The 57,671-nt window shown below is 72.9% G+C and carries 44 protein-coding genes, 1 tRNA gene and 1 pseudogene (1 of these 46 running past the window's edge); 23 read left to right on the top strand and 23 right to left on the bottom strand.

From position 1 onward, the window contains the following. A protein-coding gene (locus tag IE244_RS13525; protein ID WP_229854132.1) for an MFS transporter crosses the window boundary here: on the bottom strand, nt 1-1,047 show its 5' portion. Its footprint begins 609 nt before the window's first position; the window shows 1,047 of its 1,656 coding nt (coding positions 1-1,047); the start codon lies at nt 1,045-1,047; the stop codon falls past the left edge of the window. Nucleotides 1,048-1,181: 134 nt separating this feature from the next. Beyond that, on the bottom strand, nt 1,182-1,604 hold the full coding sequence (locus tag IE244_RS13520; RefSeq protein ID WP_191873757.1) for a MarR family winged helix-turn-helix transcriptional regulator: 423 nt from the start codon (nt 1,602-1,604) through the stop codon (nt 1,182-1,184). Between the two features lie 140 nt (nt 1,605-1,744). On the opposite strand from IE244_RS13520, the gene IE244_RS13515 reads away from it, so the two are divergent. Both IE244_RS13515 and IE244_RS13510 read left to right on the top strand, forming a co-directional pair. Further along, nucleotides 1,745-1,918 (top strand): CsbD family protein, encoded by a 174-nt coding sequence (locus tag IE244_RS13515; RefSeq protein WP_191873756.1) that lies wholly within the window; start codon nt 1,745-1,747, stop codon nt 1,916-1,918. A 282-nt stretch (nt 1,919-2,200) separates the two neighbouring features. After that, nucleotides 2,201-2,662, top strand: a complete 462-nt coding sequence (locus IE244_RS13510) for an ATP-binding protein (protein WP_191873755.1) — start codon at nt 2,201-2,203, stop codon at nt 2,660-2,662. Here the strand turns inward: IE244_RS13510 and IE244_RS13505 are convergent. Both IE244_RS13505 and IE244_RS13500 read right to left on the bottom strand, forming a co-directional pair. Beyond that, nucleotides 2,649-5,168, bottom strand: coding sequence for a SpoIIE family protein phosphatase (locus tag IE244_RS13505; protein ID WP_373305740.1), 2,520 nt, complete (start codon nt 5,166-5,168; stop codon nt 2,649-2,651). The two genes, IE244_RS13510 and IE244_RS13505, sit on opposite strands and share 14 nt — an antisense overlap. Beyond that, nucleotides 5,128-9,390 (bottom strand): HAMP domain-containing protein, encoded by a 4,263-nt coding sequence (locus tag IE244_RS13500; protein ID WP_191873753.1) that lies wholly within the window; start codon nt 9,388-9,390, stop codon nt 5,128-5,130. Before IE244_RS13500 ends, IE244_RS13505 begins: the two co-directional genes overlap by 41 nt. Before the next feature lie 636 nt (nt 9,391-10,026). On the opposite strand from IE244_RS13500, the gene IE244_RS13495 reads away from it, so the two are divergent. Further along, a complete protein-coding gene (locus IE244_RS13495) occupies nt 10,027-11,043 on the top strand; it encodes a 4Fe-4S dicluster domain-containing protein (protein ID WP_191873752.1) in 1,017 nt (338 codons plus the stop codon). Then, entirely contained in the window at nt 11,040-12,053 is a 1,014-nt protein-coding gene (gene nrfD, locus IE244_RS13490; RefSeq protein ID WP_191873751.1) for an NrfD/PsrC family molybdoenzyme membrane anchor subunit, read from the top strand. The genes IE244_RS13495 and nrfD overlap by 4 nt, the downstream gene beginning before the upstream one ends. 1 nt (nt 12,054) lies before the next feature. Here nrfD and IE244_RS13485 read toward each other — a convergent pair whose 3' ends face one another. Beyond that, nucleotides 12,055-12,738, bottom strand: a complete 684-nt coding sequence (locus tag IE244_RS13485) for a haloacid dehalogenase type II (protein ID WP_191873750.1) — start codon at nt 12,736-12,738, stop codon at nt 12,055-12,057. Between the two features lie 278 nt (nt 12,739-13,016). Between IE244_RS13485 and fdh the strand changes: the two genes are divergently transcribed. Further along, entirely contained in the window at nt 13,017-16,271 is a 3,255-nt protein-coding gene (gene fdh, locus IE244_RS13480; protein WP_191873749.1) for a formate dehydrogenase, read from the top strand. Nucleotides 16,272-16,277: 6 nt separating this feature from the next. On the opposite strand, the gene selD is transcribed toward fdh, so the two are convergent. Continuing rightward, the gene (gene selD, locus IE244_RS13475; protein WP_191873748.1) at nt 16,278-17,297 is read right to left on the bottom strand and encodes a selenide, water dikinase SelD; all 1,020 of its coding nucleotides are present in this window, start codon (nt 17,295-17,297) and stop codon (nt 16,278-16,280) included. A gap of 37 nt (nt 17,298-17,334) precedes the next feature. Between selD and IE244_RS13470 the strand changes: the two genes are divergently transcribed. Next, nucleotides 17,335-17,431 (top strand) — tRNA-Sec (locus IE244_RS13470). A 4-nt stretch (nt 17,432-17,435) separates the two neighbouring features. Here the strand turns inward: IE244_RS13470 and IE244_RS13465 are convergent. Further along, nucleotides 17,436-19,268, bottom strand: a pseudogene (locus tag IE244_RS13465) (SelB domain-containing protein); the annotation flags it as partial. Next, a complete protein-coding gene (selA, locus tag IE244_RS13460) occupies nt 19,268-20,683 on the bottom strand; it encodes an L-seryl-tRNA(Sec) selenium transferase (RefSeq protein WP_191873747.1) in 1,416 nt (471 codons plus the stop codon). The gene selA and the pseudogene IE244_RS13465, both read right to left, overlap by 1 nt. Nucleotides 20,684-20,815: 132 nt before the next feature. Here selA and IE244_RS13455 point away from each other — a divergent pair, with 132 nt between their 5' ends. Then, nucleotides 20,816-21,193 carry a hypothetical protein gene (locus tag IE244_RS13455; protein ID WP_191873746.1) on the top strand — a complete coding sequence of 126 codons (378 nt, stop codon included), beginning with the start codon at nt 20,816-20,818 and terminating at the stop codon, nt 21,191-21,193. Nucleotides 21,194-21,204: 11 nt separating this feature from the next. Here IE244_RS13455 and IE244_RS13450 read toward each other — a convergent pair whose 3' ends face one another. The 4 genes from IE244_RS13450 to IE244_RS13435 all read right to left on the bottom strand — a co-directional run bounded on the left by IE244_RS13450 (nt 21,205) and on the right by IE244_RS13435 (nt 25,312). Next, nucleotides 21,205-22,227 (bottom strand): MASE1 domain-containing protein, encoded by a 1,023-nt coding sequence (locus tag IE244_RS13450; RefSeq protein ID WP_191873745.1) that lies wholly within the window; start codon nt 22,225-22,227, stop codon nt 21,205-21,207. 286 nt (nt 22,228-22,513) lie between these two features. Then, on the bottom strand, nt 22,514-23,338 hold the full coding sequence (locus IE244_RS13445) for a PP2C family protein-serine/threonine phosphatase (protein WP_191873744.1): 825 nt from the start codon (nt 23,336-23,338) through the stop codon (nt 22,514-22,516). A gap of 115 nt (nt 23,339-23,453) precedes the next feature. Further along, nucleotides 23,454-23,774: a hypothetical protein gene (locus tag IE244_RS13440; RefSeq protein ID WP_191873743.1), complete on the bottom strand. Its 321-nt coding sequence runs from the start codon at nt 23,772-23,774 to the stop codon at nt 23,454-23,456. A gap of 326 nt (nt 23,775-24,100) precedes the next feature. Next, on the bottom strand, nt 24,101-25,312 hold the full coding sequence (locus tag IE244_RS13435) for a putative hexosyltransferase (RefSeq protein WP_229854081.1): 1,212 nt from the start codon (nt 25,310-25,312) through the stop codon (nt 24,101-24,103). A gap of 184 nt (nt 25,313-25,496) precedes the next feature. Here IE244_RS13435 and IE244_RS13430 point away from each other — a divergent pair, with 184 nt between their 5' ends. Next, entirely contained in the window at nt 25,497-26,942 is a 1,446-nt protein-coding gene (locus IE244_RS13430) for a glyceraldehyde-3-phosphate dehydrogenase (RefSeq protein WP_031161145.1), read from the top strand. 70 nt (nt 26,943-27,012) lie between these two features. Here the strand turns inward: IE244_RS13430 and IE244_RS13425 are convergent, their stop codons facing one another. From IE244_RS13425 to IE244_RS13415, 3 genes are all read right to left on the bottom strand, one after another. Further along, complete coding sequence (locus IE244_RS13425; protein WP_229854080.1) at nt 27,013-28,971, bottom strand: collagenase; 1,959 nt, start codon at nt 28,969-28,971, stop codon at nt 27,013-27,015. 180 nt (nt 28,972-29,151) lie between these two features. Beyond that, nucleotides 29,152-30,102: a LysR family transcriptional regulator gene (locus IE244_RS13420; protein ID WP_191873741.1), complete on the bottom strand. Its 951-nt coding sequence runs from the start codon at nt 30,100-30,102 to the stop codon at nt 29,152-29,154. A 184-nt stretch (nt 30,103-30,286) separates the two neighbouring features. Continuing rightward, a complete protein-coding gene (locus IE244_RS13415; protein ID WP_191873740.1) occupies nt 30,287-31,174 on the bottom strand; it encodes an NAD(P)-dependent oxidoreductase in 888 nt (295 codons plus the stop codon). A gap of 67 nt (nt 31,175-31,241) precedes the next feature. On the opposite strand from IE244_RS13415, the gene IE244_RS13410 reads away from it, so the two are divergent. The 3 genes from IE244_RS13410 (at nt 31,242) to IE244_RS13400 (ending at nt 34,070) form a co-directional block, all read left to right on the top strand. Beyond that, entirely contained in the window at nt 31,242-31,592 is a 351-nt protein-coding gene (locus IE244_RS13410) for a winged helix-turn-helix transcriptional regulator (protein WP_191873739.1), read from the top strand. A gap of 659 nt (nt 31,593-32,251) precedes the next feature. After that, a complete protein-coding gene (locus IE244_RS13405; protein WP_191873738.1) occupies nt 32,252-32,821 on the top strand; it encodes a TetR/AcrR family transcriptional regulator in 570 nt (189 codons plus the stop codon). Nucleotides 32,822-32,903: 82 nt separating this feature from the next. Then, the gene (locus tag IE244_RS13400) at nt 32,904-34,070 is read left to right on the top strand and encodes a GDSL-type esterase/lipase family protein (protein ID WP_191873737.1); all 1,167 of its coding nucleotides are present in this window, start codon (nt 32,904-32,906) and stop codon (nt 34,068-34,070) included. Between the two features lie 15 nt (nt 34,071-34,085). Here the strand turns inward: IE244_RS13400 and IE244_RS13395 are convergent, their stop codons facing one another. Further along, nucleotides 34,086-34,757, bottom strand: coding sequence for a class F sortase (locus IE244_RS13395; protein ID WP_191873736.1), 672 nt, complete (start codon nt 34,755-34,757; stop codon nt 34,086-34,088). 262 nt (nt 34,758-35,019) lie between these two features. Continuing rightward, nucleotides 35,020-35,682, bottom strand: a complete 663-nt coding sequence (locus tag IE244_RS13390) for a hypothetical protein (protein ID WP_191873735.1) — start codon at nt 35,680-35,682, stop codon at nt 35,020-35,022. A 498-nt stretch (nt 35,683-36,180) separates the two neighbouring features. On the opposite strand from IE244_RS13390, the gene IE244_RS13385 reads away from it, so the two are divergent. Both IE244_RS13385 and IE244_RS13380 read left to right on the top strand, forming a co-directional pair. Beyond that, on the top strand, nt 36,181-37,176 hold the full coding sequence (locus IE244_RS13385; protein ID WP_191873734.1) for a Vgb family protein: 996 nt from the start codon (nt 36,181-36,183) through the stop codon (nt 37,174-37,176). Nucleotides 37,177-37,294: 118 nt separating this feature from the next. Then, on the top strand, nt 37,295-38,161 hold the full coding sequence (locus IE244_RS13380; protein ID WP_191873733.1) for an SCO6745 family protein: 867 nt from the start codon (nt 37,295-37,297) through the stop codon (nt 38,159-38,161). A gap of 221 nt (nt 38,162-38,382) precedes the next feature. On the opposite strand, the gene IE244_RS13375 is transcribed toward IE244_RS13380, so the two are convergent. The 3 genes from IE244_RS13375 to IE244_RS13365 form a co-directional block, all read right to left on the bottom strand. Then, nucleotides 38,383-39,594, bottom strand: a complete 1,212-nt coding sequence (locus IE244_RS13375) for a cytochrome P450 (RefSeq protein WP_191873732.1) — start codon at nt 39,592-39,594, stop codon at nt 38,383-38,385. Continuing rightward, a complete protein-coding gene (locus tag IE244_RS13370; protein ID WP_229854079.1) occupies nt 39,591-40,301 on the bottom strand; it encodes a cyclodityrosine synthase in 711 nt (236 codons plus the stop codon). The genes IE244_RS13375 and IE244_RS13370 overlap by 4 nt, the downstream gene beginning before the upstream one ends. A 1,179-nt stretch (nt 40,302-41,480) precedes the next feature. Further along, nucleotides 41,481-41,705, bottom strand: a complete 225-nt coding sequence (locus IE244_RS13365; RefSeq protein WP_191873731.1) for a hypothetical protein — start codon at nt 41,703-41,705, stop codon at nt 41,481-41,483. A gap of 825 nt (nt 41,706-42,530) precedes the next feature. Between IE244_RS13365 and tgmA the strand changes: the two genes are divergently transcribed. The 3 genes from tgmA to IE244_RS13350 are packed head-to-tail and all read left to right on the top strand — an operon-like array spanning nt 42,531 to nt 44,646. After that, nucleotides 42,531-42,722 carry a putative ATP-grasp-modified RiPP gene (gene tgmA / locus IE244_RS13360; protein WP_020938095.1) on the top strand — a complete coding sequence of 64 codons (192 nt, stop codon included), beginning with the start codon at nt 42,531-42,533 and terminating at the stop codon, nt 42,720-42,722. Between the two features lie 17 nt (nt 42,723-42,739). Beyond that, nucleotides 42,740-43,723 (top strand): ATP-grasp ribosomal peptide maturase, encoded by a 984-nt coding sequence (tgmB, locus tag IE244_RS13355; RefSeq protein ID WP_191873730.1) that lies wholly within the window; start codon nt 42,740-42,742, stop codon nt 43,721-43,723. A 35-nt stretch (nt 43,724-43,758) separates the two neighbouring features. Then, nucleotides 43,759-44,646, top strand: coding sequence for a Gfo/Idh/MocA family protein (locus tag IE244_RS13350; protein ID WP_191873729.1), 888 nt, complete (start codon nt 43,759-43,761; stop codon nt 44,644-44,646). 123 nt (nt 44,647-44,769) lie between these two features. On the opposite strand, the gene IE244_RS13345 is transcribed toward IE244_RS13350, so the two are convergent. Then, entirely contained in the window at nt 44,770-45,678 is a 909-nt protein-coding gene (locus tag IE244_RS13345) for a GNAT family N-acetyltransferase (RefSeq protein WP_191873728.1), read from the bottom strand. 337 nt (nt 45,679-46,015) lie between these two features. Between IE244_RS13345 and IE244_RS13340 the strand changes: the two genes are divergently transcribed. The 4 genes from IE244_RS13340 to IE244_RS13325 all read left to right on the top strand — a co-directional run bounded on the left by IE244_RS13340 (nt 46,016) and on the right by IE244_RS13325 (nt 51,306). Beyond that, nucleotides 46,016-47,122, top strand: a complete 1,107-nt coding sequence (locus IE244_RS13340; protein WP_191873727.1) for a PP2C family protein-serine/threonine phosphatase — start codon at nt 46,016-46,018, stop codon at nt 47,120-47,122. A 254-nt stretch (nt 47,123-47,376) separates the two neighbouring features. Next, complete coding sequence (locus tag IE244_RS13335) at nt 47,377-47,844, top strand: hypothetical protein (protein WP_191873726.1); 468 nt, start codon at nt 47,377-47,379, stop codon at nt 47,842-47,844. A gap of 859 nt (nt 47,845-48,703) precedes the next feature. Next, entirely contained in the window at nt 48,704-49,954 is a 1,251-nt protein-coding gene (locus tag IE244_RS13330) for a serine hydrolase domain-containing protein (protein WP_191873725.1), read from the top strand. 119 nt (nt 49,955-50,073) lie between these two features. Further along, on the top strand, nt 50,074-51,306 hold the full coding sequence (locus IE244_RS13325) for a cytochrome P450 family protein (protein ID WP_191873724.1): 1,233 nt from the start codon (nt 50,074-50,076) through the stop codon (nt 51,304-51,306). 120 nt (nt 51,307-51,426) lie between these two features. Here the strand turns inward: IE244_RS13325 and IE244_RS13320 are convergent, their stop codons facing one another. Beyond that, nucleotides 51,427-52,968 carry a helix-turn-helix domain-containing protein gene (locus IE244_RS13320; protein WP_191873723.1) on the bottom strand — a complete coding sequence of 514 codons (1,542 nt, stop codon included), beginning with the start codon at nt 52,966-52,968 and terminating at the stop codon, nt 51,427-51,429. Nucleotides 52,969-53,324: 356 nt separating this feature from the next. Between IE244_RS13320 and IE244_RS13315 the strand changes: the two genes are divergently transcribed. The 3 genes from IE244_RS13315 (at nt 53,325) to IE244_RS13305 (ending at nt 56,188) form a co-directional block, all read left to right on the top strand. Then, the gene (locus IE244_RS13315) at nt 53,325-53,945 is read left to right on the top strand and encodes an L-threonylcarbamoyladenylate synthase (RefSeq protein ID WP_191873722.1); all 621 of its coding nucleotides are present in this window, start codon (nt 53,325-53,327) and stop codon (nt 53,943-53,945) included. Nucleotides 53,946-54,060: 115 nt separating this feature from the next. Next, nucleotides 54,061-54,816 carry a dienelactone hydrolase family protein gene (locus IE244_RS13310; protein WP_191873721.1) on the top strand — a complete coding sequence of 252 codons (756 nt, stop codon included), beginning with the start codon at nt 54,061-54,063 and terminating at the stop codon, nt 54,814-54,816. Between the two features lie 172 nt (nt 54,817-54,988). Continuing rightward, nucleotides 54,989-56,188 carry a glycoside hydrolase family 64 protein gene (locus IE244_RS13305; protein ID WP_191873720.1) on the top strand — a complete coding sequence of 400 codons (1,200 nt, stop codon included), beginning with the start codon at nt 54,989-54,991 and terminating at the stop codon, nt 56,186-56,188. Nucleotides 56,189-56,238: 50 nt separating this feature from the next. On the opposite strand, the gene IE244_RS13300 is transcribed toward IE244_RS13305, so the two are convergent. Next, nucleotides 56,239-57,671: M4 family metallopeptidase (locus tag IE244_RS13300; RefSeq protein ID WP_191873719.1), on the bottom strand; the 1,433-nt coding region annotated here is incomplete at its 5' end.

Here is a 57,671-nt window from a genome sequence, read left to right as displayed (position 1 = left end):
CAGGGCCAGCAGGCCGAGGAAGGACGCGGCGACGACCACCAGTCCGGCGGTGGAGAAGACACGGGCGCCGAACCGGTCGGAGAGATAGCCGGAGACCGGCCCGGCGACGAGGAAGCCGAGGGTGAGCGGGAGCATGAAGATGCCCGCCCACAGCGGGGTGTCCTCGTAGTCGTAGCCGTGCAGGGGCAGCCAGATGCCCTGGAGCCAGATGATCAGCATGAACTGCAGACCGCCGCGGGCTATCGCGGTCAGCAGGGCGGCCAGGTTGCCGGCGGCGAACGCCCGCACCCTGAACAGCGACAGCCGGAACATGGGCTCGGCGACCCGCGTCTCGACCAGGCAGAACGCCAGCAGCAGGGACACGCCGCCGATCAGGCCCGCGAGCACCCAGGGATCGGTCCAGCCGGTGGGCTGGCCGCCGTAGGGCTGGATGCCGTAGGTGATGCCGGCGAGCAGGATGCCGGCGCCGGAGGCGAAGGTGAGGTTGCCGAGCCAGTCGATGCGGCCGCGTCCGCCGGCCGAGGTCTCGCGCAGGCTCAGATACGACCAGACGGTGCCGGTGACGCTGACCGGGACGCTCACCCAGAACACCGCCCGCCAGTCCACCGCGGCGAGCAGGCCACCGGCGAGCAGGCCGAGGAACTGCCCGGCGAGCGCGGTGATCTGGTTGACCCCGAGGGCCATGCCGCGCTGCCGGGCCGGGAAGGCGTCGGTGAGGATGGCGGCCGAGTTGGCGGTGAGCATCGAGCCGCCGAAGGCCTGCACGATGCGCCAGAGGATCAGCCACAGCGCGCCCGCGCCCGCCCGGAACGGGTCGAGGGACAGGGCGACGGAGGCGCAGGCGAAGACCAGGAAACCCAGGTTGTAGATCCGTACCCGCCCGAACATGTCGCCGAGCCGGCCGAGGACGACCACCAGGACGGCCGAGACCAGCAGATAGCCGAGGATCATCCACAGCAGGTAGCCGATGTTGCCGGCCGCGAGCGGGTCCAGGCCGATCCCGCGGAAGATCGCCGGCAGCGAGATGATCACGATGGAGGCGTCCATCGTGGCGATCAGCACGCCGAGCGTGGTGTTGGAGAGGGCGACCCACTTGTAGCCCGGGCCCGGAGGCGTGTCCCGCAGCCGGGCGGAGCGGGCGAGCAACCGGACCCGTAGGCCGGTGCCGGGCACGTCGCCGGTCACAGTCGTTCCGCCAGCCGGTCGAGCAGGGGCAGTACGTCGTACAGCGCCTGCCGTTCCTGCGGGGTGAACTCGTCCAGGGCGTGGGCGAGCCGGCCGACGGACTCGGAGCGTCGCTGTTCCAGCACCGTCCGTCCCTCGTCGCTGATCGACACGATGGCCCGGCGGCCGTCGGCCGCGTCCGGGGTACGGCTCACCAGTCCGCGCTGTTCGAGTCCCGCGAGCGTGCTGGCCATCGCCTGCGGCCGGACCCGTTCCAGCTCGGCCAGCGAACCGGGCGAGTCGGGACCGGTGCGGGCCAGCCTGGCCAGCACCGAGACGCCGGACAGAGTCAGGTCCCCGACGGCGTGCGCCTGCCGCAGTCGGCGGACGATCCGGCCCATGGCCAGCCGCAGCGCGGCGGCGAGTGCAACCGTGTCCATGAGTACTAACGATAGGCTTATCAGTTTGCACTGTTCAACCAGGCGTAAGTAATCACGCGCCCGCTCGGTGGTTTGGACAGCGGCCCAGTGGCAAGCCGAATGTCGTCCAGACACCGCGAACACGTTGGGATGTGACACCGATGGCTGGCAACCAGAAGGCGAAGGGCAAGGTCGAGCAGGCCAAGGGCAAGGCCAAGGAGGCCGTGGGCCGCGCGGTCGGCAACGAGCGGCTGGAGGCCGAGGGGCGCATGGAGGGTGCCCGCGGAGACGCGCGGCAGGCCAAGGAGAAGGCCAAGGACACCTTCAAGCACTGAGGCATGCCGGTCCACGCGGCTGTTCGACTCCGAGCGGGTCCGGGAAATCCAGCGGAAGCTGGCCTTCCCGGACCCGTTCCGCGGTGTACGGGGACCGTTTCCGCTGCCCGCTGCCCGTGCGCCTCACGCAGCTGCGGCCCCTCACCAGGGGAGCCTGCGCAACCGGAGGATTCCCGGCGAACGTCCCCTTGATCGATGGCTCAGCGGGTAACCGGCCAGGGGACGGCACGATCTCACTGTGCGCAGGAAGGGACCCTGACCCCAGAGGATGGGCAACGACGTATGGACATCTCGCTCAGGACCCACGCGATGACGCAGGCGCGGCCCGCGCCCCTGCGCTACAGCCGCACCTGGGACACCGGCGTGACCAGCATCGGCGACGCCAGAGACGCCGTCGCCTCCCTGCTGTCCCGGGCCCGGCCCGCACTCGCGCGACGCTCGGTGCAGGATGCCCAGCTCGTCGTCAGCGAACTGGTCACCAACGCGGCCAAACACGCCCCGGGCCCGTGCGCCCTGTGCCTGGAAGTGCTGCCCGACGGGTTGCGGATCACGGTGACGGACACCTCCGCCGAGACACCCCGGCGCCGCCCACCCGACCCTGGCCGGGTCGGCGGTCATGGGCTGCACCTCGTCGCCATGATCTCCCGCGACCTGGAGGTGACCCGGCTGCCCCGCGGCAAGCGGGTCACCGTCACCGTACCGCTCACCGACGGGGGATCCGGCCCCGCGGTCAGGAAACCCTGATGCCCACGATGCAGGTGTCGTCGTCGGTGTCCGACTTGCTGTAGGTGAGCAACCGGTCCAGCTGCTGGTCCAGGGTCGTCGGCGCCGAGCGCGCCGTGTCCAGCAGATGGGACAGCGACTCCTCCACCGAGCGGTCCCGGCGCTCGATCAGCCCGTCGGTGTACATCAGCAGGGTGTCCCCGGCGGCCAGTTGCTCCTCGGTCTCCTCGTAGACCGCCTCCGGCAGGGCACCCAGCAGCAGCCCCTTGAGCGCGGGCAGCGCGGTGGCGTCCTCCTCACGGACCAGCACCGGGGGGAGATGACCCGCGCGCGCCCAGCGCAGGGTCCTGCGCTCGCCGTCGTACAGGCCGCAGACGGCGGTGGCGGTGACGGCGCCCGTCAGATGGTGGGCGACAATGTTCAGCCAGGCCAGCAGCTGGGCCGGGCCGGCCCCTGTGACGGCGAGTCCGCGCAGTGCGTTGCGCAGCACGACCATGCTGGTGGCCGCCTCGATGCCGTGCCCGGCGACGTCCCCCACGCACAGCAGCACCAGCCCGGAGGGCAGCACGACGGCGTCGTACCAGTCGCCGCCGACCAGCTGCTCGGTCTCGGCCGGTCGGTAGCGCACCGCCACCTGCAGGCCGGGTACTCGCAGCGGCGCCTGGGCGGGCGGCATGATGGCGTGCTGGAGCTGGAGGGTGAGCCTGTTGCGTTCGTGAGCCTGCTGCTCGGTCTGGGCGAGCTGGTCGCGGGTCGCGGCCAGGGCGACCTCGGTCCAGTGCTGGGCCGAGATGTCCTGGTAGGCGCCGCGGACGACGAGCAGCTCACCGTCGGTGTCGAGGACCGGTTCGGCGACCACGCGGATGTGCCGGGTCACCCCGTCCGGACGCAGCAGCCGGAACGCGGCCGACGCCGGCCTGCGGTGGTGCAGCAGCGCGCGCAGGAAACGGCCGATGGCGACGGCGTCGTCGGAGTGGGCGTGAGCGGGCAGGTCCTCCAGGGGGACCGGCGGGCTGGTGGTCGGGCGCCCGTACAGGTTGAACAGCTGGCCGTTCCAGGTGATCTCGCCGGTCAGCAGGTTCTCCTCGAAGCCACCGATCCGCCCGAGCCGCTGGGCGTGCTGCAGCAGGCTGGCCAGCCGCGCGGCCTCGTCCTCGATGCGCCAGATGAGCAGCACGCTGCAGCCGTGCCGGCTGATGCTGATGTCCGCGACCGCGGAGAGCGGCACCTGGTCGACCAACGCGGTGAGCCGCATGCGACTGGCGCGGAACGGCTCGCCTGTGGCATAGACCCGTTCCACGCGCTGGAACAGCTCGCTGGAGCCGGCGGCCATGGGGTAGGCCTCCAGCAGCAGGGCGCCCCCGACGACGGCCCGCGGCCGGCCCGCGGGGTCGAGGAAGCGGCTGTTGACGTGCTGGATCCGGAAGTCGACGAGCTGCCCGGTGTTGTCCAGGTGCGGCACCAGGACCAGCGCCGGGTCGTGCAAGCCCTCCGCCAGGTCCATCAGCTCCACCACGTCGGGCAGCACCCGGAGCTCCTGCGTGGCCGCGGAGGGCAGCACGAAGGTCTCCAGGGTGTGCGCGCAGAGCTCGGCGAGCGCCTCCACCTGCCGCACCACAGGGCGCGGCAGCGGCTCCTCGGGCCCCGGCCAGGCGATCTCCAGGACGCCGTGGATCCGGCCGCCCGCACCCGCGGGTACGGCGATCCGGGCGCCGTCGGCGTAGTCCCGTCGGCCGATCGTGGGCAGCCCGGAGGCGGTGAGCGAAGGCAGCCACTGCCCGTCCGGCTCGGTGAGGCCGCGCCGGGCCACCGTGGCCACGTCGGGTGGGACGTAATGCCAGCGGGCCGCCTCGGCCGCTGCGAATCCGGCGCTGCCCGCGAGGGTCAGCGACCCGTCGGAGCCGGCCGCCCAGATCGCGACGGCGACCGCGCCGAGCGGGCGCAGGGCGTGTTCGAGCAGCGAGTCGGCCATCGCCTGGGTGTCATCCGCGGCGAGCACGCCGCTCTCGGCGGCACGCAACCGTACAGCGGCCGACTCCTCGACCGGCCCGGCGGGATCCGCGGCGACGGACAGGAACGCCTCGCTGACTTCAGTGACCCGGTCCCGGGCCGCCTGGTTGATGACGTCCACCGCGAACTCCAGCGGGGTCATCTGAGCCTGCTCGGCGAGTTCGGCGAGCTGGCGGGCAGCCTGGGCGGGGCCGCAGCCCAGGCGTTCCACCAGGATGCCCTTGGCCAGCTCGATCAGCGCCCTGCCCTCAGCCTCCGCCTGCGCGGACCGCACCTCGCGGCGCAGCCGCTCCACGGTGGCGGCGAGCCTGCCCACCGGCGACGTCGCCGGGCCGTCGGCCGGCGCGGTGTCCACGGACAGGACCTGAGCGGGCACGCCGGTCGGTGCGTCCGCTCCGGCAGACGGTTCATGACTGTTCACCGGTTCGGTACTCCTCGGCCTGCGGACGGGCGGGTGAGCGGTGCCGTCGCCGCCGTCATGCGGGGAGCCAGCGCCGGACGCAGGCGATGAGATCATGGGTGTCCACCGGTTTTGTGACGTAGTCGCTGGCGCCGGAGGCGAGGCTCTTGTCCCGGTCACCCTGCATCGCCTTGGCGGTGACGGCGATGACCGGCAGGTCGGCGTACTGCGGCATCTTGCGGATCTCGGTCGTTGCCGTGTACCCGTCCATCTCGGGCATCATCACGTCCATCAGTACGAGTTCGACGTCCGGGTTGTTGACGAGCGTCTCGATGCCCTTGCGGCCGTTGTCGGCGTGCAGGACGCGGAAGCCGTGCAGTTCGAGGATGCCGCTGAGCGCGAAGAGGTTCCGCGCGTCGTCGTCGACGACGAGGACGGTACGCCCGCGGGTGTGCTCGTCACCGAAGTCCGCCGCCGTGTGCTGTGGTTCCTCGGTGCGGACCAGGGTGAGCACCTCGCCGGGCTCCTCGGCCGACAGGTGCAGGGCGATCCGCTCCCGCAGCTCGTCCAGGCTGGACAGGTGCTCCAGCGAGCCGCCCGGCTCCCCAGCCGGTTGCTCGGCACGCAGGGAGCTGTGCACCAGCACGGGGACGCCCGAGAGAGCCGAGTCTGCGCGCAGCGCCTCCAGGAACCGGGCCGACTCCCCGTCCGGCAGGCCCAGGTCCACGACGACACAATGGCAGGACTCGGCAGCGAGGGCACCGGCCGCCTCCTGGGCGCCGATCGCGGTGATGATGTCGACGGCCACACCGGCGCCGTCGGCGTGGCCGTGCCGGAGGTCGCCGACCACGCTCTCCGCAACGAGTGTCAGCAGGCCGCGCGGCCGCTCCTCGACGACCAGCAGCCGGCGCGCGCGCCGCCTCTTCGCACGGTCGAGCGGCGCTGCTGCCGTGGGCTCTTCCCCGGTCGCTGCGTCCGTTCGCTCCGGTTCGGCCGCCTTCGGCGCCGTGCGTCCAGCGCGCAGCAGCGCGTCGAAGTCGGGCCGGGCGACGGGCAGGAAGAGCGTGAAGGTGCTGCCCTTGCCGGGTGTGCTGTCGACGGCGACGGCGCCGCCGAGCAGGTGGGCGATCTCCCGGGTGATGGACAGGCCGAGGCCGGTGCCTCCGTACTTGCGGCTCGTCGTGCCGTCCGCCTGCTGGAACGCCCCGAAGACGGACTCCAGTTGCTGTTCCGGAATTCCGATACCGGTGTCCTTCACGCGGAACGCGACGACCGCGCCGCCGCGCATCACGTCCTCGGGCACCTCGTCGTCGGCAGCGGGCTCCACGCGCAGCTCGACACCGCCCTGTTCGGTGAACTTCACCGCGTTGGACAGCAGGTTGCGCAGGATCTGCCGCAGCCGGGAGTCGTCGGTCAGCAGGTCGGCGGGTGCGCCGGCGGCCGTGCTGACAGTGAACTCCAGGCTCTTCTGCGAGGTCATGGGCCGGAAGGTGGCTTCTACGTACTCGATCAGCTGGCGCAGCGGCACCCGCTCGGGGGTGACGTCCATCTTGCCGGCCTCGACCTTGGACAGGTCCAGGATGTCGTTGATCAGCTGAAGCAGGTCCGAGCCGGCCGAGTGGATGATGCCCGCGTACTCGACCTGCTTCGGGGTGAGGTTGCGCGACGGGTTCTGGGCGAGCAGCTGGGCGAGGATGAGCAGGCTGTTGAGCGGGGTGCGCAGCTCGTGGCTCATGTTGGCGAGGAACTCGGACTTGTACTTGGACGCGAGCGACAATTGCTGTGCACGCGCTTCGAGTTCCTGCCGAGCCTGCTCGATCTGCAGGTTCTTCGCCTCGATGTCCCGGTTCTGCTCGGCCAGCAGCGAGGCCTTCTCCTCCAGTTCGGCGTTGGACTGCTGGAGTTCCTCCTGCCTGACCTGCAACTCCGCGGAGCGCGACTGCAGTTCACTGGTCAGGCGCTGCGACTCTTCGAGGAGTTCGTCGGTGCGGGCGTTGGCGACGATCGTGTTGACGTTGACGCCGATGGTGTCCACCAGCTGCTGCAGGAAGTCCCGGTGGACCGCGGTGAACCGGGTGACGGACGCCAGCTCGATGACGCCGAGGAGTTGCTCCTCGAACACGATGGGCAGCAGCAACAGCACGGTGGGTTCGATCCGTCCGAGTCCGGACGAGATGGTGACGTAGCCGGGCGGCAGCTCCTCCACGGCGATGGTGCGGCGGCTGCGCGCGGCCTGGCCGACCAGGGAGCGGCCGAAGGGGATGACGTCGGGCCGGGTGTCCTCCTCGGGCCGGCCGTAGGAGCCGACGAGCCGCAGCTCGGGTCCCGACGGGCCGTCCTCGGCGAGGTAGAAGGCGCCGTACTGGGCCAGGACCAGGGGTGCCAGCTCGTCCATGATGAGTTCGGCGACGACGGGCAGGTCGCGGTGTCCCTGCATGAGGCCGGAGATCCGGGCGAGGTTCGTCTTCAGCCAGTCCTGTTCCTGGTTGGCCCGGGTGGTCTCGCGCAGCGACTCCACCATGGAGTTGATGTTGTCCTTGAGGTCGGCCACCTCACCCGAGGCGTCGACGGTGATGGACCGGGTCAGGTCGCCCTCGGCGACGGCGCTGGCGACGTCGGCGATGGCGCGCACCTGCCGGGTGAGGTTCCCGGCGAGTTCGTTGACGTTCTCCGTGAGGCGCTTCCAGGTGCCGGAGACGCCCTCCACCTCGGCCTGACCGCCGAGCCGGCCCTCGGTGCCGACCTCGCGCGCCACCCGGGTCACCTCATCGGCGAACGCGGAGAGCTGGTCGACCATCGTGTTGATGGTGGTCTTCAGTTCGAGGATCTCGCCGCGCGCGTCGACGTCGATCTTCTTCGACAGGTCGCCCTTGGCCACGGCCGTCGTCACCAGCGCGATGTTGCGGACCTGGCCGGTGAGGTTGTTGGCCATGGAGTTGACGTTGTCGGTCAGGTCCTTCCAGGTACCGGCCACGTTGGGCACATGGGCCTGCCCGCCGAGCCGGCCCTCGGTGCCCACCTCGCGGGCCACCCGGGTCACCTCGTCCGCGAACGCCGAGAGGGTGTCGACCATGGTGTTGATGACGTCGGCGAGGGCGGCGACCTCACCCTTGGCCTCGACGGTGATCTTCTGTGAGAGGTCGCCCTTGGCCACGGCGGTGGCGACCTGGGCGATCGAACGGACCTGGCCGGTGAGGTTGGAGGCCATCACGTTGACGTTGTCGGTCAGGTCCTTCCAGGTGCCGGCGACCCCGCGCACCTGCGCCTGCCCGCCGAGCCGGCCCTCGGTGCCGACCTCGCGCGCCACCCGGGTCACCTCGTCGGCGAACGCCGAGAGCTGGTCGACCATCGTGTTGATGGTGTTCTTCAGCTCCAGGATCTCGCCGCGCGCGTCCACCGTGATCTTCTGCGAGAGATCGCCCTGCGCCACCGCGGTGGCCACTTGGGCCACGTTGCGCACCTGGGCTGTCAGGTTCCCGGCCATGAAGTTCACCGAGTCCGTCAGGTCCCGCCAGGTGCCCTTGACACCCTTGACGTCCGCCTGGCCGCCGAGCCGGCCCTCGGTGCCCACCTCGCGGGCCACCCGGGTCACCTCGTCCGCAAAGGCCGAAAGCTGGTCCACCATCGTGTTGATGGTGTTCTTCAGCTCCAGGATCTCGCCACGCGCGTCCACGGTGATCTTCTGTGACAGGTCGCCCTGGGCGACGGCCGTCGTCACCTGGGCGACATTGCGCACCTGCGCGGTGAGATTCCCGGCCATGAAGTTGACCGAGTCCGTCAGGTCCCGCCAGACGCCGGCGACGCCGGGAACCTGTGCCTGTCCGCCGAGCCTGCCCTCGGTGCCGGCCTCGCGGGCCACCCGGGTCACCTCGTCCGCAAACGCCGAAAGCTGATCGACCATCGTGTTGACGGTCTCCTTCAGCTGGAGGATCTCGCCCCGTGCGTCGACGTCGATCTTCTGGGACAGGTCGCCCTTGGCCACCGCCGTGGCGACCTGGGCGATGTCACGGACCTGGGTGGTGAGATTGCCCGCCATCGCGTTGACGGAGTCGGTCAGGTCGGCCCAGGTGCCGGAGACCCCGGGCACCCGCGCCTGCCCGCCGAGGGTGCCTTCGGTGCCCACCTCGCGGGCCACGCGGGTGACTTCGGAGGTGAACACGGACAACTGGTCGACCATGCCGTTGAAGACGGTGGCGATGTCCCCCATGAGCCCGGTGGAATCGTCCGGCAACCGGGTGCCGAAGTCTCCGTCGCGCACCGCGGTCAGCCCCGCGAGCAGTCTTCTCAGTTCCTCATCACCCGGGACCACGTCCGTCGTCCCGGCAGCCCTGCCGGCCATGCGCACCCTCGTTCCACTCCCCAGGAGCCCTCGCGCGAGGGCTCGGAACCACTGCCGGGCACACGGCCTGACCCGGCGGCTGGCATGTACATTTCCGCAGTTCACGGACGTGCACGATGAGAAAATACGCCGCAGGTTAACCCAGCTGGACCGGCTCGGACAAAGCATCCGGCCAACCTTCGACGATCATGAAAATCACCCGCGGAGACAGGCATGAGGCCGGGTCAGCCGGGTATCCGGAACAGTTTGTCCAAGGCGTGCGGGCGGGACTTCTCCCCCGTGCCCGCGAGGCACGTCCGGGCCCCTCCGGACGCCCAGACCGGCGCGACCGTTTCGGGCGAGCGTCGCAAGGGCACCCGTGCCAGGCTCAATACAGAGCACCGGGAGAGAGGGGCCCGGCACGGGCGCAAGGCGGGCGCGGTGGCGGTGTCCGAGGCGGGCGTCTGGCTGACGTTCCTCTTCCACCCGGACATGAGGGAACGGCCGTACACCGGCTCGTCTCCGCCGCTGCGCGGCCGACGACCTCCGAGGCGTAGGCGCCGGTGCTGCACATCGGCTTCTGCCAGGCCTGCGTGCGAGCGGCGTCGGGCGAGGTACCCGAGGAGGGCGAGGAGTGATGAGGGAGGAGGCACGGGGATGAGCGAGGGCGACGAGGTCCGCGGAAACCTGCTGTACGGCCCGCAGCCGGACGTGGCCGGCGCCTCCGGCTACCCGGACGCCCCGCCGCGGATGGGCTTCTTCACGGACACCTCGGTGTGCATCGGCTGCAAGGCGTGCGAGGTGGCCTGCAAGGAGTGGAACGCCATCCCTGAGGACGGTCTCGAACTGACCGGTATGTCCTACGACAACACCCAGAGCCTGGGCGCCGACACCTGGCGGCACGTGGCCTTCATCGAGCAGCGCAAACCGTTCGGCGGGCAGGAGCCCGGGGTGGCGCACGAGGACGTCGACGTGTTCGCCGCCGCAGCGCGCCTCGGCACCGACGCCGCCTCCCCCGGTCCCGGCGCCACCGCTCCCCCGCCGGGCCCGGCCCCCGAGGGCGCGCCCGCCGGGCAGATCTCGCCCCTCTCGCCCGACGGCCGCACCGAGCTGCGCTGGCTGATGGCCTCGGACGTGTGCAAGCACTGCACGCACGCCGCCTGCCTGGACGTCTGCCCGACCGGGGCCCTGTTCCGCACCGAGTTCGGCACGGTCGTCGTCCAGGAGGACGTCTGCAACGGCTGCGGCTACTGCGTGCCCGCCTGCCCGTACGGCGTCATCGACCAGCGCAAGGACGACGGCCGGGTGTGGAAGTGCACGCTGTGCTACGACCGGCTCGGCGTCGGCATGGAGCCCGCCTGCGCCAAGTCCTGCCCCACGGACTCCATCCAGTTCGGCCCGCTGGAGGAACTGCGCGAGCGGGCCCGGGACCGGGTGGCGCAGCTGCGCGCGGCCGGCGTGACCGACGCCCGGCTGTACGGCGAGAACCCCGAGGACGGGGTCGGCGGCGACGGGGCGTTCTTCCTGCTGCTGGACGACCCGGAGGTCTACGGCCTGCCCCCGGACCCGGTGGTCACCACCCGGGACCTGCCCGACATGTGGCGGCACGCGGCCCTGGCCGCCGCCTCCCTGGCCGCCCTCGCCCTCGGCGGTTTCCTGCGGAGGCCGCGATGAGCGAGTCGGACGTCACGCGCCACGGCGTACAGGGCACGCGGCCCGGCCGGGAGGCGCCGACGGGCACGCGCGCGGGTCGCCGTCGGCGGCGGCGAGGGCGGGGCGAGCAGCCCATGGTGCCGGACGCCACGTTCTCGTCGTACTACGGCAAGCCGGTGCTGAACAAGCCGACGTGGAAGCCCCTGGACATCGCGGGCTATCTCTACCTGGGCGGCCTGGCCGGGGCCTCCTCGCTGCTCGCGGCCGGAGGCCAGGTCACCGGCCGGCCGGGGCTCGCGGCCCCGGCGAAGCTCGGGGCGGCCGGGGCGATCTCGCTCTCACTGGCCGCGCTGGTGCACGACCTGGGCCGCCCGGCCCGCTTCCTGAACATGCTGCGGGTCCTCAAGCCGACCTCCCCGATGAGCGTGGGCTCGTGGCTGCTGGCGGGGTACGCGCCGCTGACGCTGACCGCGGCGGCCACCGAGGTGGCGGGCCGCTGGCGGCTGCTGGGCTCGGCCGCGACGGCGGCCTCCGCCGTGCTCGGCCCAGCGGTGGCGACCTACACCGCGGTGCTGCTCTCGGACACGGCGGTGCCCGCATGGCACGAGGGCTACCGGGAACTGCCGTTCGTCTTCGCGGGCTCCGCGGCCACCGCCGCGTCCGGTCTGGCCCTGGCCGCGGCTCCGACCGCCGAGGCGGGGCCCGCCCGTCGGACGGCCGTCCTCGGGGCCGCCCTGGAACTGGGTGCGTTCCGGACGATGAAGCGGCGCATGGGCCTGCCCGCCGAGTCCTTCGACCAGGGCAGGCCCCACCTGTTGCTACGGGCGGCGGAGCTCCTGACGGCGGGCGGCGCGGCCCTCGCCCTGTTCGGCGGACGGGACCGGCGGCTCGCCCTGGCGTCCGGGGCCGCCCTGCTCACCGGCTCGGCGGCGCTGCGCTTCGGCGTGTTCCACGCCGGGGTGGCGTCCGCCGAGGATCCCGCGTACACGGTCGTACCGCAGCGGGAACGGCTCGCCGCGCGCGGCCGTTGACCTACTCGGCGCCGAGCCGGGCCGCCAGGTCCGGCAGCGAAGTCGCGGTCAGGCCGGCGGGGCGGGCCACCGAGGGGTAGGGGTGCGATGTGCGGCGCAGCCAGGCGGTGGTCAGGCCGGCGCGGCCGGCGCCGTCGATGTCCCAGGGGTGCACCGAGACCAGCAGGGCCTCGTCGGCGGCCACGCCCACGGCGTCCAGGGCGTACGCGTAGGCCTCCCGGGCGGGCTTCCAGCGGCCGGGGCCCGCCACGTCCAGGTGGGTGGTGAAGCAGTCGGTCAGCCCGGCCCGGTCCAGCACGGCACGGGTGGTGTCGGCCGAGCCGTTCGTCAGGGTGGCCAGTCGGTAACCGGCCGCGTGCAGCGCGCGTACGCCTCGGGGCACGTCCGGGTGCAGGGGCAGGTCGGGCAGTCCGGCGAGGACGTACGCCGCGGCCTGTTCCGGGTCGCTGGCGCCCTCCTCGGCGGCCGCCAGCGCCCGCAGGCCTTCCCCGGCGACGGCCGCGAAGGAGGCGTGGCCGCCGGCCAGGGTGAGGGCCACGCCGTCCCGCAGCACGCCGGCGAACCAGGCGGTGAGGAGGTGCCCGGGCAGACCGACGTGCTCCAGGCGGGCGGCGAGCGGGGCCATGTCGGTGAGCGTCTCGTTCACGTCGAACAGCAGGACGTAGGGGCGGCGGACAGCGGGCAAGGGGGTCACCTCCGGGCGCGGGGAGGGCGAGCGCCTGGGCCTCGCGTTCCTCCCGGATACCCGGGACTGCCCGACGGCCTCGCGACGGCGGTGCCAACCGGACATTACCGGCACCAGGTGGCGGGCCGTGCGCCGACACACCAGCGACGGGGCTTCCCGGCTCCCCGGCGCCTCTGTTTGGCCCCGCCCGACGGGGGTACTCCGCGGCCCACCAGGGCGAGAGATGCCGTGGCCGCGCGTGTGCGGGAAAATCAGGAGAACGAGCGGGAGGAGTGGCCGTGGGCGTACGCACCTGGATCGACTCCTGGCCGGTCTACCGCCAGCTGACGGGCACCGATCCACTGGGCCGGGGCGCCGCGGCCAAGAGCGGGCGCAGTGAGCGACTGCAGCCCCGGGTGGCCACCGCCGACCGGGTGGTGAAGTCCGTCTGCCCGTACTGCGCGGTGGGCTGCGGCCAGAACGTGTACGTCCAGGACGAGAAGGTCACCCAGATCGAGGGCGACCCGGACTCCCCCATCTCGCGCGGCCGGCTGTGCCCCAAGGGTGCGGCGAGCCTGCAGCTGACGACCGGGGACGCCCGCGAGCACCACGTCCTCTACCGGCGCCCGTACGGCACCGGGTGGGAGCGGCTGGACCTCGACACGGCGATGGACATGATCGCCGACCGGGTGGTCGAGGCGCGCCGGGCCGGCTGGGAGTGGGAGGTCGACGAGACCCGCACCCGGCGCACGCTCGGCATCGCGAGCCTCGGCGGGGCCACGCTCGACAACGAAGAGAACTACCTGATCAAGAAGTTGTTCACGGCGCTCGGAGCGATCCAGATCGAGAACCAGGCGCGTGTTTGACACTCCTCCACCGTTCCCAGTCTGGGAACCTCGTTCGGACGCGGCGGCGCGACCACCTTCCAGCAGGACCTGCAGAACGCGGACTGCATCGTCATCGAGGGCTCGAACATGGCCGAGTGCCATCCGGTCGGGTTCCAGTGGGTGATGGAGGCCAAGGCGCGGGGCGCCAAGGTGATCCATGTCGATCCGCGCTTCACCCGCACCAGCGCGCTCGCCGACGTGCACGTGCCGCTGCGCGCGGGAACGGACATCGTGTTCCTCGGCGGGATCGTCAACCACGTCCTGGAGCACGAGAAGTACTTCCGCGACTACATCGTGGCGTACAGCAACGCCCCGGTGATCCTGCGGGAGGACTTCCGGGACACCGAGGACCTGGGGGGCGTCTTCTCCGGGCTCGACGCCGACAGCCGCTCCTACGACAACAGCAGCTGGCAGTACGAGGGCACCGAGGTCCAGGCGGCCTCCGGCCAGCGCGACGCGGAGTACGAGAAGCGCACCGGCGGTTCGGTGACCGAGGCGGCACGCGGCGAGGCGCACGGCTCCGGCGGCGCGGTGATCGGCGAGGGCGAGCCGGAGCGGGACGAGACGCTCACCCACCCGCGCTGTGTCTTCCAGGTGCTCAAGCGCCACTACGCCCGCTACACCCCCGAGATGGTCGAGCAGGTCTGCGGGGTGCCGCAGGACCTGTTCCGGCAGGTGTGCGAGCTGGTCACGGAGAACTCCGGGCGTGAGCGGACCACGGCCTTCGCCTACGCGGTCGGCTGGACGCAGCACACGGTCGGGGTGCAGTACATCCGCGGGGCGGCCGTGCTGCAGACCCTGCTCGGCAACATCGGCCGGCCCGGCGGCGGCATCCTGGCCCTGCGCGGGCACGCCTCGATCCAGGGCTCCACGGACATCCCGACGCTGTTCAACCTGCTGCCGGGCTACATCCCGATGCCGCACGCCCATCAGAACCAGGACCTGAACGCCTTCATCGAGGCGGAGGCGGCGCACAAGGGTTACTGGGGCAACATGCGCTCGTACCTGGTGAGTCTGCTCAAGGCGTACTGGGGTGCGGCGGCGACCGAGGAGAACGACTTCTGCTTCGACTACCTGCCCCGGCTCACCGGCTCCCACTCGGCGTACGAGACGGCCATGGCCCAGCGGAAGGGCACCTGCAAGGGCTACTTCCTGTACGGCGAGAACCCGGCGGTGGGCAACGCCAACTCCAAGCTGATGCGGCTCGGCATGGCGAACCTGGACTGGCTGGTGGTCCGTGACTTCTCGCTGATCGAGTCGGCCACCTGGTGGAAGGACGGCCCGGAGATCGAGACCGGGGAGCTGCGCACCGAGGACATCCGCACCGAGGTGTTCTTCCTGCCGGCCGCCGCGCACACCGAGAAGGACGGCAGCTTCACCAACACCCAGCGGCTGCTGCAGTGGCACCACCAGGCGGTCGAGCCGCCCGGCGAGGCGCGCAGCGACCTGTGGTTCACCTACCACCTGGGGCGGATCATCCGGGAGAAGCTCGCCGGGTCCACCGACGAGATGGACCGGCCGCTGCTCGACCTGACCTGGGACTACCCGACGAAGGGCGGCATCGCCGAACCGGAGGCCGAGGCGGTCCTCGCCGAGATCAACGGCCAGGACGCCGAGGGCAGGCCGCTGTCCTCCTACGAGGAACTGAAACCGGACGGCTCCACCGCCTGCGGCTGCTGGATCTACTGCGGTGTCTACGCCGACGGCGTCAACCAGGCGGCCCGCCGAAAGCCCGGCCGGGAGCAGGACTGGGTGGCCGCCGGGTGGGCCTGGGCCTGGCCCGCCAACCGGCGGATCCTGTACAACCGCGCCTCCGCCGATCCCGGGGGCAGGCCGTGGAGCGAGCGGAAGGCGCTGGTGTGGTGGGACCCGGCGAAGGGCGAGTGGACCGGGCACGACGTGCCCGACTTCAAGAAGGACAAGGCGCCCGATCACGAGCCGCCGAAGGACGCCACCGGCCCGGACGCGCTGTCCGGCACGGACCCGTTCATCATGCAGGCCGACGGCAAGGCCTGGCTGTACGTGCCGTCCGGGCTCACCGACGGCCCGCTGCCGGCCCACTACGAGCCGCAGGACTCGCCGTTCCCGAACCTGCTCTACGACCAGCAGCGCAACCCGGTGCGGCAGTTGATGCCCACGGTCCGCGACAACCGCTACCAGCCCAGCGGTGACGAGCCCGGCTCCCAGGTGTTCCCGTACGTGGCCACCACCTACCGGCTGACCGAGCACCACACGGCGGGCGGCATGTCCCGCTGGCAGCCGTATCTGGCCGAGCTGCAGCCGGAGTTCTTCTGCGAGGTCTCCCCGGAGCTCGCGGCCGAGCGGGGCCTGGAGCACACCGGGTGGGCGACGATCGTCAGCGCCCGCGGGGTGATCGAGGCGCGGGTGCTGGTGACGGACCGGATGACGCCGCTGACGGTACAGGGACGGCGACTGCACCAGGTGGGCCTGCCGTACCACTGGGGTCCCAACGGCTACAGCACCGGGGACGCGGCCAACGAGCTGCTGCATCTGTCGCTGGATCCGAACACGCACATCCAGGAGTCGAAGGCGTTCGCCGTGGACATCCGCCCGGGCCGCCGGCCACGGGGTCCGGCATCCGTGGAGCTGGTGCGGGCCTACCGGACCCGGGCGGGCATCGACGGCCACACCGGAACGGAGCCCTGAGGGCCCCTACCGGAGGACGATCGAGTGCGCGCCGCGGGGCACCAGCTCGCCCACCACCGCTGCTCCGGGCACCTCACCGGCCACGAGCAGCCCGCCGGAGGTCTGGGCGTCCGCCAGCAGCAGCCGGGTGTCGGCGTCGGTGGTCCCGAAGTCGGTGTGCGGGGCGACCCATTCGAGGTTGCGCCGGGTGCCGCCGCTGACGTATCCGTCCCGGACGGCCTCCCGCGCCCCGTCCAGGTAGGGGACGGCGGCGGTGTCGACCACGGCGGTCACGCCGGAGGCGCGGGCCAGCTTGTGCAGGTGGCCGAGGAGACCGAACCCGGTGACGTCGGTGGCGCAGGTGGCCCCGGCCGCGAGGGCGGCCTGCGCGGCGTCCCGGTTGAGCGCCGTCATGGTGGCGACAGCCTGCTCGAACCGCTCACCGGTGGCCTTGTGCCGGTTGTTCAGGACGCCCACGCCCAGCGGCTTGGTCAGCGACAGCGGCAGCCCGGGCCGCCCGGCGTCGTTGCGCAGCAGCCGCTCGGGGTCGGCGAGGCCGGTGACGGCCATGCCGTACTTCGGTTCCGGGTCGTCGACGCTGTGCCCGCCGCCGACATGGCAGCCGGCCTCGGTGGCGATGTCCAGTCCCCCGCGCAGCACCTCGCGGGCCAGCTCGAAGGGGAGCCGGTCGCGCGGCCAGGCCAGCAGGTTCACGGCGAGCACCGGCCGGCCGCCCATCGCGTACACGTCGGACAGCGCGTTCGCGGCGGCGATGCGCCCCCAGTCGTACGGGTCGTCCACGACCGGGGTGAAGAAGTCCGCCGTGCACACGACCGCCGTCCCGCGGTGCGTGACCACGGCGGCGTCGTCACCGGTGGCGAGCCCGACGAGCAACGGGGTGTCGCCGCCGGTGAGCGGGGGCGCGGTCAGCCCGGCGACCACCTCCTCCAGCTCCCCGGGCGGGATCTTGCAGGCGCATCCGCCGCCGTGGGCGTACTGGGTGAGCCGGACGGGCGCCCGGCCGGTCGGTGGGGATGTCGATGTCATACCGGCGGTCTCCTGGGGCAGTAGCCTGACGAGCGGTGGAGGCGTGTGGGTGCCTGGTGGCCCTCCCGGTCTTCAAAACCGAGGGGTCCGAGGATCTCGGGCCGGCGGGTTCGATTCCCGTCCGCCTCCGTCCACCGCGTCCGCGCGGCAGCGCCGGCGCTGGTCGTCGACGCGTTCGGTGTGCCCCCGGGCGTCCAGGAACTCCAGCAGCGGTACGGCCACCCGACGGGTGGTGTCCAGTGCGCGCCGGGCCTCGCTGAGCGTGAACGGCTGGGGCAGGGCGCGCAGTACGGCGGCGGCCTCGGCGTCGGCGCCGGGCAGCAGCACGATCCCGTCGGCGATCCGCAGCAGCGCTCCGGCGGTGACGGCGGCGGCCAACGCCTTGCGGTCCAGGCCGAGTTCGGCGAGCCGTCCGGCCTCGGGGGCGCGGAACGGCGTACGGGCGAGGTCCGCGCGCACCGCGTCCACGGCGGCCCGGACAGGCGGCGGGAGGGCGGGGCGGAGGCTGTCGCAGGGGTACAACCGGCCGCCGCGGGCCTGGAGTCGGGGGGTCGCTGCGGCCAGAGCGTCGACGAGGGCGCGGTCGGGCAGGCCGAGCAGCCGGCGGGCTGCCTCGGCGGGCAGGCCGGGTTCCAGCGGGTGGGCGCGGGCGTGCCGGCCGGCCTCGGCGGCCAGCCGGTCCCTCAGAGCGTTCCAGTACGTCGGGTCGGCCAGCCAGTCCCCGGCGGCGTGGGCGGGCACGCGCGCCTCACCGCTCCCGGTGCCGACGGTGTCCGCCGGGTCCTGCCCCTCAAGCACGGAAGGCGGCGGGACGCCCATCGCCTGCAGGTCGGCGCGCCGGATCAGTTTGCGGCGGCGCAGTTCGGCGGTGCCGTCGGGACGGCCGGTCATGCCCGCGAGCTCCGCCGCGCGCGCCCGGCCGGCCCCGCGCCGGGTCAGCCGGGGCGGACGTACGTCGAGGACCGTGGCGCCGCAGGGTGTGCGGCTGCCGCCGGGTTCGCGCAGCACGGCGCGGTCTCCGACGCGCAGGGGCAGTCCCCGGGCGAGGGCGAGGCGGGCGGTGTCCTCGCCGAGCGGGCGCACCGTCACCGGTACGGCGGCGGTGCCGATGTGCACGGTGAGGGAGCGGGGCAGGTCGGCGACCGGCTCACCGGTGACCCGGACGTCGATCACCTCGCTGCTCAGCCAGCGGTCCGGGGTCAGCAGCACCTGTCCCCGGCGCAGGGTGCCGTCCCCCTGGCCGTGCACGTTGACCGCGACGCGGGCCACCCCGCTCACCTCCGCCCGTTCCTCGTGCAGGCTCTGCAGCCCGCGCACCCGCAGCACGGCGGTGCCGTCCCCGGTGACCAGCCGGTCGCCGACGCGCAGGGTGCCGGCGCCGAGCGTGCCGGTCACGACGGTGCCGTGCCCGCGCACGGTGAAGGCCCGGTCGAGCCACAGACGTACGTCGGCGCCGGGGTCGGGGTCGGCCAACTCGCTTGCCGTTCGAGCCAGTTCACCGCGCAGCTCGTCCAGTCCCGCACCGGTGACCGCGCTCACCGCGACCGCGGGCACCTTGCCGAGGGAGGTCGCGGCCAGCCGCTCGACGGCGTCGCCGCGCACGGCTTCCGGGTCCGCGAGGTCGCTGCGGGTCACCGCGAGGACGGCGTGCCGGACGCCGAGCGCGTCGAGGATCGCCAGGTGCTCCTGCGACTGCGGCTGCCAGCCCTGGTCGGCGGCGACCACGAACAGCACGGCGGGTACCGGTCCGACTCCGGCCAGCATGGTGGGCACGAAGCGTTCGTGCCCGGGGACGTCGACGAAGGCGAGGTGGTCGCCCTCCGGGCCGAGCCGGGTCCATACGAAGCCCAGGTCGAGGGTGAGTCCCCGGCGGCGTTCCTCCTCGTAGCGGTCGGGCTCCATGCCGGTCAGCGCCCGCACCAGGGCGGACTTGCCGTGGTCGACATGGCCGGCGGTGGCGAGCACGCGCATCATGCCCGTCCCTTCCCGGCCGGCCCGGCCTCGCGCACGGCTTCGGCCAGCCGTGCGTCGTCCCGCTCGGGCACCGCCCGCAGGTCCAGCAGGCAGCGGCCCGCCTCCAGGCGTCCGACGACCGGGACGCGGCCGGTGCGCAGGGCGGCGGCGTACGGCCCGGGCAGCGAGAGGGCCGCGCTGGGCAGGGTGACCCCGGGTGCTCCTCCGCCGCCGACGGTGGCACGGGAGTCGACGGCCCGTACGTCGAGGCCGTCGGCGGCGAGGGTTTCGGCGAGCTGGCCGGCGCGGGCGCGCAGGCGGACCGGATCGGCGGTGAGGGCGAGGGCGGTCGGGGTGGGCGGTCCGGTGAGGGTGGCCTCCAGCGCGGCCAGGGTCAGCTTGTCGACACGCAGGGCACGGGCCAGCGGGTGCCGGGCGAGAGCGCGGACCAGGTCCTGGTCGCCGAGCAGCAGTCCGCACTGGGGTCCGCCGAGCAGTTTGTCGCCGCTCGCGGTGACGAGGGCGGCGCCCGCGCGAAGCTGCGTGTCGGCGTCGGGCTCCTCGGGCAGCGCGGGGTGCGGGGCGAGCAGTCCGGAGCCGATGTCGACGACGACCGGGACGCCCAGACCGGTGAGCTCGGCGGTCTCGGCGGAGCAGGTGAAGCCGGTGATGCGGAAGTTGGACGGATGCACCTTGAGCACGAACCCGGTGTCAGGGCCGAGCACGGCGGCGTAGTCGGCGGCGGTCGTGCGGTTGGTCGTACCGACCTCGCGGAGCCGGGCGCCGGTCGTGACGAGCAGGTCGGGCAGGCGGAAGCCGTCCCCGATCTCCACCATCTCGCCGCGGCTGACCACGATCTCCTTGCCGGCCGCGAGGGCGGTGGCGGCGAGCACCAGCGCGGCGGCGCCGTTGTTGACGACGTGCGCCGCGCCCGCGGCCGGCACCCGGTCGCGCAGGGCGGCGAGGGCGGAGCGACCGCGGCGGGCTCGTACGCCGGTCGCGAGGTCCAGTTCGACGTCCGTGGGCCCTGCGGCCTCCTGGACGGCCTGCCGGGCGGCGGCGGACAGCGGGGCCCGGCCGAGGTTGGTGTGCAGCAGCACCCCGGTGGCGTTGAGCACCGGGCGCAGGCCGCTCGCGGTCCCGGGCAGCAGGGCGAGGGCGGTCTGCAGCACCTGCTCGGGCGGGATGCCTCCGTCGCGGGCGCGCTGCTGGGCCTCGCGCACGGCGGCCTTGACCACGCCGACGCCGAGCCGGTCCACGGCCGGGGACAGCCGGGGGTCGCGCAGCAGGTGGTCGGTGCGGGGGATGGCACGGCGGGCGTCGGCGGCGTCCGGCACCGGTACGGCCGGGCCGTCGTGCGGTCGCGCGGGCCCGCAGCCGGGCCGGGCCGCACCGCTCGGCTGGTCCGCCGCTCTCGCCGTCCGCTGCTCCATGCCGCCGCTGTCCCTCCGGTCCGGCCCGGGCCCGTCCGGGCTGCGCCCATCGTCTCCCAGTGCCCCGGACCGGCCGTTCGACACGCCGGGGCAGGGGGTGGCACCGGCCGTCGACCGGGTACCCGGCGGCGCATGAGCGACGAGGACCGTGGGCACGGGCACGACGACAGGGACCGCGGCCGGTGGGGCGAGAGCGCCACGGCCGCCGAGCGGGCCGCACACGGCCGGCGCGAGACGGAGCGGGAGCGTGTCTGCGCCGAGCCGTTCGACCACCCCTACCCGGAGCACTGGGCCGGGGGGCAGGGCCGGCGCCACATGAGCGGCGCCCAGGCCGTCGCCGACGCACCTCCGGGCGTCCTGGGCGGCTACCGCACGCCCGGCGGCGGTCGGCCCGGCGCCACCGGCGCCACTCACCCGCCGACCGCCGAGCCCCGGGACACGACGTCACGTACGGGTTCCGCGGAGCCGGGCGGCGACGACGAGGGGCCGGTGAACCGCTCCGGCCGGTGACGCGGGAGTCGTCACGGGGGTCCGTTCGGCCGGGGTCCGCCCTGCGTGTTCCCGGTGTCCGGCTGTGGCCGGGGCGGCGGGGCTTCGCCGGCGGTGAGGTGTTCCAGCACCTCGACCAGTTCCTGGCAGGCCTTCTCCACCGAGCGCCGGGTGTTGCGCTGCTCGGTGATCACCGCGGACAGCAGGAGCGCGGTCAGGGCCATGGATCCGTTGAACGCCTGGAGCTTCGCCATGACCTCGATCCGGCTCAGCCCCGCGAAGGGGCCGACGCCGTCCGTCGCGGCGACGGTGGCCAGCACGGACGTCAGGAGGGCACACAGCACACCGCCCAGGAGCTGGAAGCGCAGGGCGGCCCAGATGAGCAGCGGGTAGACGAGAAAGAGCACGCTGATCGAGCTGTAGGCGGCCACCGGAACCAGCCAGCAGGCGACGACGACCAGCGCGGTCGCCTCCTTCCAGCGGGCCAGGGGCGGAGGCCAGCGCGCGTGGCTCACTATCAGCAGCAAGGGGGTGACGATCAGGACGCCCATGGCGTCGCCCACCCACCAGGCCAGCCACACGGGCCAGAAGGAGGCCGCGTCCAGCTTGTCCGTGACGACCAGGAGGCCGACGCCGACCGTCGCGCTGATCAGTGTGGCGGTCAGTGCGCCCAGGAAGACCAGGGCGACGCCGTCGCGCAACCGGCCGAGGTCGGTGTGGAAGTGTGCGCGGCGCAGCAGCAGCGCCGCGCACACCGGTGCGCCGGTCTGACCGGCGACGGTGATCAACACGTCCGGGCGGAGGTCGGTGACGGACAGCACGGCGAAGAAGGCACCGATCGTGACGCCGGGCCAGCAGCGCAGGCCGAGGATCAGCAGGGCGGCGACGGCGACGCCCGTGGGCGGCCAGACGGGGGTGACGACGGCACCCTCGACGGTGAGCTCGCGCAGGAGTCCGAGCCGGGCCGCGGCGTAGTAGCAGGCCGCGACGGCGAGCACCTGGACGGCGTAGCCGCCCGGCCGGCGCAGAACCTCGAAACCCACCACAGCAGCCATCTCACACCGGCGCCCCCGCCACGGCGAGGCGAGAGCCGATCCCGTCCGGCCCTATGGCTGAATCCCCGGGCAGCCCGACGCCGGCCGGCCGGCCCGGCTTCGGATCCGGCTCCGCCCCCGCTCGGGCCAGTGCCGCCCCCCGGACCAGCTGCGCCAAGCCGACCGAACCGGACAGCACAGAACCGGAGGACCGCCGTCACATCGGCGGCGGATACAGACGGCCCTCGGCCCACCTCAGCGGGGGCGGTCGGCCGAGCCTGGCGGCGCCGGGTCCGGTTCGGTCGGGTCATGCGTGGATGCCGTCCAGGCCGACGACCAGGACGGCCGCGTCGTCCTCGTGGCCGACGCTCTCGGCACACTTGATCACGGCGCCGGCCAGCGCATGGGCTTCCAGGCCGGCGACGGCGGCGATACCGGCGAGGCGCACCACCTGTGCGAGGCCGTCCTCGATGTTCAGCGAGGGTCCCTCCACCACGCCGTCGGTGACCAGTACGAACACGCCGCCCGTGGTGAGCCGGTGGCTGCTGACGGGGAACTCCATGCCCGGTTCGATGCCGAGCGGCGGCCCTCCCTCCTCGTCGACGACGCCCGACTTGCCGTCCGCCGTGGCCCACACGAACGGGATGTGGCCGGCTCGTGCGCACTCCAGCACTCCGGTGGCCGGGTCGAGGCGCATGAAGGTGCAGGTGGCGAACAGTTCGCTGCCCAGCGAGAGCAGCAAGTCGTTGGTGCGGGCGAGGAGCTCGCCCGGCTCGCCGGTGACGGAGGCGAGGGCGCGCAGGCCTGCCCGCACCTGGCCCATGAAGGCGGTGGCCTCGATGTTGTGCCCCTGGACGTCGCCGATGGACAGCCCGATCCGGCCGTCGGGCAGGGCGAACGCGTCGTACCAGTCGCCACCCACGTTGAGACCGAGGTTGGCCGGTGTGTAGCGGACGGCGAGGTGCAGGCCGGGTGCGGTGGGCAGGTCCCGGGGCAGCATGCCGCGCTGCAGGGCGATGGCCAGCTCGACCCGGGTGCGCTGCAGCTCCGCGCGCTCCCGTGCCTGGGCGGTGAGCGAGCCGAGCCTGGCCAGCAGCTCGTCGCCTTCGTCCGGGGGGCGCTTGCGGGGCATCGATCACTTCCGGCGGGGCGGTGGCCTTCCCTGACCGGCCGCCTGAATGTTCGGCAAACGCCTAGATTTTACCCGTATCGTTAGATCTCGCCTCCGCGCGGGGCCGCGGTACGGCTCAGCGCACCTCGGAGTCGATCCCCGTGATCACAGCGGGCCCCAGCGGCGCGCTCCCCTCGTCCAGTCCCGCGTCCCGGAGGGCGGAGCCGGCGATCCGGCGGGCCTCCTGCTCGGCGTGCGGGCCGGTGTCCGCCTCGACGGTCAGGCGGAGCGTGAAGGTGTTGTCCTCGTTGACGCTGAGTACGTCCAGGTCCTCGGCGTTGCCCATCCGGGTGCCGTGCGGATCGGCGGGCCTGAGCGCCGTGGCCAGGCGACTGCGGGTCTCGGTGCCGATGTCCGCGGTGAAGGTGCCGGGGACGCTGATCACGTAGGTCGTCATGACGGTCCTTTCCTCGGGCGTCCCCCCGCCTACCCCGATTCGCGGCGTTCGCACAGCGCCGGACAAACCCGTGCGGCCGTGGCCGACGCCGGCGCTCGCGGCGGCGACCGGGATGGTCGCGGCCGACGCCGAGGCCCGGGCCGCCCCGGCGGTACCACGCTCGCCCGCGTGGTGGGCGTGCCCGCCGGGGCCGGCCGGGTCGACTGCCGGCCCGGCGCACGGCGTTCCGGGCGGTGGTCCTGCTGTCGGCGCGCCCGCCCCGGCCGCGATCACCGCCCGGCGCCGGACGGCCCGGCGCCGGCTGCCGCCAGGGAGCCGGTGGTCGCTCACAGCGGGGAGCGGGCCACCGCCGTCACATAGGCGCCGAACAGCAGGGACACGACGGTGAGGGCGCCGTAGACGACCATGGCGTGGGCCGGCCGGTTCCGCCAACTCCGGGCCAGCGCACGGGCCATGGGGATGAGCAGCGGGAAGGCGGGCAGCAGGAACCGCGGCTTGGAGGAGAAGGAGCCGGAGCCGCCGACCACGAGCAGGATCAGGACGCCGGCGAAGACCACGAGGACCAGCGGAGCACGCTCCAGGCACAGCAGGGCGAAGAGCAGCACGCCGGCCGCGACGATCACCAGAGAGGCCGGGTAGACGACACCCCCGCCGTGCAGCAGCAGGGCTTTGAGGAAGCGTGCCGATCCCACGCCGAAGTCGAAGCGGGAGTCCCAGGCGCTCTGCACCGTGAAGTAGCCGCCGAGCACGTCTCCCATCCGGCTTCCCACCCACAGCACATAGCCGAGCCAGCCGAGCGGGGCCAGCACGGCACCGGCCCACAGGCTCACCGGGACCCGGCCGCGCCGGCGCAGCGCCTCGTACCCGGCGGCGAGGGAGACGGCCACGGCGATCGCGAACCCGCTCGGGCGGGACAGCCCGGCCAGCGCGGCCAGCGCCCCGGCCCACAGCCAGCGTCCCCTGAGCACGCAGTACAGGGACCAGATCGCGAGCGCGGCGAACAGCGACTCGGTGTAGGCGATGGTCAGTTCGACGGAGTGCGGCAGGGCGGCCCACAGCGCGACCAGGGCGGTGGCGACCCCGCGGCCGTAGAGGTGGTGGCCGACGGCGTAGACGCCGTACGCCGCGACTCCGGCCGCGGCCCAGGCGATGAGCAGCGCGGACTGGCCGGGGGTGAGGGGCAGGACCGTGGTCAGCGCCCTGATGAGCCCCGGATACAGCGGGAAGAACGCCCAGTCGCTCTGCACGGCGCCCTGCGGCGTGATCCAGATCTTGTGGCCGTAGCCGTGGGCGGCGATGTGCAGGTACCAGCGGGAGTCCCAGGAGTGGGCCAGGGCCCGCAGGAGCGGGTGCCCCCTGAGGGCGTTGGTGACGAGCACCACGAGGATCCCGGCGAGCCGGACGGACACGAACAGGGCGAGGGCGGGCAGTGCGCCCTCGGGGGTCCCGCGCCGGGCGATGCGCGGCAGGGCCGGGCGGCGGAGGGGACCGGAAGGCGCGGCCGACTCGGGCGGCCGCGGTACGGAAGAGGTGCTCACTCTGTTGACCTTGGGCACGCCAGGTAAGACGTGCAATGCGCGACCCGGGTTTCTTACGCACTTCCACCCCTATTCAGGAATCAGTCAAGGAATGGGTGCAAATCCCTTACTCCGGACCCCTCGGAGGGAGCACCTGAGAGGTGCGGTTAGCATATGAGCGCTGCCTAGCTCGAAAGATGGATCCGTGACTGTCAACGACGACTCGTTCACCAACTGGAAGATCCGCGAGGAGATCGCGGAGTCGATGATCCCGCTCATCGGGAAGCTGCACCGCGAGCGGGACGTGACCGTCCTGCTGCACAGCCGCTCCCTGGTGAACAAGTCGGTGGTCAGCATTCTCAAGACGCACCGTTTCGCCCGGCAGATCGCCGGTGCGGAGCTGTCGGTCACCGAGACCATGCCGTTCCTGGAGGCCCTGGCCTCGCTGGACCTCGGGCCCTCCCAGATCGACCTCGGCATGCTGGCCACCACGTACCAGGCCGACGAACGCGGTCTGAGCGTCGCGGAGTTCACCGCGGAGGCCGTCGCCGGTGCCACCGGCGCCAACAAGATCGAGCGCCGTGAGCCGCGCGACGTCGTGCTGTACGGCTTCGGCCGCATCGGCCGGCTCGTCGCCCGTCTGCTGATCGAGAAGTCCGGCTCCGGCAACGGCCTGATGCTGCGTGCCATCGTGGTGCGCGGCGGCGGCGCCCAGGACATCGTGAAGCGCGCCTCGCTGCTGCGCCGCGACTCCATCCACGGCCAGTTCCAGGGCACCATCACCGTCGACGAGGACAGCAGCACGATCGTCGCCAACGGCAACGCCATCAAGGTGATCTACGCCGACGACCCGTCGGCCGTGGACTACACCGAGTACGGCATCCGGGACGCCATCCTCATCGACAACACCGGCAAGTGGCGCGACCGCGAGGGCCTGTCCAAGCACCTGCGCCCGGGCATCGAGAAGGTCGTCCTCACCGCGCCGGGCAAGGGCGACGTCCCGAACATCGTGCACGGCGTCAACCACGACACCATCAAGCCGGACGAGCAGATCCTGTCCTGCGCCTCCTGCACCACCAACGCCATCGTCCCGCCGCTGAAGGCGATGGACGACGAGTACGGTGTGCTGCGCGGCCACGTGGAGACCGTCCACTCCTTCACCAACGACCAGAACCTGCTGGACAACTACCACAAGTCCGAGCGCCGGGGCCGCTCCGCGCCGCTGAACATGGTGATCACCGAGACCGGTGCCGCCTCCGCCGTCGCCAAGGCGCTGCCGGACCTCAAGGCGAAGATCAGCGGCAGCTCGATCCGCGTCCCCGTGCCGGACGTCTCGATCGCGATCCTGAACCTGCAGCTGGCCCGCGAGGCCACCCGCGAGGAGGTCCACGACTACCTGCGCGAGGTCTCGCTGACCTCGCCGCTCAAGCGGCAGATCGACTTCATCACGGCGCCCGACGCGGTCTCCAGCGACTTCATCGGCTCGCGCCACGCCTCGATCGTGGACGCCGGCGCCCTGAAGGTCGACGGCGACAACGCCATCCTCTACCTCTGGTACGACAACGAGTTCGGCTACTCCTGCCAGGTCGTCCGCGTCGTCCAGCACGTGTCGGGCGTGGAGTACCCGACGTACCCGGCGACCGCCGTCTGACGGTACCGGGGTACGACCACGGCCGCCGACCGGGTTCCGGTCGGCGGCCGTCCCGCTGGGGCGCGTACGGTCAGGCCTTGGCCGGACCGGCACAGGCGCCCGCGGCACACGCCGTGAGCCACTGGTCGAAGTCGGCGTCGTAGCGGGTGCCGATGCCGTCGTGGTAGACGGCGTATCCGCCGGCGTAGTCACCGGCACGGAAGCGGTCGAGCATGCGCTGGACGTCGTCGGGGTGCCTCTCGGCCATGTAGCGCACGGCGAGATAGCCCCACGGGTAGGTGCGGGTGACGTCGCTGTTCTCGTAGGTGTTCTCGAAGAGGGTGCTCAGCTTGTACGTGTGCTTGGCCGCCTCCTGGATCGCCTGGTCGTCGGCTATGCCCCGGTAGCTGTAGGACACGTACTCGGCGACGCCCTCGATCCACCACACGTCGGGCACCGAGATCTGCTGCTCGAAGGCGCCCTTCATGTCGTCGCGGCCGTCGAGGAAGTGCGTGTACTCGTGGTTGAGGTTCCAGATCCGGGCCGTGAAACCGTCGTCCGTGGGCTTCTGGTACATGATCGACGTGACGTGGTTGGCCGGGTCGGACGGGGTGCCGTCCAGGGTCATGCCGCCGTTGTCGGTGTCGATGCCGTAGATCGGTCCGGCGTAGGTCTGGTAGTCGGCGCGGCTGGTGAAGACCACGAGCTGGATGGTGGACACGTACTGGCCCGGTATCGCTCCCCCGGCCCTCACGACTCCGCGGAAGTACTCGCTCTGGTTCAGCACGCTGGCGCAGGCGGCGTCGAGGTCGGTGGCGGTCAGCGACTGGGCGAGAACGGTGACGTTCGCATCGCACTGGCGGCTGACCGGCAGGACGGCCTTGGTCAGCTTGCCGGGCAGGTCGCAGACGTCGTAGTACGCGCAGTCGGCGCTGTCGTAGGCGTTGGCCTGTGTGGCGGCGGCGACCCAGAGCCCTGCCGTGGGGCCGGTCATCGCGGTCTCGTCCAGCAGGTCCCTGGTCAACGGGCGGACGGTGTCCCGCAGTTCGGGATGCTCGACGTAACGGGCGAGGTTCATCCCGGCGTTGGAGTCCAGGAACGCCCGGTCGGTTCCGAGCAGATCGGTGTGGGCGAGCGCGAAGTCGTACAGGGTGTCGATGATCCGTGGGTCGTCCGCGACCGCCTTCACGTAGCCGGGGTTCCAGTTGCCGCGCCACAGCGGGGTGTAGACGTCGTTGACGGCCCTGACCATGCTGTCGACGGAGTCGTACGAGCCGGCGTAGGCGTTCAGCAGCCGCCGGTAGACGTACAGATAGCGGCCCTGCTGGTCGGCGCTGTCGGTGAGGATGACGGTCTCGCCGAGGATGTCGCCGTTCACCGCCGTCACGTCGCGCGAGTGGGACCGGGCGAAGAAGGCGTCCAGGCCGGCCGTGACCGCCTTGGTCAGACGGGCGCCGTAGGAGCCCACGTCCCCGGGATGGTTGAACTGCACGTAGTAGCCGGCGCGCAGGAAGAGGACCAGTTGCTCCAGGCCGCCGGAGTCGTCACCGCGGTACTGCCCGGCCGTGCGGGTGTACGCGGCCGCCACACTGAGCATCTGGGACTGACGGAAGACGTCGTGCGCGTCCCTGCCGGTGACCGAGAACAGGGTGTTGACGCAGTCCGTGGACGAGGCCTTCACGAAGGCGGCGAGGGCGGAGCCGGAACGGCTGCCGAAGTCACCCGGGGTGCAGGAGGCCGCCGTCGCCGCCTGGCGGGCCGGCCTGCCCGCCAGGGGCTGCAGGGGCGGGAGCTGGGCCGGGCTGAGCCGCCGGGCCTGGTGTGCGGGACGCTCGGTGACGGCGGTGGACGCGCCGGTCGGTGACGGCACGGACGTGTGCCCGCGGGGAGTGGTGGCGGCAGCGGTGTGCGGCTGCGGTGCCGCCAGCGCCGGCGTGGACAGCAGACCGGCCACGGTGACGCAGACGGCCGCGGCACCGGCCATGCGTCCGCGCGCACGGGGGTGCGGACGGCCGGGCATGCGTCTGGGCGGCGCGAAGCGATAGCGCATCGGGATTCCTCCACGAAAGGATGCGCCTCGGTGGGGTGTTGAGGCGTGTGAGGCACTGTCTCAGCGGGCCGCCCGCACCAACAATGCCGTGTGACATAGCACATGACACAGCTCGCTCATAACATCGCGGCGCGCCTGTGACGTGCCGCAGTCGCGGCGACCGTCCGCGGACGCCGGTCGCTACGCCCCGACGCTCCACGTCCGCGAGGCCCAGGCCCGCAGGTGGGGTGCCTGGGCGACGAGCTCGCGGTAGGCGGCCGTGGCGGACTGGGACAGCGCCTCCACGACCTCCTCGGTGACGGTGTCGGGCCGCCACGCCAGCACATACCGGCACCACAGCGGCGAGCCGACCAGCGGCTTGACCACGACGTGCGGGATCGGGCGCAGCGTCGGCTGCACGAGGGACACCCCCAGGCCGTCGGCGATCATGCTCTGCAGCTGGGTCTGGTCGCCGAGGAACTCGTGGACGGTGACCGGTGTGAACCCGGCCGCCGCACAGGCGTCGTAGAACACCCCGGGCCAGCCGGCGCCGTCGTCCGGGGTCACGAACCACGCGTCCTCGGCGAGATCGGCGAGCTGGACCTGAGCGCACTGGCGCAGCCGGTGCCGGGAGGGCAGGGCCACGAACGTGGGCTCGGTGACGATCCCGCGGTGCCGTACCGCCGCCGAGTGGCTCAGCTCCATACCTGGGTAGTCGGCGGCGATGGCCGCGTCCACCCCGCCCTCCTCCAGCAGCTCGACGATCCGCGAGGAGGCGTAGACGCTGGTGACCGCGAGGGACAGCTCCGGCAGGCGGGTGCGGACGCGGGAGACCGTGCCGGACAGCATGGGCGAGTTGGTCGCCGCCACGCGCAGCGTACGGCGGGCTCGCGCGGCGGCCGGGCGGTGGCCGATGGCATCGGCGCGGGCCAGCACGTCGCGGGCCTGGGCGACGACCTCGGCGCCGTAGCGGGTCGGCCGGACCCCGCTCGTGCCGCGCTCGAAGAGCGGCTCGCCGAGGTGGCGCTCGATGCGCCGCAACTGGGTGCTCACGGCCGGCTGCGAGTAGCCGAGCTGTGCCGCCGCGCGCCCCACGCTGCCGGCGTCGGCGATCGCACACAGCACCCGCAGGTGCCGCAGCTCCAGCTCCATCGCGCCACTCCCCGTTCCGTCCACGGCCGCCCCGGGGGATCCGTCCGCCTCCCGGGGAAAACCACTGCTCACAGCCACCGCCGGCTGTGGTCGTGGCCGGCGGACCGAAGCGTCGCACTGTGCCGCGTCCGGCACAAGTCGCAGGCCCGCCGACCTCGGGGCAGCGCTTGCGGGCGGGCCGGTATCAGTGGCGGCCGAGCACCTCCGCGACCCGGATGAAGCCGTCCGTGCCATGGCCGAGGCCGATGGTGCGCCGGGCCATGCCCTCCACCGCTCGGATCACGCCCGCGTCGATGCCGTGCGCCTCGGAGACGGCCACGACATGGGCCATGGTCGACGCGGCCGAGGTGAGGGGGTTGATCGCCCCGGAGTAGGTGCCGTCGTCGGCGTCCTGCGCGAACTCGGCGAAGAGCGGCGGCAGGATCGCGCCGATGCCCTGGGCGAAGGGTGCCAGTTCTCCGGCCGTGACGCCCTCCGCGCGGGCGATCGCCACGGCGTGCGCGTAGCCCGCCATGGCCGTCCAGAAGAGGTCGAGCAGCGCGATGTCGAACGTGGCGGCGCGTCCGGGGTCCTCGCCGAGGTGGGTGTGCGTGCCGCCCAGTGCCTCCAGCGCGGGCCGGATCTCCTCGTACGGCTCCCGCGGTCCGCTGTGCAGGAAGACGGCTTCCGGGGTGCCGATGCTGGGGGCCGGGGTCATGATCGCGCCGTCCAGGTAGCGGATGCCGTGGGCCGACGCCCAGTCCGCCGTCTCGCGGGCCCGGGCAGGGGTGTCGGCGGTGAGGTTGACGACGGTTCGGCCCTTGAGCGCGCGGGTGACGGGCTCGGGCCGCAGGAGGGCGTCGACCGCGTCGTAGTCCACCACGCAGACGACGGTCAGGTCACCGGCGGCCACGGCCTCCTCGGCCGATCCGGCGCTCGCCGCGCCCTGCTCGACCAGTTCCCGGTCCCGGCCCGGTGTGCGGTTCCAGACCGTGGTGCGCAGCCCGGCCCGCAGGAACGCACCGGCCAGCGAGCGGCCCATCGGGCCGAGACCGAGCACGGTGACGGCAGGAAGATTCGTGGACGTGGGCATGTTTCAACTCCCGTAGAGATAAAGGAATACGGCCGTACGGCCTGATGAGCGACAGAAGAGGACGCCGATGACACGCAGCCGCGCCCAGGACCCGAACGTCTGCGGGGTGACCGCCGCGGTCGCCGTGATCGACGGCAAGTGGAAGACGTCCCTGTTGTGGCGTCTGGAGTCCGGCCCGCACCGGCCCGCGGAACTAAGGCGTCTGCTGCCGGGGTTGAGCGAGAAGGTGCTGACTCAGGCGCTGCGCGAGATGGAGGAGGACGGCCTGGTGCACCGGGAGGTGTACGACGTGCTGCCGCCGAAGACCGAGTACACGCTGACCGGTTTCGGCCGCGACCTGGCCGCGGCCCTGGGCCCCGTGTCCGACTGGGGACATCGCCGCCTGGAACGGCTCCGCGCACGCGGGGCCGCGTCCTGACGAACCACCGCTGTCACCTCCTCCCGCATCCGTCACCTCCTCCCGCATCGTCGCCCCGGCCTCCGACCTCGTGAAACAGCCTCTCCCGGGGTACTGCGGCTGCCAAGTACGCACAAAAAAGTGGGTATGCGGGAGCGCGGTGCCGCAACTCGGCGGCGACTGGGGCGGCCACTTCGCCGAACATCTCGGGCGGTGCGTCTACGGCGGCTTCTGGGCCGGCGGGGACTCCCCGATCCCCGAACGAGGGCGGCATCCGCCGGGACGTCGTGGACGCGCTGCGGGCCCTGGACATCCCCAACCTGCGCTGCCCGGATGGCTGTTCGCCGACGAGTGCCGCTGGAAGGACGGCACGGTCCTCGTCCCGCTGCGCAACCTGGACGCCGAGGAGCCGACCGAGGTGGCCCTGGACCTGCGCGGCGGCCGGCGCTGGCCTGCCACCGCACTCCTCCGCGACCGTGGCGGGCTGAAAGGTGGCGACCGTGCACCGGCCCCTGCCCGACGCCGTGCACCGGCCCTGCCCAACCGCCGGCTGCGTCCCCCGACCTGTGTGACGGACACCGTGGCGATGGGCGTACTGCGCGGCCTGGCGGACGCGGGGGCCATTTGCCTAAAGCATTTAGGAAACTGCATAATCACTTATGGCAGGAGGGAGAGAGCCGATGGTTCGCGCAGGTCTGACGACCGACCGGCTGGTCCGTGCGGGTGCGGAGCTGGCCGACGAGGTCGGCTTCGACCAGGTGACCGTGTCCGCGCTGGCCCGGCGGTTCGATGTGAAGGTCGCGAGCCTCTACTCGCACCTGAAGAACTCCCAGGACCTCAAGACCCGGATCGCGCTGCTCGCACTGGAGGAGCTGGCCGACCGCGCGGCCGACGCGCTCGCCGGCCGGGCCGGCAAGGACGCCCTCATCGCGTTCGCCGACGCGTACCGCGACTACGCCCGCGCGCACCCCGGCCGCTACGCGGCGGCCCGGCACCCGCTGACCCCCGAGGCGGCGGCCGCGAGCGCGGGCGGCCGGCACGCGCAGATGACCCGGGCGATCCTGCGCGGCTACGATCTGCCCGAACCCGGGCAGACCCACGCGGTCCGGCTCCTCGGCAGCGTCTTCCACGGCTACGTCAGCCTGGAGACGGCCGGCGGGTTCAGCCACAGCGCCCCCGACTCCCAGGAGTCCTGGACCCGCATCCTGGACGCCCTCGACTCCTTGCTGCGCGCCTGGCCCACGGCCTGATCCCAGCACCTCGCACGGCCGCTCCCCCCTCTCACCACGCCTTACGGCCTCCTACGACCTCCCCGAAACGCAGGGCGACACCATGGACACCATCCCGATCACCCCCGAACTCCTGCGTGGCGCCCTCGATCTGGAACGCACCGCCCATGGGCTGCTGCCGCACCGGCTGCCGGCCCGCGCGCGTGCGCAGTGTGCCGATCCGCAGCTGGCCATGGCGGAGTCCCAGCCTTCCGGCGTACGGCTGGTCTTCCGCACCCGCGCTACCACGGTCGAGCTGGACGCCCTGCCGACCAAGCGGGTCTACGTCGGCGCACCGCCCCGCCCGGACGGCGTGTACGACCTGCTCGTCGACGGACGTCCGGCCGGCAGCGGCCGGGTCGCCGGCGGCAGCACCCTCACGGTCGACATGGCCGCCGGGACCACGGAACACCGGCCGGGCCCCGTCGGCACCCTCCGTTTCGCCGGACTGCCCGGTGCCGTCAAGGTCGTGGAGATCTGGCTGCCGCACAACGAGACGACCGAACTCGTCGCGCTGCGCACCGACGCACCCGTGGAACCCGTACCGGACCAGGGCGGCAGGGTGTGGCTGCACCACGGCAGTTCCATCAGTCACGGCTCGGACGCCGCGAGCCCGACCACCACCTGGCCCGCGCTCGCCGCGTCCCTCGGCGGCGTGGATCTGATCAACCTGGGGCTGAGCGGCAGCGCCCTGCTCGACCCCTTCACCGCGCGCACGCTGCGCGACACGCCCGCTGACCTGATCAGCGTCAAGCTGGGCATCAACCTCGTGAACACCGACCTGATGCGGCTGCGCGCGTTCGGCCCCGCCGTCCACGGCTTCCTCGACACCGTGCGCGACGGCCACCCGGGCACCCCGCTGCTCGTCGTCTCGCCGATCCTGTGCCCCCTCCACGAGGACACGCCCGGCCCGAGCCTCCCGGACTTCTCCGCCCTGAGCGAGGGCCGGCTGCGGTTCCGGGCGGCCGGGGATCCGGCGGAGAAGGCGAGCGGGAAACTCACCCTCGGAGTCATCCGGGACGAACTGGCCAGGATCGTGCGCGAGCGGGCGGCCGACGACCCGCATCTGCACCTCCTCGACGGGCGTGAGCTGTACGGCGAGGCCGACGCCGCCGAACTGCCGCTGCCCGACGGGCTCCACCCGGACGCCGCCGCCCACCGCCGGATCGGCGAACGGTTCGCGGCGCTGGCGTTCGCGCCGGGCGGCGCCTTCACGGACACCGCCGCCTGACCCGTACGGGCCGGCTCACACCAGATGGGCGAAGACGACGAGGTTGTCGGTGTAGTCCCGCACATCGTGGTCGTAGTCCCCCGCGCAGGTGATCAGCCGGACCTCGGGGCGCTGGGCGTCGGCGTAGACCCGCTGACTGGGGAAGTCGTCCTTGGCGAAGGTCTCGGCGCTGTCCACGACGAACTCGGCGTCGCTTCCGTCGGCGCGCTGCACGGTGAAGCGGTCACCGCGCTGCAGGTCGTCGAGGCCGGCGAAGACGGCGGCGGAGGTCGTCGTGTCGACGTGCCCGGCGATGACGGCGGTGCCCCGCTCACCGGGCGAGACCCCCTTGGCGTACCAGCCGACGAGGTTGGTGTCGCCCGCCGGTGGGGGCTCCAGCTGGCCGGAGGCACCGATGTCCAGCGTGGTGAAGGGGGCGTCCACGGAGATCTTCGGGATGACCAGACGGGTCGGAGCGGAGCGGGGCAGCGCCTTCCCGGACTGCTGGGGATCGGTCCGCGCGGCGGCGGCCGCGCCCGCGGCACGGGACGCCCGCGACGCGTCGTCCGAGCCGTGGTGTCCGCCGAACAGGGTGACGGCGAGGACCGTGAGCGCCACGCCCCACAGCGTCAGCCGCCCGCCGCGGCCCGGACTCTGCCCGTCCGCCGGCGGTTGGTCGGGGGGCGAGGACGAGGGATCTGCTGCCATCGGACACCACCTCACTCGGTCGCGGCAGCACGGGGATCAGAACAAGGGCGCCGATGCACACACCCGGCGCGCGGGAGGGACGTCCAGGGGCGTCAGCGAGCGGGGTGCCGGAGCGCCTGGCTCGGTCGTCGGGGGCGTACGGGCGCGCGCTGCAGGTCACCGGCGCGCGGGCGGGGCCGGAGGCCGGCCGACGCGGGGTGCGGGCCGCCGACGCGGTGCGCGCGTCGGCGGCGGCCGCAGCCTCGGGTGACGAGTCGTCGGGTCACACGGCCGGCTGGCCGGCCTTCTTGCGGCGCATCGCGTACATGCCGGCGGCGCCGACGCCCAGCACGGCCAGACCGCCCGCGGTGACACTCGGAGTGGCAAGCGCGCCGCCGCCGGTGTGCATACCGCCGCGCGGCTTTTCGCGGCCGTCGCCGCCGCCCCGCTCGCCGCCGCCCCGCTCGTCGTTGCCGCCGCGCTCGTCGTTGCCGCCCCGCTCGTCGTCGCCGCCGCGCTCGTCGTTGCCGCCCCGCTCGTCGCCACGCTCGTCATCGCCACGACCGCCGTCCCGGTCGCCGCTCTTGCCCCCGTCCCGGTAGCTCTCGGGATCGAACCGGCTGTCGTCACGCCCCGAGTCCGAGCCCCAGTCGTTGCCCTGCACCAGGGCGAGCGCTCCGCCACCCGTGTGCATTCCACCGCGCGGCTCGTCGTGTCCGCGGCCGCTGCCGTGGTCGTCGCCGCGATCATTGTCGTGGCCGCGACCCGAGTCGTCCTGGTCGCGACCGTGGTCGTCGCCGGAGTCATGGTCGCGCCCCTGGCTGTGCGAGGAGCCGTCACGGCCTCCGCCGTCGGCCGCGGGCACCGCGAACGCGGCACCGGGAGCGGCGAAGGCGAGGGCGGCCGTGGCGGCAGCCGTCGCCAGAAGCATGCGTGCAGAACGCATAGTGATGTCCTTCCGCCGGGGTCGGGCAGCGGATACCTCATCAGCTGGACAGACCCGGCCTCGACATGAACCACCGTCAGTGAGGGCCCCGGCTCCCACCATCCGGGCCGTCCAGCCGTGTCACCGCGCCACCCGTCTGCCCCAGTGGTCCCACTCGACAGGCCCCCTCGGACCACGGTTGCCGCGCATATTCTGCTCTCGCTGAATGAAGGCGATAAGCAAGCCCCTGTCCGCGGCCCCCGTCCCGGAACGGCTCGCTCCGCGGGCGGTGTGCTGGGCCGTTCGGCGGGAGGCCAGGCGGTCGACCCCGGCAACGGCCGGGGAGCGCGTGGAACCCGCTTGCCGGCCCGCACCCGGCACGGGTTCCGGCCGGAGCGGTGGTACTCCCGGCGGGTCGACCGGATCGTACGGCCGTGCGCGCGCTCCTAGCCTGAGTCCGACACTCCCCCACCTTCCGGCGGCGCCCTTGCCGCCGGCCCACCGAGAAGGAGCCGCCCCATGCCCGGGACCGACCTGCTGAGACGAGGCGTCCGGCTGTCCGCAGCGGCGCTGGGCGCGCTGACCGGTGTCGCCGTGATCACCGTCCCCGCCCGGGCCGACGGCGGGGATGTGACGGAGTTTCCGGTGACCACCGCCGCCTACAGCGCCCCTTCCGGCATCGCCGCGGGTCCGGACCAGGCCGTGTGGTTCACCGAGAGCGGTGTCGGAAGGATCGGGCGGATCGCGTCCGACGGCACCATGACCGACTTCCCCACCTCCGATCCGGACACCGGCCCCACCTCGATCACCGAGGGGCCCGACGGAGCCCTGTGGTTCGCGGAGACCGCCGCCGACAGAATCGGCCGCATCACCACCTCCGGCCGTCTCACGGAGTTCCCGATCCCCACGGCCGACAGCGGACCGGCCGGGATCGCGCGCGGGCCGGACGGGGCGCTGTGGTTCACCGAGGCGGACACGGACGGGATCGGCCGGATCACCACCTCCGGACGGATCAGCGAGTACCGGCTCCCCACCGCGGGCACCTCCCCGCACTCCATCGCGCCGGGTGACGACGGGGCGCTGTGGTTCACCGAGCCGGCCACCGGGAAGGTCGGCCGGATCACCCCCTCGGGCGGCATCACGGAGTATCCGCTGCCCCGCGCCGACGGCCATCCTGAGGACATCGCCGCCGGACCCGGCGGAATGTGGCTCACCACTTCGGGCTCGAACGCCGTCGAACGCATCGGCTACGGCGGCGACGTCACCCGTTTCGCGCTGCCGGGCCCGGGCGCCGGGCCGCGCGGCATCACCCGCGGGCCCGACGGGCACGTCTGGTACGCCGACCGGTCCGGCCGGATCGGCCGGATCACCGCTCAGGGCGCGATCACCACCTTCCCGGTGCCGGACGGCGCCGCCCGGGTGCCCTTCCGGCTGACCACGGGCCCCGACCGGACCGTGTGGTTCACCGAACTGATCGGCAACGCCGTGGGCCGGGTCCGGACGCCGCCCGGGTGAGGTCCGGCAGCGCCGGGCGAAGCGCGCTCCCGATACCCGCCCCCTCTTGTTATGACGGCCGTCATAAAGCAGGCTGATCCCGACGGCACGGCACACGTCGACGCGGTGGGAGGAAGCGGTGGCGGAGGGGATGGCACGGGAGCTGTGGGAGCGCTACGAGCCGGTGCACGATCTCGTGTACTTCGCGCCGGAGGTGCGCCGGGCCACGGACGCGCTCGGGATGCGCGGGTTCTGGATGGGGTACTTCGCGCTGCGCGCCGCACCGCTCGGCAGCGTTGCGCCGTCCGTCGTGACGAGCTGCTTCTACGTCTTCCACGCCGACCGGGTGACCAGGGCGCTGCCCGACGCCTGGACGTACGCGACTCCCGCCGAGGTGCTGGCCGCTCGTCAGGACGCCCTGGACGCGGCGATGGACGGCCTGTTCGGAGCGGACACCGTGCGCTCGGCCGAGTTCGCCGAGGCCGCCGACCTCGCGTGGGAGGCCGCCGCGGCGGCGGACACCACGGGCCGGGTGCTGGCCGCCGCGAATCAGGCACTGGAGCGCCCTGGCCGCCCCACCGCGCGGCTGTGGCAGGCTCTGACGACCCTGCGCGAACACCGCGGCGACTCGCATGTCGCGGTGCTGGTGAGCCGGGGGCTCGGGCCCGTCGAGGCCATGGTGCTCAAGGCCGCGGCCGGCGAGTCCGACGGGGCGCTGTTGCGGGAGACGCGCAGGTGGGACCAGTCGGACTGGGAGGCGGCCACGGCACGGCTGCGCGAGCGCGGGCTGCTCGCCGCCGACGGCTCGCTCAGCGCCGCCGGGGTGGCCGTCCGCGCGGAGGTGGAGGCGCTGACGGACGCGGCGGCGGAAGGACCGTGGACCGCGCTGGGCACCGAGCGCACCGCGCGCCTCGCCGAGTTGCTGAACCCGTTGGCCCGCGCGGTCGAGAGTTCGGGGATGCTGCCACCGGGCAATCCGGTGGGCCTGACCCGCGTCGCACGCTGACCGCACTCCGGGAGAGACACCCGTACCGGTCCGGCGCGCCAGGGTGTCCAACGCCCGCCGGCCGGACGGGAATGCCGGCGCCCCCCGGCCGGCCGCCGGGCAGACCCGGAGCACGGCCCCGTCGCCGGGTCCGGCGCCCCCGCCATCCAGCGGTCGGTCCCTTCGGTGCCCCGCGGGGGTGCCGGGGCAGGGACGGTGTGCGGATGGCGGGGTGCCGCGGGTTACCAGGTGACCGGGAGCCGCTCGGGGATCCGCTTCATGAAGCCCGTGCGCCACACCAGTTGGCCGGGCGGTACGGCGAGCGCGAGGTCCGGGAGGCGGTCGAGGAGGACCTCCAGGGCGATCCGGGCGTGCGCGCGGCCGAGCGCGGTCGCGGGGCAGTAGTGAGCGCCGCCGCCGAAGGAGAGGTGGTCGGCGGAGTTCTCGCGGTGGATGTCGAAGCGGTGCGGGTCGGGGAACTTCTCCGGGTCGAGGTTGGCGCCCTCCACCAGCACCAGGGCGAGTTCGCCCGCGCGGATGTCGACGTCGCCGAGCCGGACGTCCTCCAGGGCGAGGCGGGGCAGGGCGTCACCGATGGAGAGGTTGACCCGCAGCAGCTCCTCCACGCCCGGGCCGATCAGGTCCGGCCGGTCCCGCAGGAGATCGCGGGCGATGGGGTGGGTGAGCAGGTACACCAGGGCCATCGCGAGGAAGCCCGCGGTGGAGATGACGCCCGCGCCGAACATCGTGACCCCGACCGTGGCCAGCATCTCGTCGCTGAGGTGGGCGTAGTCGGGGTCGTCGCGCAGGGCGGCGAGTTCGCCCATCAGGCCGTGCGTCGCCGGGTCGTCGAGCAGGGCCGTCATCCGGGAGATGTCCCGGTCCCAGTTGATCTTCGCGCCGGTGATCGGGCACGGCGAGTTCATGAAGGCGATGTCGAGACTGCGCAGGAACGCCGGGGCCTCGGTCTGCGGGATGCCGAGGATGCGGCAGTGCATGCCGGCCGAGTAGGGCTCGCAGAACGCGTCGCGCAGGTCGGTCGTCGGGCCGTCGGCCACCATGCGGTCCACCAGCCGGTGTGCCTCCTCGCGCAGCCACTCCAGCAGGCCCGGGGACTTCGGGTTGAGCGCCTTCAGCACCGCCCGGCGCAGCCCGGCGCCGGTGATGTTGCCCATGTTGTTCACGACCTCGGGCGGGATCGTGAGCGCGTACTGCCGGGGCACTCCGGGGGCGGAGGTGTCCTTCAGGGAGAACCGGTCGTCCTTCAGGACCTGTGCGCACAGGTCGTACGACGACACCAGCCAGGCCTCGTCACCGGCGAGGGTGCGCACGCGCCGTACGGGGGTGGCGGCGCGTAGCTCCTCGACCTCGGCGGGGACCTCGGTGCCGTTCCAGGAGAACGGGAAGTCGAGCAGGGGCGGGTGGTCGGTGCGGGTGTCGGGGGCGGTGGTCATGCCACGGCTCCTTCCAGGGCGATGGGGGTGACGATGGCGTGGCCCTGGTTGCGGGAGGCGCGCAGGCCGGCGCCGCGGGAGTACAACAGCTCGGCCATCGGCAGCAGTTGGTGGTAGCAGTTGAGAGAGGAGGGCGCTTTGAGGATGGCGGGGGTGTCCAGGAAGAGCGGGGCCTCGGCGCAGACGTACTCCAGGCACACGGCGCGCTGCCGCTCGGTCGGTGCCTCGCCCCGAGCGCTGAGGAAACGATTCACCAAGGCGTCACACACGGCCCGGAAGGCCCCGTCGGAGGCCAGTCGCGCCTGCAGGTGCCGGTGGATCTCCTGGTAGGCGGGGTTGGTGCGGAACTCCGACATGGGGTGCCAGTCCAGCCGCAGGCCGTCCGGGTCGGCCGCCGACACCGCGTCACGGACCTTGGCGCGCACCCCGCGCAGGTTCTTCACCGCCTTGCGCCGGGCCTCGTCCGGAGGGTAGCCGGAGGCCTCGTACATCTCGGTGACGTACAGGTCGGTGTAGACGAAGTCGACCCTGTCGAAGTGGTCCAGCCCCCAGCGGGCGAGGTCGTGCAGGCGACGCGCGGAGAAGTAGCTGTTGCCCGGGGACACACCGATCACCGCATGGGCACCCTCGCCCAGGATGACTTCGCAGTGGGAGGTGTACGGCTGGACTTCGAAGACGTCGGCCATCAGCACGGATGCTGTGGTCAAGAGGGAAATCCTCCGCCGCGCGCTAGTCCCGGCGGGGCCCTGTGCCCCTGGTGTGGCTGCGCGGCGCCCTCACGCTAGCCGTACGGAATCAGCACGGGTAGTTACCGCCGGGGTTTGGCTGAAAACAGTCGTAGCAATAGTTGAAGGCCCGCGCTACCGCCCCCTGTTGGGGGTCCTGCGCCGTCAGCCGTGACCGCCCTCCGGGGCCGGTGGAGCGCCGGCTCACCCGACGCCCGGCCATGGGTGCCCCGACGGCTGCCGGGGCGCCGGCCGAGATGACACTGAACGGCTGAACTGCGGTGATGGTCAAGCGCGGCAATGCTCTCGGGGAACTCCGCGCCGACGTGGCGGCACTGCGCCGGCCGGCCGCCGCGGACGCGGTCCGGGTGCCGGCGGTACGCGGGTCCGACGAGCGGCGGACGGCGGCGGAGCGGATCTCCACCGGGCGGCCGGACCCGGCGAAGACGCTGTATTTCGGCCAAGCCCTGGCCGCACTGCATGCCTCGGGTGCTTCGGATTTCGGAGCGCCGCCGTCCGACGACCCCGAGGACGCGTTCGCCGGCCTCGCCCCCATGCCCGACACGCCCGGCGCCGACCGGCCCGGCCGGTACGCCGGGCACCGCGTGCCCCGGCGGCCACCGCCGCGGCGAGCTGGTCCCGTGCCTCCTCCAGCTCACCCAGAGCGCGCAGCACCCGGGAGAGCGTGGACCGGCAGGCGGCCACCCTGTGATCGTTCTCCCCCACCGCGGCCGGCAGCCGGGCCAGAGCCCGTCCCCTCTCGCGCCGGGGCACCCCCAGGTCTCCTTCCTCGTGCAGGAACACGCCCAGCGACTGCCGGCCGACCGCGAGGTCCGGGCTGCCCGCTTCAGGACGCCTCTCCCCGATCGCCAGGGCGGCCGGCAGCTCCGCCTTGGCGGCCCCGGGCTCGCCGAGCGCGCGCAGGACCGCCGACCGGGTGTGCCTGTAGCGCGCGACCTGCGGGGTGTCCGATCCGCGGACTTCCGTCGCCAGGGCGATCGCCTGGTCGATCCGGGCCCGTCCCGCGGCCGGGGCGCCGTTCTCCGAGAGGGCATGGCCGTACTGGTGGTACGCCTCCGCCAGGTCGGCACGGTCGCCGCGCCGGATCGCGAGAGAGATCTCCAGGGAGTCCTTCAGCAGCCGTTTCGCCTGCTCGGTCCGTCACCGCCGGCCCGCGGCCATGCCCGGGTCGCGCAGCACCCGCGCGCGGAGCGGCTGCAGCCGGTTCGTTTCGCGCATGTGCGCGACGGCGTGCTCCGTGTGGCTCGCGAGCCGGTCCGCGTCGGAAGGGAGGCCGGTCTCGTCGAGTGCCTCGGCGCACACGAGCAGGGCCGCACCGGCCCAGTAGGGTCGCATCACCAGGGTGCGGACCGCGGCCTGCACCACGGAGTGCTCTGAGCTCGGATCCGTCTGGCGCGAGCCTGACCAGCCCGTACTCGGCGAGGGCGGCCCAGGCCGTGGCGTACACGTCCGGATCGCGCAGCGGTGGCGGCAGGAGGCCCGTGTCCACGTCGTGGCCGAACGGCAGCCGCAGGTCGAGCCGCGCGGGCGCGAGGAACGCCAACAGGCTCATCAGCCCGTATGCGCCGGGCCGGGCCAGCGGTTCGCCCTTCATGGCGGACAGTGCCGCCGCCACCGGTACCACCTGGCGGGCACGGCCGCACGCGGCACGGCCCTGGTCGCACGGTCGCGGTGGACGATCCCGGTCACCAGGCGGTTCGGACGCTTCGGGCCCTTGCGGACCCGCCGGAGACAGTCGCCGAGCGGAAGCCGGCCGGTCGCAGGGGAGGAGGTGAATCCGCGGGTTCGGCGGCCAGTGCCTCCGCTGCGCGCAGTTCCACGATCCCGGTCACCGGTGCCAGGTACGCCGGCGACTCCTGCCGAGTCCGGTCCGGCACCGGGCCGACGAGCGCATCGTCCCACATTCCACAGGCCTACGAACCGCACGCCTGCTCTGGGAAGAATCCCTGCGGGGGAGGCGACCGGGCCGAAGCACGGAGAGGCGCCGCCCGCCACTCCCCGCACCCCGGGCGCCGATCCGACCGTCGCGGCGGTGTGGTCCCGCTCACTCTGCTCGTCCGCCTCTCCCCCAACCTCCCATGCCAGAAGGCCTTTCCGGCCCGCCCGCCCCACCAACGATTACGCAGCGTAAGGAAACCAATCACCCGTTCGAATCGTATAAGGACATGAAAGCCGAATCAGGGAGAGACCATGCAACCGTTCACGCTCAACTACGCACGCCCTGCTGTGCAGTTGGACGTCACCACTCCGTACGCGTACGACTCCGGACTGCAGTTGAACGTCCTCCCGGACGGGCGGATCGCCGCCACCGACCATGCGACTCTCAGGGCACTCGGGACCACGACGTCGACCGCCGGTTCCAAGACGCACTTCGACGACTGAGCCGCGGGCCCTGGAAGATGACCGTGCTCATCCTGACCAGTGAAGAAGACGTGACGGCCGACATGGTGGTCCTGCGACTGGGCGAGGCCGGCGTGCCGGTCGTCCGGCTGGACCCCGCCGACCTCACCAACGGGGTGGCGCTGTCGGGCGAGTACGTCCAGGGCGCCTGTCGCGGGCATCTGTCCGCCGGCGGGCGCCTGGTGAGTATGAACGGCCTGCGCTCCATCTGGGTGCGCAGACCCGGCGATGCCGCCGCCCGCGCCGCCCAGCCGTCCGCCTGGCTGACGGAGGAGTCGTCGCAGGCGCTGTACGGCATGCTGCGCACCACCGACGCGCGCTGGATGAACCATCCGGACGCGGCCCGGCGCGCCCGCCACAAGCCCTGGCAGCTGCGCCTCGCCCAGAACAGCGGCCTCGCGGTGCCGGCCACGCTGATCACGACGTTCCCGCAGGCGGCCCGGGAGTTCGCGGAGCGCTTCCCGGACCTGGTGGTCAAACCGGTGTCCGGCGCGCATCCGCAGGAGCCGCCGCGTGCGGTGCCGACCAGCCGGGTCGCGCCGGACACCGACTTCTCCGCGGTGGCCTTCGGTCCGACGCTGCTGCAGCGGCGGGTCGGCAAGCGGGCCGACATCCGGCTCACCGCCGTCGGCGACACCCTGCTGGCCGCGCGCAAGCCTGCCGACCCCGACGCCCACCCGGACGACGTGGACGTCCGGTTCGCCCCGTCGGTCTCCCCCTGGCTGCCCGCGGAGGTGCCGCCGCGCGTCGCCGAGGGCGTACGGCGGTACATGAGGGGCGCGGAACTGGCGTACGGCGCATTCGACTTCGCCGAGGACGCCGACGGGATCTGGTGGTTCCTGGAGTGCAACCAGTCGGGCCAGTTCGGTTTCGTCGAGATGGACACAGGTCAGCCCATCGCCGCCACGATCGCCAGGTGGCTCGCCGGGGGCGGGGACCGGGACCGCAGGTGTGCGGAGGGCGACCGGAGCGCAGCCTCTTGAGGGTGCGGGGAGCGGCTCGGAGAAAGGAACGCCACATGCGTATCGGACTGCTGGGAACGGGCCCGTGGGCCCAGGCGGCGTACGCCCCCGCACTCGCCGGGCACCCCGGCGTGGAGTTCGCCGGGGTGTGGGGGCGCCGGCCGGAGGCGGCCGCGACGCTGGCCGAGCCGTACGACGTCCCCGTGTACGACGACGTGGACGCGCTGCTGGCCGACGTGGACGCGGTGGCCGTGGCCCTGCCGCCTTCGGTGCAGGCCGAGTTGGCGGTGCGTGCGGCACGGGCGGGCCGGCATCTGCTGCTGGACAAGCCGCTCGCCGTGTCGGTGGACCAGGGGCGCGCCGTCGTGAGCGCGGCGGAGCGGGCCCAGGTGGCCTCGGTGGTGTTCCTCACCGCGCGTTTCCAGAAGGAACCGGAAGCCTGGATCGACGAACAGGCGGCCGTGGCGGGCTGGTTCACGGCCCGTGCGCAGTGGCTGGGGGCGGTGTTCACCTCCGACAGCCCGTTCGCGGCCTCGCCGTGGCGGCGGGAGAAGGGCGCGCTGTGGGACGTCGGCCCGCACGCGCTGTCGGTCCTGCTGCCGGTCCTCGGCGACGTACGGCAGGTGGTGGCGGCGGCACACGGCCCGGCGGACACCGTCCACCTGGTCCTCGACCACGCCACCGGCGCGTCGAGCACGCTCACGCTGAGCCTGACGGCCCCGCCCGCGGCGGCGGGGGCCGATGTGGAGCTGCGGGGCGAGGAGGGCGTGGCGCTGATGCCGGGGAGTTCCGAGGGAGCGATCCCCGCGCTCACGCGCGCCACCGACGCCCTGCTGCGGGCCGCCCGCACGGGCCGCCCGCACGCCTGCGACGCCGCGTTCGGCCTCCGCGTCACCGAGATCCTGGCCACGGCGGAGTCCCGCCTCACAGCCGCCCGGGACTGACCCCGGCCCCCACCCGCCTGCCCGCGCGGCCCTGGTTCCCCCTCGGTGCCGGCGCGGGCAGGGCTGGAGTCGGCGATCCACCGGCAGGGCGGCCGCGGCTCCGAACAGTGGGCCCGTCAACCCTCACCCGGCACTGACACCGCCGTCGGACCAGAAGGTGATGCGCTCCCGTACGACGGGGTAACCGGCCGCGGTGAAGTGGGCGGCCATGGGGAGGTTGGTCCGGTCGGTGGCGGCGGCGATGGACCGGGCGCCCTGAGCCACCAGGAAGTGGGTGCACTCCGCGAGCAGGTCGTAGGCGTAGCCGTGGCCGCGCTGCTCGGGCACGACGCCGATGAAACCGACACAGGACCCGGACGGGTTGCGTGCGGGGATGTGGATACCGACCGTCTCGCCCCCGGGCGTGCGGGCGATCTGCCACCACGCGCGCGGGGACGGGAACCAGTGGAAGACGTCCAGTTCCTGCTGTGCCGCCCGGTCCGGTCCGCCCTGCTCGATGGCCCGGCGGGCGTGTGCGTCGAGGGTGACGGAGTGGATCCGGCGCAGCAGGTCGAAGAAGACCGTGTCGTCCGGCTCGGCGGTGAAGAGAAGGCGCCCGGGCCGCTCGGGCACGCTCCGGTCCGCGGTCCAGCGGTACACGAAACGCTCCACCAGAGGGGTGTACCCCGCCGCGCGGGCGGCGGCGGCGCGGACGTCGGCGGCGGCCCGCTGCCGGACCTCGGAGCGCCAGCCGGCGGGCAGGTCCAGTTCGAGTTCGTCGGTCGGCCAGGGTGCCGTCCGCAGGAGTGCGGCGCCGGCCTCCTCCTCGCCTTCGGCCACGTCGAACCAGTTGATCAGGAGCGGCTCGGGGTCTTCGGGCCGGCCCCACCAGGCGGCGCGGGCCACGGTACGGCCGTCGCGGACGGCGATGCGCTGCCAGTCGGGGCGGTAGCGGGTCTGCCGGTGCCTGTCCCGGAACCCCAGCGGGTCGGGCATGGTGTCGAAGAGGTGCGCACTGCTCTCGTCGAGCGTACGAATGACCGGGGTGGTCATGGATTCCTCCGGGGTGCGTGCCGCGGTGCGGCGTGGACGCGCTCCCGGTCAGGCGTGGCACACCCGGGTGACGGGGAGGCGGGAGCGCGGGATGACAGTGGCCATGACGCTCGCCTCCTTCCGTCCGTCTCGGGCGTGCCGGCTCAGCCTAGGAGGGCCGTGTCCGGGGCGTCCACCGGTTATCGCAGCGCCGTCGGCCGGCGGCCCGCCCAGGGGCGCCGCGCGTGGGGGCGGGACCACGGCGCGGCCCGGTGCCGTGGCGGGCGCGAGGCCCGGTGAGACCCCGGTGCCGCAGGGGCCGGAGGCCCCGGTGGGAAGGGCGGCGTAGCTTGGGGGTGTGCGATGGGTGCGCGGCGTGTCGTCGCGCGGGGACCGGGAGGATCGCGGCTGGCTGCGGGGCGCGCCGCCGCCGTGGTGGGTGCGGGTGCTGCCCGTGCTGCTGCTCGTCGCCGTCAGCACGGCCACGCTGCTCACCCCCCATGCGCGCGATCTCGGCTTCCTGCTCGGGGCCATCCCGCCGCTGGCCGTGCTGTCGTACGGCCCGCTGGCCACCGCGGTCCTCGGCCTCGCGGTCGTCGTGGTGCTGAACGTGCCCGCGACGCATCTGGACCGCCCCGGCAACACCGATCTGCTCACCATCGTGTTCGTGGCCGCGCTGAGCGTGTTCGTGTCGTATGTGCGCAGTCGCCGGGACGCCCAGCTGGACACGGAGCGGGCGATCGGCGAGGCGGTGCAGCGTGCCGTGATGCCACCGCTTCCGAAGCGGGTCGCGGGCGTGGGGTGCACGGGTTTCTACCGGGCGGCGCAGGACGGGACGCTGGTGGGCGGGGACTTCTTCGACGTGCGCGACGGGCCGTACGGAGTGCGTGCGGTGGTGGGCGACGTGCAGGGGCACGGGCTGTCGGCGGTCGCGACGGTGGTGTCACTGCTGGGCGCCTTCCGGGAGGCGGTGCTGGACCAGCCGGACCTGGAGTCGGTGGCCGCGCGGATGGACCGCAGGCTGGCGGTGGACTCGGCGGGCGTGCGGCACACGGAACTGTTCGCCACCGGGGTGCTGCTGGAGTTCTCCCCGGACAGGCGTGTCGTGCGGGTGGTGGCCTGCGGTCATCCGGCGCCGGTCCTGCTGCACGGGGAGCACGCCCTGGAGCTGACGGTGGCGCCCGGACCCCCGCTGGGGCTCGGGCTCGTCGGCGTCGACCCGCCGAAGGAGGTCACGGTGCCGCTCGGGCCTGACGACCGGCTGTTCCTGGCCTCGGACGGGGTGTGGGAGGCACGGGACGCCGACGACACCTTCTACCCGCTGCCCGCGCGCCTCGCCGCCCTGGCCCGCACACCACCCGCCGAGCTGCCCGGGGCGGTCTGGGCGGACCTCGTACAGCTGCGCTACGCGGTGCGGGACGACGTCACGATGCTGGTGCTGGCACCCGCGCCGCCGGCCGCCTGAGCGAGGCCGCGCACCGGGTACGGCGATCCGGCGGGACACGCGTTCCCCGCCTCCCTCCCTCACCTCCCCAACCGGCGAACTCCCAAGCGGAGTTCGAACGTCCCAGCTCAAACGCCAGGGTGCGCCACCCCTTCCGCCACGTAGAAATATCTACGAGCATGCATATGCCGGGTTGGCGTGCAGGCGCACGGAGTGCCCGGCCACGGCCGTTTCCCGCGTCGAGCGCGGGCGCGCGAGGAGACCCGGAGCAGTGCATGACGAACACGATGTGGATGCGGGGCGTGGAGTGGCTGGCCGCGGCCGCGGCGGACCCGCGCTCCTGCAAACGGGAGTGGGATCACGGCGAGGGCGTCGCACTGCTGGAGGCCGGCCGCTTCTGGGATCTGCTGAGTGTCCCCGACCGGCTGGGTCTGCTCACACTGGACCTGCTGTGGCGGCCCGGGGTGCCCGTTCCAGGGCCGGCACTGGTCGACACGGCGGCGGGCCGGGTCGGGTTCTTCCTGCCGCCGGACCCCTGCGGGGGCTGGGTGGGGGCCGGTCTGCGGTACGCGACCAAGGGGGCCTGGGTCGCCGTACCGCCGCCGTACCGGCCCGCACGCTTCCTGGAGTGGCTCGTGCCGCCCGACGGGACCGGCAGGCTCCACTCGCCCGGCGCGCTCGAGGACGCGCTGCGGCAGGCCAACGGCTCCCTCGCCGTCCTCGGACCGCTGGGCGGGCAGTGAGCATCGGGCGGGGACCGCACACACCCGGAGCGACCGCCGGGGGGCGAACGACCCGCGGCGCGCGGGCCCGGACCTTCCGCGTGCCCCGCCACTCGGCGACGACGCGAACGCGGGCCGGTTCCCCGGACCCGATCCGTCCACGCGGGCCGGCCGACCGGCGGCCCCGGCACCCGTTCCAGGCAGTCGATCCACCCCAGGCGCGTGATCCGATCCAGGCGCACGGCCTGGTCCAGGCGCATACGTCGGTCCCGGTCCCCGCGACCCATCCCTTCCACACCCGCGACCCAGCCCACGCGACTGATCCCACCCCCGCGCTCGACCCGGCCCACACACCGCATCCCCTCCGCACGCGCGATCCGGCCCGGCCGGCCCAAGCGCTTCGCCGGGTCCATACAGCTGGTGCCTGAACATCCGCCGGGGCCACGCCTACCCTGACCGGCCGGTCAGGCGGGCGAGGCCGGTCGGGGCGGGCTCGGGTGGGCACTGGTCAGTCCGGAGGTCCCGTCGATCTGGGTCCGGTCGATCCGGGCCCAGTCGGATCCTGTCCACTCGGGTCGGGTCCCGGGCTGGGTCCGGCCCCGGTCGCACGGGACCACTCGAATCCGGTCCACCCCGGTCGGATCCGACACCGGGTCCAGATGCCGTCGGACGAGGCCCACTCGAACCCAGAACACCCAAGCCGGTCCCGCAACCGGATCCAGACCCCGTCGGACGAGGCCCACTCGAACCCAGAACACCCAAGCCGCCCCCGCCCCTCCCTCCGATGGGCGAGGCCGGATGGGCGCTCCTATGCTGGGGAGGTCCGGGCCCGACGCCCCGCTCACCGCGCGTTCGGCTCTCACGTGCTTGGAGTCAGACCATGCCGCAATCCCGCCGTCTGCTGAGGGGGGCCGCGGTCGTCGTCACGGTGGGGACGCTGGTGGCGCCGACGGCCGCCGGACCCGTCCGGGCGTCACCGGTCTCCGTGCCGGCCGCCGCCGTCGCCACCGGGCAGCCCGGCCCGACGCCGTCCGGACCGGCCGTCCGTGACCTCACCCCGCGCGTGGCACGCCAACTCGACGCCACCGTACGGACGGTGATGCGCAAGGCGGTCGTGCCCGGTGCGACCGTCGGCATCTGGACTCCGGGACAGCCGGACTACGTGCGTTCCTTCGGGGTCGCCGACAAGAGCACGGGCCAGAAGATGGCACCGGATCTGTACATGCGCATCGGCAGCGAGACCAAGACGTTCACCGTGACCGCGCTGCTGCAGCTGGTGGACCAGAAGAAGGCCGGTCTGGACGACCCGATCGGCACGTACGTCGACGGCGTACCCAACGGGGACAAGATCACACTGCGCCAGCTCGCCGAGATGCGCAGTGGGCTGTTCAACTACTCCGAGGACCCGGGCTTCTTCAAGGCCTTCACCTCCGACCCGCGACGGCCCTTCACGCCCCAGCAGTTGCTGTCCTACTCCTTCAAGCACCCGGTGATGTTCCAGCCGGGCCAGCGGTTCTTCTACTGCAACACCAACCTCATCCTGCTCGGTCTGGTGGTGGAGAAGCAGAGCGGGCAGCACCTCGGGGACTACGTCACGCGACACATCCTCGACCCGGCCGGCATGAAGCACACGCTGTTCCCGACGGGCAACGAGTTCCCCGTCCCGCACGCGCAGGGTTACACCCTGCAGACGGCGAACGGCAAGGAGGCCGACTCGGCCGACTGGAATCCGTCCTGGGGGTGGGCGGCCGGCGCGATGATCTCGACGCTCGGCGATCTGCACACCTGGGCGCGTACGGTCGCCACGGGCGAGTTCCCGGACGGGACGCGGATGGTCAGTACCGCCGCCCAGAAGCAGCGTCTGATCACGCCGCGGACCAGCCCGGTCAAGGGCGCCGGATACGGTCTCGGCATCTTCGACGTGTACGGATGGGTCGGCCACAACGGCTCGCTGCCCGGCTATGAGTCGTTGACCATCTACCTGCCGTCGTCGCGGACGACGCTCGTGGCGCTCCTCAACAGCGACACCGACTACCGCTCCCAGGAGCCGAGCACGGTGCTCGGCGAGGCGATCACGAAGATCATCTCCCCGGCGAACGTCTACAACCTGCCAGTCTCGCACACCGGTTGAGGCGCAGGAACGGCTGGTTTCCTCCCCCGGTGAGCGCGTACGGTGTGCTCGCCGGCGATGACGTCGTCTACTGAGGGCGACCGCCTCGCAAGTGAGCCCCCTCGCCCAGGAGACCACACGTGACCGTCACCGACCGCACCGCCCTCGACCCCTTCGGCTCGGACATCGTCGCGCAGAGCGCCCGGCTGCGCGCGCTCGGTCCCGTCGTGCCGGTCGAACTGCCCGGCGGCATCCCCGCCTGGGCGCCCACCGGCTACGACTCCCTCAAGGAGCTGATCCTCGACCCCCGGGTCAGCAAGGACGCGCGCCTGCACTGGCGGCTGTGGCCGGAGCTGCCACGGCATCCGTCCTGGAGCTGGATGGCGACCTGGGTGGGGGTGGTCAACATGCTCTCCACCTACGCCGCCGACCACGCCCGGCTGCGCAAGCTGGTCGCGCCGAGCTTCACCCACCGGCGCACCGAGGCGATGCGTCCGCGCGTGGCGGCCCTGACCACGGAACTGCTGGAGGCACTGGCGGCCGAGGGGGCCGACGGCCGCGTGGTCGACCTGCGGGCCGGGCTCGCGCATCCGCTGCCGATGCGGATCATCTGCGAACTGCTGGGCGTGCCCGAGGAGTTGCGGCCCGACGCGGCGCGGCTCATCGCCGACATCATGGACACCTCCGATCCGAGCCCCGAGGTCGCCGCGTCCGTGCAGGGGCGGATCGGCTCGGTCTTCGGCGCGTTGATCGAGCACCGGCGGACGCATCCGGGCGACGACGTCACCACGGAGCTGATCCGGGTCCGGGACGAGGACGGCGACCGGCTCTCGGACGAGGAGTTGCTGCACACGCTGCTGCTGGTGGTCGGGGCCGGGTTCGAGACCACCGTGAACCTCATCGGCAACGCGGTGGTCGCGCTGCTGACCGGTCCGGCGCAGCTGGCGGCGGTGCGCCGCGGAGCGGTGAGCTGGGGCGCGGTGGTCGACGAGACCCTGCGGGTGCATCCGTCGATCGCGGCGCTGCCGTTGCGGTTCGCGGTCGAGGATCTGAAGGTGGGGGGCGTGACGATCCCGGCCGGTGACGCGATCATCACGACCTACGCGGCCGCGGGCCTGGACCCGGCGCACTACGGTGCGGACGCGGCCGTCTTCGACGCGGCCCGGGACGCCGAGGACCATCTGGCGTTCGGGATCGGTGTGCACCGCTGCATCGGCGCTCCGCTGGCCCGGCTGGAGGCGCTCACGGCGCTGCCCGCGCTGTTCGTCCGCTTCCCGAACGTGCGGCTCGCCGTGGACGCCGGCGAACTGCGGCACGTGCCGTCCTTCATCGCGCACGGCTGGCAGGAGATCCCGGTCCTCCTGGAGGCCTGAGCCGGGACGCGGGGCCGCGACCGGTCCCCCGTGCCGGTCGTGCCCCGCGGACTGCCGAACCTACGGCTCACCGCCGGTCGAGGGACAGTGCACCGGTGCCCGGCGCGGCCCGCGCGGCACTCACCGGTGCACGGACGAGTCCGGTTGGTCCTGGTTCGCCGCACCGATGCCGGGAACGGGCAGCTCGCCGGTGACGAGCTGGGCGAGGACCACCTCGTACAGGTCCGTGCCGCCGGCCGTCAGCCGGCGTTCCAGGACGGGTTCGGCCGCCCGGACGTGTTCGCGCACGGTCTGGGCGTGTACGCCGAGCGCCTGGGCGGCGCGTTCGGCGTGCGCGTCGGCGCCGGTCCAGGCACGCAGGGTGCCGCGCAGGTCGCGGCCGTCCTCGTCGAGGCGGCCGAGGAGCCCTTCGGCCCAGGACCGCAGCGCGCCGGTGCCGAGGAGTTCGGCGAGCCCGGTCCCGGCCGGCGGGCCGGATGCGCCGCCGCGGGGGTCGTAGGGGCCGTGCGCGGCCTCGGTGTTGAGGGCGGCGTGGGCGACGGCGCGGACGGCCAGCCGGGAGAGGTCGGCGCCGAGCAGCGCGGCCACCCGGTCCATCCGGGCGCGGACCGTGTTGCGGCCGACACCCAGCACCTTGGCCGCGTTCACGGCGGTGAACTCCAGGCCCAGCCGGGTGGTGGCGAGCAGTTCGGCGCGCACATGGTGCGCCAGCGCGTCGAGCGGGCGCAGCACGACGGCGGCCCAGGCCCGCAGGGCGGCGGGGTCCATGAGCTGGGCGGGGCGGGTGCGGGCGGCGTACACGGCGGCGCGGTCGGGGTGGAAGCGGGCCACGGCGAGGGCGGTGACGGCCTGCCCGTAGGCGGTGGCGGTCAGCGCGAGGCGCTGGCGCGGGCTGCCGCCGAGGTAGGTGCCGGGCCGGTCGGCGACGAGGGACCGCAGCCGCTGCCCCACCTCGCCGGACGGGCCGACGACGATGACGTGTTCGTCCACCGCGGGACAGCGCACGACGAGCGCCCGCCCGCCGGTGGTGTCCACGCACGCGTCGGCGAGCCGGTCGCGGGTGCTGGCGGCGCTTTCGAGGACGTACACGCGCGCGGTGTCCTGCTCCAGCAGGCCCGGCCACAGCCCGGCGGCGACCCGGCGGGCGGAGACGGTGTCCTCCACCATGAGCAGTTGCAGGATCGCCAGCCGCAGATCGGCGGTGGCCCGCCGTAGCCGTCGCCCGGACTCCGCCGACTCCTGTTCCCGGAGCAGCAGTTCCAGCACGCCGGCGGTGTGGCCGAGGATCTCGGCGGTGCGCCGGTCGAAGGGCGCCGGGCGGGCCACGGCGAGGACGGCCTGGGCCGCCGGGCCGGGCCCCGGCTGCCGCAGGCCGACCAGACGCAGATGCCGTTCGCCGTCCTGCAGGGCCGCGGCGGAGACCCGGCCGGCAGTGACGTCGGCGACGACGGCGTCGTCGAGCGGCAGGCGCTCACCGGCGAGCAGGCCGCCGCGGGCGTCCTGGAGGCACACCGCGGCGCCGACGGTCCGGGCGAGCCAGGCGACGAGCCGGCGGGGATCGCGCCCGGCCGGCCGCAGATGGTCCAGCAGCTCCCGGGACCAGGCGCTGTCACCGCCGTACGGCTGCGGGAGTACCGGCCCGTCGTCCGGTCGTCCGGCCACGTGCCCCTCGCCTCGTCTCCGTGTTCACCTGGGCTTACGCGCCGCACGGTACCGCAGAGGCCGCGCTCGCGCGCGGGACATGGCTCCGCCGGCGGCCCGGGGGGATGGGCCGCCGGCGGAGACGTCGCGTCCCGGGCCGGGGGGAGGTCCAGGACGGCTCACCTGTCGGATGCCCCGGAAGCCGGGAAGTACGCGAGTCAATTTCCGGGCGGCCGGCCGGAAGCGGCCCGCGCCGTCTCGCCGGCGGCCGCCCGGTCCGTTCTGCCGCCCCGCCGCGCGGCGCGGGTATCGCCCGCGCGGTACGTGGGTGCGTGGAGATGTGGGTGTGGCGTGCGGGGACGGCATAAGCTCGACGGGTGGCGAAGTACTTCGACGTGCACCCCGAGAACCCGCAGCCGCGCAGCATCGGCCAGATCGCCGACGCGGTGCGCTCGGAAGCACTCATCGCATACCCGACCGACTCCTGTTACGCGCTGGGCTGCCGGCTGGGCAGCCGGGACGGCATGGACCGGATCCGCTCCATCCGTCATCTGGACGACCGGCACCACTTCACCCTGATGTGCCGGGACTTCGCGCAGCTCGGCCAGTTCGTCCGGGTGGACAACGACGTGTTCCGGGCGGTGAAGGCGTCCACGCCCGGCAGCTACACCTTCATCCTCCCGGCCACGCGTGAGGTGCCGCGCAAGCTGCTGCACCCGAAGAAGAAGACCGTGGGCGTGCGTATCCCCGACCACGTGGTCACCCAGGCACTGCTGGCGGAGCTGGGCGAGCCGCTGCTGTCCAGCACCCTCCTGCTGCCGGACGAGGAGGAGCCGCTGACGCAGGGCTGGGAGATCAAGGACCGGCTCGACCACGTGGTGGACGCGGTGGTCGACTCCGGCGACTGCGGCACCGAGCCGACGACGGTCGTGGACTTCTCCGGCGGCGAGGCGGAGATCGTGCGGCGGGGCGCGGGGGACACCAGCCGGTTCGAGTGAGCGCCGGACACCGAGTGCGGCGTTATCGATCTTGCATGACAGCATGGGGCGTAGTCGTGGCGTCGAGGCCGGTCCCCCGCCCGACGCCGATTCGCCGAGGGAGGGCCTGCCCACCATGACCGATGTCCAGGGAAGCGATCTCGACATCACGACCGAGGACGGCGTCGCCGACGCCTACCTCGCTCATCCCACCGACGGGCGCCCCCGTCCGGGCGTGCTGTTCTACCAGGACGCCTACGGGCTGCGTCCGCACCTGAAGTCCATGGCCGACCGGCTGGCCGCGGCCGGCTACACGGTTCTCGTGCCGAACGTGTTCTACCGTCTGGGCCGGGCCCCGGTCTTCGACCTGCCCGAGTTCATCGACCCGAGCGCCGACCCGACCATCTGGGAGCGGCTCGGCCCGGCCGTGTTCTCGATGACCCCGGACATGGCCGGGCGGGACTCCGCCGCCTTTCTGCGCTGGATGGCCGACAGCCCGCTGATCGCGGACGGCCCGGTCGGCATCACCGGCTACTGCATGGGTGCGCGGCTCTCCCTGTGGACGGCGGCGGCGCATCCGGACCGGGTGGCGGCCGCGGCCGGGTTCCATGGCGGTGCGCTCGCCACCGACGATCCGACCAGCCCGCACCTGGGCGCCCCGCGGGTCACCGCGGAGCTGTACTTCGGCCATGCGGACAACGACCACTCGCTGCCGCCGGAGCAGATCGAGCGTTTCGAGAAGGCTCTGACCGAGGCCGGGGTCCGGCACACCTGCGAGGTCTACCCGGGCGCCCACCACGGATACACCCAGGCGGACACTCCCGCGTACGACCGCGAGGCGGACGAGCGGCACTGGGCGGCCCTGCTCGGCCTGCTGGAGCGCACCTTCTGACGCGGGTCCGGCGCCCGCACGAGTCGACCTCACCGCGGGCGCCGGAGCCGCCCGTGCCGCCCCATCCCGTTCATCTCATTGACATGCCCGCGTCTCGGCGCGAGTCTGAGAGCGCTCTCACACCGGTACGGACCAATGCCGTACGACCCCGACCCCACACGGAGGCAAGAGAGTGCCGCATCAACTCACCCGTCCCGCGCTGCCGTTGGCCGCCGCCGCTGCCCTGGTCGGCGGTGTGCTCGCCGTGGGCGCTCCGGACCGCGCCGGTGCAGCCGTACCGGACACCCTCCCACTGGAGATCACGAACAACTCGGGCCGTTCCCAACCGGTCTACGTCTACGACCTCGGCACCCAGCTGTCCTCCGGGCGGCAGGGCTGGGCCGACGCGAACGGGGGCTTCCACGCCTGGCCGGCGGGCGGCAACCCCCCATCGCCCGCTCCGGACGCGGCGATCGACGGCCCGGCCCCAGGGCAGTCGAAGACGATCCGGATACCGAAGTTCTCCGGCCGCATCTACTTCTCCTACGGCCAGAAGCTCGACTTCCGGCTGACCACGGGGGGCCTGGTGCAGCCGGCCGTGCAGAACCCCTCCGACCCCAACCGGAACATCCTGTTCAACTGGTCCGAGTACACCCTCAACGACTCAGGGCTGTGGCTGAACAGCACCCAGGTGGACATGTTCTCGGCGCCGTACGCGGTCGGGGTGCAGCGCTCCGACGGCAGCGTGGGCAGCACCGGGCATCTGAGGTCCGGTGGCTACGCGGGCTTCTTCAACGCCCTGCGGAGCCAGGCGGGCGGCTGGGCCGGGCTGGTCCAGACCCGCTCGGACGGCACGGTGCTGCGCGCGCTGTCGCCGTTGTACGGCGTGGAGACGGGCGCCCTGCCGGCGAACGTGATGGACGACTACGTCAACCGGGTCTGGCAGAAGTACACGACGTCCACGCTGACGGTCACGCCGTTCGCCGACCAGCCGAACACCAAGTACTACGGGCGGGTCTCGGGCAACGTCATGAACTTCACCAACGGCTCCGGCGCGGTCGTCACCAGCTTCCAGAAGCCCGACGCCGACAGCGTCTTCGGCTGTCACAAGCTGCTCGACGCGCCCAACGACAACGTCCGCGGGCCCATCTCCCGTACCCTGTGCGCCGGTTTCAACCGCTCGACGCTGTTGGTCAACGCCAGCCAGCCGGACAGCACGACGACCGGCTTCTACCAGGACCGGGTGACGAACCAGTACGCGCGGGCCGTTCACGCCCAGATGGCCGACGGCAAGGCCTACGCCTTCGCCTTCGACGACGTCGGCCACCAGGAGTCGCTGGTCCACGACGGCAGCCCGCAGCAGGCGTATCTGACGCTGGATCCGATGGGCTGACATGCCGCGGCCCCGCACCGCTCGGGTGCGGGGCCGCGGAGCGCGGTGGCTCAGCTGGTCGTCAGGGCGGTGTCGTCCACGACGAAGCTGGTCTGCAGCGAGACGTCCTCCACGCCGTTGAACTTCAGCGTGACGGTCTGACCCGCCAGCGAGGACAGGTCGAAGGACTTCTGGCTGTAGCCGGAGGCCTTGTTGAGGTTCGAGTACGTCGCCAGGGTCTTCGAACCGGCGGTGACCGTCAGCTTGTCGTACTGCGTGCTGGTGGTGGTCTCCGCGGTGTCGATGTGCAGGTAGAAGGTCAGGGTCGCCTTGCAGCCCGCGGGGATCGTCACCGACTGGGACAGCGTGTCGGTGTGCGAGGTCCCGTAGCCGTCCAGCCAGGCCTTGTACGAGCCGCCGTGGGCCGCCTCACCGCTGTCGGTGGTGATGACGCCGCTGGTGGCGGTCCAGCCGGAGCTTCCGGACTCGAAGCCGGGGTTGCTCAGCAGCTGTGTCGAGGTGCAACCGCCGCCCCCACCGGAGTTGACGGTCCAGGTGAAGTTCGCGGTGCCGGTCGCACCGGTGGAGTCGGTCACCGTGACGGTGGTGTTGGACGTCCCCGCCGTGGTCGGTGTGCCGGTGATCAGGCCGGTGGAGCTGTTGATGGACAGGCCCGCCGGCAGCCCGGAGGCGCTGTACGTCAGCGCGCCGCTGTTGGTGCTGCTCGCCTGGACCTGGAGGCTGACGGCGGTACCGACGGTGGAGGTCTGGTTGCCCGGGTTGGTGACCGTCACCCCGTTGCCGGGCGGGGTGACATGGCCGCCGACGTTGATGCCGGCGAAGGCGTTGGCCACTCCCGCGTACTGGGCCGAGTTGGCGCCGTACAGCGCGGTCGCCGCGTTCAGGGCGGCGGTGCGGGCGGCCGCGTAGTTGGTGCTCGACGTCATGTACGACGTCAGCGCCTTGTACCAGATCTGCAGCGCGGCGGCGCGGCCGATGCCGGTGACGGCGACACCGTCGGAGGTCGGGCTGTTGTAGGTCACCCCGTTGATGACCTTGGTACCGCTGCCCTCGGACAGCAGGTAGAACATGTGGTTCGCCGGACCCGACGAGTAGTGGACGTCCAGGCCGCCGACGCCCGAGTACCAGCTGTCGGCGGAGCCGCCGTCCTTGCTGGGCTTGTCCATGTAGCGCAACGGGGTACCGTCGCCGTTGATGTTGATCTTCTCGCCGATGAGGTAGTCACCGGGGTCGGAGCTGTTGTTGGCGTAGAACTCCACGCCGGTGCCGAAGATGTCGCTGGTCGCCTCGTTCAGGCCGCCGGACTCGCCCGTGTACTCCAGGCCCGCGGTGTTGGAGGTGACGCCGTGACTCATCTCGTGTCCGGCCACGTCCAGCGAGGTCAGCGGGTCGTTGTTGCCGGACCCGTCGCCGTAGGTCATGCAGAAGCAGCCGTCGTCCCAGAACGCGTTCACGTACGAGTTGCCGTAGTGGACCCGCGAGT

Source organism: Streptomyces filipinensis (genome assembly GCF_014649495.1).
In the GTDB taxonomy this organism is placed as follows: Bacteria; Actinomycetota; Actinomycetes; order Streptomycetales; family Streptomycetaceae; genus Streptomyces; species Streptomyces filipinensis.
The sequence above is the reverse complement of the archived record's forward strand: the minus strand, read 5'-3'. Positions and strand labels throughout refer to the sequence as shown.

Bases quoted from the DNA above. Each gene is read 5' to 3' on its own strand.
- IE244_RS13515 (WP_191873756.1), top strand. From the start codon at position 1,745: ATGGCTGGCAACCAGAAGGCGAAGGGCAAGGTCGAGCAGGCCAAGGGC.
- IE244_RS13400 (WP_191873737.1), top strand. From the start codon at position 32,904: ATGGACACCATCCCGATCACCCCCGAACTCCTGCGTGGCGCCCTCGAT.
- IE244_RS13495 (WP_191873752.1), top strand. From the start codon at position 10,027: ATGAGCGAGGGCGACGAGGTCCGCGGAAACCTGCTGTACGGCCCGCAG.
- IE244_RS13390 (WP_191873735.1), bottom strand. From the start codon at position 35,682: ATGCGTTCTGCACGCATGCTTCTGGCGACGGCTGCCGCCACGGCCGCC.
- IE244_RS13335 (WP_191873726.1), top strand. From the start codon at position 47,377: ATGACGAACACGATGTGGATGCGGGGCGTGGAGTGGCTGGCCGCGGCC.
- IE244_RS13500 (WP_191873753.1), bottom strand. From the start codon at position 9,390: ATGGCCGGCAGGGCTGCCGGGACGACGGACGTGGTCCCGGGTGATGAG.
- IE244_RS13410 (WP_191873739.1), top strand. From the start codon at position 31,242: ATGACACGCAGCCGCGCCCAGGACCCGAACGTCTGCGGGGTGACCGCC.
- IE244_RS13350 (WP_191873729.1), top strand. From the start codon at position 43,759: ATGCGTATCGGACTGCTGGGAACGGGCCCGTGGGCCCAGGCGGCGTAC.
- IE244_RS13455 (WP_191873746.1), top strand. From the start codon at position 20,816: ATGAGCGACGAGGACCGTGGGCACGGGCACGACGACAGGGACCGCGGC.
- IE244_RS13310 (WP_191873721.1), top strand. From the start codon at position 54,061: ATGACCGATGTCCAGGGAAGCGATCTCGACATCACGACCGAGGACGGC.
- IE244_RS13425 (WP_229854080.1), bottom strand. From the start codon at position 28,971: ATGCGCTATCGCTTCGCGCCGCCCAGACGCATGCCCGGCCGTCCGCAC.
- IE244_RS13330 (WP_191873725.1), top strand. From the start codon at position 48,704: ATGCCGCAATCCCGCCGTCTGCTGAGGGGGGCCGCGGTCGTCGTCACG.
- IE244_RS13385 (WP_191873734.1), top strand. From the start codon at position 36,181: ATGCCCGGGACCGACCTGCTGAGACGAGGCGTCCGGCTGTCCGCAGCG.
- IE244_RS13395 (WP_191873736.1), bottom strand. From the start codon at position 34,757: ATGGCAGCAGATCCCTCGTCCTCGCCCCCCGACCAACCGCCGGCGGAC.
- IE244_RS13510 (WP_191873755.1), top strand. From the start codon at position 2,201: ATGGACATCTCGCTCAGGACCCACGCGATGACGCAGGCGCGGCCCGCG.
- nrfD (WP_191873751.1), top strand. From the start codon at position 11,040: ATGAGCGAGTCGGACGTCACGCGCCACGGCGTACAGGGCACGCGGCCC.
- IE244_RS13520 (WP_191873757.1), bottom strand. From the start codon at position 1,604: ATGGACACGGTTGCACTCGCCGCCGCGCTGCGGCTGGCCATGGGCCGG.
- tgmA (WP_020938095.1), top strand. From the start codon at position 42,531: ATGCAACCGTTCACGCTCAACTACGCACGCCCTGCTGTGCAGTTGGAC.
- IE244_RS13405 (WP_191873738.1), top strand. From the start codon at position 32,252: ATGGTTCGCGCAGGTCTGACGACCGACCGGCTGGTCCGTGCGGGTGCG.
- IE244_RS13450 (WP_191873745.1), bottom strand. From the start codon at position 22,227: ATGGCTGCTGTGGTGGGTTTCGAGGTTCTGCGCCGGCCGGGCGGCTAC.
- IE244_RS13375 (WP_191873732.1), bottom strand. From the start codon at position 39,594: ATGACCACCGCCCCCGACACCCGCACCGACCACCCGCCCCTGCTCGAC.
- IE244_RS13415 (WP_191873740.1), bottom strand. From the start codon at position 31,174: ATGCCCACGTCCACGAATCTTCCTGCCGTCACCGTGCTCGGTCTCGGC.
- tgmB (WP_191873730.1), top strand. From the start codon at position 42,740: ATGACCGTGCTCATCCTGACCAGTGAAGAAGACGTGACGGCCGACATG.
- IE244_RS13445 (WP_191873744.1), bottom strand. From the start codon at position 23,338: ATGCCCCGCAAGCGCCCCCCGGACGAAGGCGACGAGCTGCTGGCCAGG.
- IE244_RS13440 (WP_191873743.1), bottom strand. From the start codon at position 23,774: ATGACGACCTACGTGATCAGCGTCCCCGGCACCTTCACCGCGGACATC.
- IE244_RS13420 (WP_191873741.1), bottom strand. From the start codon at position 30,102: ATGGAGCTGGAGCTGCGGCACCTGCGGGTGCTGTGTGCGATCGCCGAC.
- selD (WP_191873748.1), bottom strand. From the start codon at position 17,297: ATGACATCGACATCCCCACCGACCGGCCGGGCGCCCGTCCGGCTCACC.
- IE244_RS13505 (WP_373305740.1), bottom strand. From the start codon at position 5,168: ATGATCTCATCGCCTGCGTCCGGCGCTGGCTCCCCGCATGACGGCGGC.
- selA (WP_191873747.1), bottom strand. From the start codon at position 20,683: ATGGAGCAGCGGACGGCGAGAGCGGCGGACCAGCCGAGCGGTGCGGCC.
- IE244_RS13345 (WP_191873728.1), bottom strand. From the start codon at position 45,678: ATGACCACCCCGGTCATTCGTACGCTCGACGAGAGCAGTGCGCACCTC.